General features: G+C 41.3%; 59 protein-coding genes and 1 tRNA gene (1 of these 60 only partly in view). 33 read left to right on the top strand and 27 right to left on the bottom strand.

Going from position 1 to position 56,496, the window contains the following annotated elements; genetic code table 11:
- The 7 genes from NY014_RS13235 to NY014_RS13265 form a co-directional block, all read right to left on the bottom strand.
- On the bottom strand, positions 1 to 267 hold the 5' portion of the coding sequence (locus tag NY014_RS13235) for a PEGA domain-containing protein (RefSeq protein WP_259415063.1). Its footprint begins 1,068 nt before the window's first position; only the first 267 of its 1,335 coding nucleotides appear in the window; it begins with the start codon at positions 265 to 267; the stop codon falls past the left edge of the window.
- Positions 268 to 361: 94 nt separating this feature from the next.
- Positions 362 to 1,432 carry a dipeptidase gene (locus NY014_RS13240; protein WP_259415064.1) on the bottom strand — a complete coding sequence of 357 codons (1,071 nt, stop codon included), beginning with the start codon at positions 1,430 to 1,432 and terminating at the stop codon, positions 362 to 364.
- Positions 1,433 to 1,434: 2 nt separating this feature from the next.
- The gene (locus NY014_RS13245; RefSeq protein ID WP_259415065.1) at positions 1,435 to 2,145 is read right to left on the bottom strand and encodes an SAM-dependent methyltransferase; all 711 of its coding nucleotides are present in this window, start codon (positions 2,143 to 2,145) and stop codon (positions 1,435 to 1,437) included.
- Positions 2,146 to 2,167: 22 nt separating this feature from the next.
- Entirely contained in the window at positions 2,168 to 2,611 is a 444-nt protein-coding gene (locus NY014_RS13250) for a DinB family protein (protein ID WP_259415066.1), read from the bottom strand.
- A 12-nt stretch (positions 2,612 to 2,623) separates the two neighbouring features.
- Positions 2,624 to 3,382: an alpha/beta fold hydrolase gene (locus tag NY014_RS13255; protein ID WP_259415067.1), complete on the bottom strand. Its 759-nt coding sequence runs from the start codon at positions 3,380 to 3,382 to the stop codon at positions 2,624 to 2,626.
- Positions 3,383 to 3,448: 66 nt separating this feature from the next.
- Entirely contained in the window at positions 3,449 to 3,799 is a 351-nt protein-coding gene (locus NY014_RS13260; RefSeq protein ID WP_259415068.1) for a four helix bundle protein, read from the bottom strand.
- A gap of 87 nt (positions 3,800 to 3,886) precedes the next feature.
- The gene (locus NY014_RS13265) at positions 3,887 to 4,603 is read right to left on the bottom strand and encodes a pyridoxine 5'-phosphate synthase (protein WP_259415069.1); all 717 of its coding nucleotides are present in this window, start codon (positions 4,601 to 4,603) and stop codon (positions 3,887 to 3,889) included.
- 61 nt (positions 4,604 to 4,664) lie between these two features.
- On the opposite strand from NY014_RS13265, the gene NY014_RS13270 reads away from it, so the two are divergent.
- A complete protein-coding gene (locus NY014_RS13270; RefSeq protein ID WP_259415070.1) occupies positions 4,665 to 5,117 on the top strand; it encodes a GatB/YqeY domain-containing protein in 453 nt (150 codons plus the stop codon).
- Between the two features lie 3 nt (positions 5,118 to 5,120).
- On the top strand, positions 5,121 to 5,678 hold the full coding sequence (locus NY014_RS13275; RefSeq protein ID WP_259415071.1) for a CvpA family protein: 558 nt from the start codon (positions 5,121 to 5,123) through the stop codon (positions 5,676 to 5,678).
- Positions 5,679 to 5,722: 44 nt separating this feature from the next.
- On the opposite strand, the gene lolA1 is transcribed toward NY014_RS13275, so the two are convergent.
- The 7 genes from lolA1 to ubiE form a co-directional block, all read right to left on the bottom strand.
- Entirely contained in the window at positions 5,723 to 6,376 is a 654-nt protein-coding gene (lolA1, locus tag NY014_RS13280) for an outer membrane lipoprotein periplasmic chaperone LolA1 (protein ID WP_135075880.1), read from the bottom strand.
- 33 nt (positions 6,377 to 6,409) lie between these two features.
- On the bottom strand, positions 6,410 to 8,896 hold the full coding sequence (locus tag NY014_RS13285; protein WP_259415072.1) for an FtsK/SpoIIIE family DNA translocase: 2,487 nt from the start codon (positions 8,894 to 8,896) through the stop codon (positions 6,410 to 6,412).
- 54 nt (positions 8,897 to 8,950) lie between these two features.
- Entirely contained in the window at positions 8,951 to 9,991 is a 1,041-nt protein-coding gene (locus NY014_RS13290; protein ID WP_259415073.1) for a quinone-dependent dihydroorotate dehydrogenase, read from the bottom strand.
- Positions 9,992 to 10,098: 107 nt separating this feature from the next.
- On the bottom strand, positions 10,099 to 10,842 hold the full coding sequence (locus NY014_RS13295; protein WP_259415074.1) for a M15 family metallopeptidase: 744 nt from the start codon (positions 10,840 to 10,842) through the stop codon (positions 10,099 to 10,101).
- Between the two features lie 7 nt (positions 10,843 to 10,849).
- A complete protein-coding gene (locus tag NY014_RS13300; protein ID WP_259415075.1) occupies positions 10,850 to 11,608 on the bottom strand; it encodes an SDR family NAD(P)-dependent oxidoreductase in 759 nt (252 codons plus the stop codon).
- A gap of 44 nt (positions 11,609 to 11,652) precedes the next feature.
- Complete coding sequence (gene porT, locus NY014_RS13305) at positions 11,653 to 12,453, bottom strand: type IX secretion/gliding motility protein PorT/SprT (protein ID WP_494337114.1); 801 nt, start codon at positions 12,451 to 12,453, stop codon at positions 11,653 to 11,655.
- Complete coding sequence (gene ubiE, locus NY014_RS13310) at positions 12,402 to 13,124, bottom strand: bifunctional demethylmenaquinone methyltransferase/2-methoxy-6-polyprenyl-1,4-benzoquinol methylase UbiE (RefSeq protein WP_259415077.1); 723 nt, start codon at positions 13,122 to 13,124, stop codon at positions 12,402 to 12,404. The genes porT and ubiE overlap by 52 nt, the downstream gene beginning before the upstream one ends.
- 122 nt (positions 13,125 to 13,246) lie before the next feature.
- Here ubiE and yihA point away from each other — a divergent pair, with 122 nt between their 5' ends.
- Genes yihA through NY014_RS13325 form a run of 3 tightly spaced genes read left to right on the top strand, consistent with a single transcriptional unit; the run spans position 13,247 to position 14,670 of the window.
- Positions 13,247 to 13,858 (top strand): ribosome biogenesis GTP-binding protein YihA/YsxC, encoded by a 612-nt coding sequence (gene yihA, locus NY014_RS13315; protein WP_259415078.1) that lies wholly within the window; start codon positions 13,247 to 13,249, stop codon positions 13,856 to 13,858.
- 38 nt (positions 13,859 to 13,896) lie between these two features.
- Positions 13,897 to 14,328, top strand: coding sequence for a DUF5606 family protein (locus NY014_RS13320; protein WP_259415079.1), 432 nt, complete (start codon positions 13,897 to 13,899; stop codon positions 14,326 to 14,328).
- A gap of 39 nt (positions 14,329 to 14,367) precedes the next feature.
- Positions 14,368 to 14,670 (top strand): hypothetical protein, encoded by a 303-nt coding sequence (locus tag NY014_RS13325; protein WP_259415080.1) that lies wholly within the window; start codon positions 14,368 to 14,370, stop codon positions 14,668 to 14,670.
- Between the two features lie 528 nt (positions 14,671 to 15,198).
- Here NY014_RS13325 and NY014_RS13330 read toward each other — a convergent pair.
- From NY014_RS13330 to NY014_RS13345, 4 genes are all read right to left on the bottom strand, one after another.
- A complete protein-coding gene (locus tag NY014_RS13330) occupies positions 15,199 to 17,127 on the bottom strand; it encodes a CHU_0125 family OmpA-like outer membrane integrity protein (protein ID WP_259415081.1) in 1,929 nt (642 codons plus the stop codon).
- Positions 17,128 to 17,165: 38 nt separating this feature from the next.
- Complete coding sequence (locus tag NY014_RS13335) at positions 17,166 to 17,651, bottom strand: hypothetical protein (protein WP_135075844.1); 486 nt, start codon at positions 17,649 to 17,651, stop codon at positions 17,166 to 17,168.
- A 78-nt stretch (positions 17,652 to 17,729) separates the two neighbouring features.
- Entirely contained in the window at positions 17,730 to 18,521 is a 792-nt protein-coding gene (locus tag NY014_RS13340) for a (Fe-S)-binding protein (protein WP_259415082.1), read from the bottom strand.
- A gap of 120 nt (positions 18,522 to 18,641) precedes the next feature.
- Positions 18,642 to 19,979, bottom strand: coding sequence for a 4Fe-4S dicluster domain-containing protein (locus NY014_RS13345; RefSeq protein ID WP_259415083.1), 1,338 nt, complete (start codon positions 19,977 to 19,979; stop codon positions 18,642 to 18,644).
- Positions 19,980 to 20,082: 103 nt separating this feature from the next.
- Between NY014_RS13345 and NY014_RS13350 the strand changes: the two genes are divergently transcribed.
- From NY014_RS13350 to NY014_RS13375, 6 genes are all read left to right on the top strand, one after another.
- Positions 20,083 to 20,158: transfer RNA gene (locus NY014_RS13350), tRNA-Phe, on the top strand.
- Positions 20,159 to 20,430: 272 nt separating this feature from the next.
- Positions 20,431 to 20,922: a GFO_1088 family ECF-type sigma factor gene (locus tag NY014_RS13355; RefSeq protein WP_259415084.1), complete on the top strand. Its 492-nt coding sequence runs from the start codon at positions 20,431 to 20,433 to the stop codon at positions 20,920 to 20,922.
- Positions 20,919 to 21,341, top strand: coding sequence for a PG0215 family putative anti-sigma factor (locus NY014_RS13360; RefSeq protein ID WP_259415085.1), 423 nt, complete (start codon positions 20,919 to 20,921; stop codon positions 21,339 to 21,341). Before NY014_RS13355 ends, NY014_RS13360 begins: the two co-directional genes overlap by 4 nt.
- Before the next feature lie 4 nt (positions 21,342 to 21,345).
- Positions 21,346 to 21,876, top strand: coding sequence for a DUF4252 domain-containing protein (locus tag NY014_RS13365; RefSeq protein WP_259415086.1), 531 nt, complete (start codon positions 21,346 to 21,348; stop codon positions 21,874 to 21,876).
- Between the two features lie 36 nt (positions 21,877 to 21,912).
- Positions 21,913 to 22,392, top strand: coding sequence for a DUF4252 domain-containing protein (locus NY014_RS13370; protein ID WP_259415087.1), 480 nt, complete (start codon positions 21,913 to 21,915; stop codon positions 22,390 to 22,392).
- A 541-nt stretch (positions 22,393 to 22,933) separates the two neighbouring features.
- Entirely contained in the window at positions 22,934 to 23,497 is a 564-nt protein-coding gene (locus NY014_RS13375) for a T9SS type A sorting domain-containing protein (RefSeq protein WP_259415088.1), read from the top strand.
- Between the two features lie 71 nt (positions 23,498 to 23,568).
- Here NY014_RS13375 and NY014_RS13380 read toward each other — a convergent pair whose 3' ends face one another.
- The 3 genes from NY014_RS13380 to NY014_RS13390 form a co-directional block, all read right to left on the bottom strand.
- On the bottom strand, positions 23,569 to 24,138 hold the full coding sequence (locus tag NY014_RS13380; RefSeq protein ID WP_259415089.1) for a flavodoxin family protein: 570 nt from the start codon (positions 24,136 to 24,138) through the stop codon (positions 23,569 to 23,571).
- A 173-nt stretch (positions 24,139 to 24,311) separates the two neighbouring features.
- On the bottom strand, positions 24,312 to 26,045 hold the full coding sequence (locus tag NY014_RS13385; protein ID WP_259415521.1) for a M14 family metallopeptidase: 1,734 nt from the start codon (positions 26,043 to 26,045) through the stop codon (positions 24,312 to 24,314).
- Positions 26,046 to 26,058: 13 nt separating this feature from the next.
- Entirely contained in the window at positions 26,059 to 27,651 is a 1,593-nt protein-coding gene (locus tag NY014_RS13390; RefSeq protein WP_259415090.1) for a M14 family metallopeptidase, read from the bottom strand.
- A 320-nt stretch (positions 27,652 to 27,971) separates the two neighbouring features.
- Between NY014_RS13390 and NY014_RS13395 the strand changes: the two genes are divergently transcribed.
- The 10 genes from NY014_RS13395 to NY014_RS13440 all read left to right on the top strand — a co-directional run bounded on the left by NY014_RS13395 (position 27,972) and on the right by NY014_RS13440 (position 39,731).
- Positions 27,972 to 28,685: a hypothetical protein gene (locus NY014_RS13395; RefSeq protein ID WP_259415091.1), complete on the top strand. Its 714-nt coding sequence runs from the start codon at positions 27,972 to 27,974 to the stop codon at positions 28,683 to 28,685.
- Between the two features lie 179 nt (positions 28,686 to 28,864).
- Positions 28,865 to 29,695: a universal stress protein gene (locus tag NY014_RS13400; RefSeq protein ID WP_259415092.1), complete on the top strand. Its 831-nt coding sequence runs from the start codon at positions 28,865 to 28,867 to the stop codon at positions 29,693 to 29,695.
- A 6-nt stretch (positions 29,696 to 29,701) separates the two neighbouring features.
- On the top strand, positions 29,702 to 30,937 hold the full coding sequence (locus NY014_RS13405) for a cation:proton antiporter (protein WP_259415093.1): 1,236 nt from the start codon (positions 29,702 to 29,704) through the stop codon (positions 30,935 to 30,937).
- A gap of 97 nt (positions 30,938 to 31,034) precedes the next feature.
- A complete protein-coding gene (gene hemH, locus NY014_RS13410; RefSeq protein ID WP_259415094.1) occupies positions 31,035 to 32,063 on the top strand; it encodes a ferrochelatase in 1,029 nt (342 codons plus the stop codon).
- A gap of 78 nt (positions 32,064 to 32,141) precedes the next feature.
- A complete protein-coding gene (locus tag NY014_RS13415) occupies positions 32,142 to 33,305 on the top strand; it encodes a CynX/NimT family MFS transporter (protein WP_259415095.1) in 1,164 nt (387 codons plus the stop codon).
- 60 nt (positions 33,306 to 33,365) lie between these two features.
- Positions 33,366 to 33,968, top strand: coding sequence for a DUF2179 domain-containing protein (locus tag NY014_RS13420; protein WP_259415096.1), 603 nt, complete (start codon positions 33,366 to 33,368; stop codon positions 33,966 to 33,968).
- Positions 33,968 to 34,675, top strand: a complete 708-nt coding sequence (locus tag NY014_RS13425) for a tRNA1(Val) (adenine(37)-N6)-methyltransferase (protein WP_259415097.1) — start codon at positions 33,968 to 33,970, stop codon at positions 34,673 to 34,675. The genes NY014_RS13420 and NY014_RS13425 overlap by 1 nt, the downstream gene beginning before the upstream one ends.
- Before the next feature lie 103 nt (positions 34,676 to 34,778).
- Entirely contained in the window at positions 34,779 to 36,245 is a 1,467-nt protein-coding gene (locus NY014_RS13430) for an IPT/TIG domain-containing protein (protein WP_259415098.1), read from the top strand.
- A 10-nt stretch (positions 36,246 to 36,255) separates the two neighbouring features.
- On the top strand, positions 36,256 to 38,661 hold the full coding sequence (locus NY014_RS13435; protein WP_259415099.1) for a TonB-dependent receptor: 2,406 nt from the start codon (positions 36,256 to 36,258) through the stop codon (positions 38,659 to 38,661).
- Positions 38,661 to 39,731: a DUF4249 domain-containing protein gene (locus tag NY014_RS13440; RefSeq protein ID WP_259415100.1), complete on the top strand. Its 1,071-nt coding sequence runs from the start codon at positions 38,661 to 38,663 to the stop codon at positions 39,729 to 39,731. Before NY014_RS13435 ends, NY014_RS13440 begins: the two co-directional genes overlap by 1 nt.
- On the opposite strand, the gene NY014_RS13445 is transcribed toward NY014_RS13440, so the two are convergent.
- Positions 39,728 to 41,059 carry a saccharopine dehydrogenase C-terminal domain-containing protein gene (locus tag NY014_RS13445; RefSeq protein WP_259415101.1) on the bottom strand — a complete coding sequence of 444 codons (1,332 nt, stop codon included), beginning with the start codon at positions 41,057 to 41,059 and terminating at the stop codon, positions 39,728 to 39,730. The two genes, NY014_RS13440 and NY014_RS13445, sit on opposite strands and share 4 nt — an antisense overlap.
- 120 nt (positions 41,060 to 41,179) lie before the next feature.
- Between NY014_RS13445 and NY014_RS13450 the strand changes: the two genes are divergently transcribed.
- The 5 genes from NY014_RS13450 to NY014_RS13470 all read left to right on the top strand — a co-directional run bounded on the left by NY014_RS13450 (position 41,180) and on the right by NY014_RS13470 (position 44,253).
- Positions 41,180 to 41,662 (top strand): cytidine deaminase, encoded by a 483-nt coding sequence (locus NY014_RS13450; protein ID WP_259415102.1) that lies wholly within the window; start codon positions 41,180 to 41,182, stop codon positions 41,660 to 41,662.
- Positions 41,659 to 42,306, top strand: a complete 648-nt coding sequence (locus tag NY014_RS13455; protein WP_259415103.1) for an alpha/beta hydrolase — start codon at positions 41,659 to 41,661, stop codon at positions 42,304 to 42,306. Before NY014_RS13450 ends, NY014_RS13455 begins: the two co-directional genes overlap by 4 nt.
- A 92-nt stretch (positions 42,307 to 42,398) precedes the next feature.
- Positions 42,399 to 42,836: a UPF0158 family protein gene (locus tag NY014_RS13460; protein ID WP_259415104.1), complete on the top strand. Its 438-nt coding sequence runs from the start codon at positions 42,399 to 42,401 to the stop codon at positions 42,834 to 42,836.
- A complete protein-coding gene (locus NY014_RS13465; protein WP_259415105.1) occupies positions 42,823 to 43,677 on the top strand; it encodes a glycerophosphodiester phosphodiesterase family protein in 855 nt (284 codons plus the stop codon). Before NY014_RS13460 ends, NY014_RS13465 begins: the two co-directional genes overlap by 14 nt.
- A 72-nt stretch (positions 43,678 to 43,749) precedes the next feature.
- Complete coding sequence (locus NY014_RS13470; protein WP_259415106.1) at positions 43,750 to 44,253, top strand: GNAT family N-acetyltransferase; 504 nt, start codon at positions 43,750 to 43,752, stop codon at positions 44,251 to 44,253.
- A gap of 78 nt (positions 44,254 to 44,331) precedes the next feature.
- Here NY014_RS13470 and trxA read toward each other — a convergent pair whose 3' ends face one another.
- Complete coding sequence (trxA, locus tag NY014_RS13475; protein ID WP_259415107.1) at positions 44,332 to 44,694, bottom strand: thioredoxin; 363 nt, start codon at positions 44,692 to 44,694, stop codon at positions 44,332 to 44,334.
- Between the two features lie 182 nt (positions 44,695 to 44,876).
- On the opposite strand from trxA, the gene NY014_RS13480 reads away from it, so the two are divergent.
- From NY014_RS13480 to NY014_RS13490, 3 genes are all read left to right on the top strand, one after another.
- Entirely contained in the window at positions 44,877 to 45,173 is a 297-nt protein-coding gene (locus NY014_RS13480; RefSeq protein WP_259415108.1) for a hypothetical protein, read from the top strand.
- Positions 45,174 to 45,303: 130 nt separating this feature from the next.
- A complete protein-coding gene (gene carB, locus NY014_RS13485; RefSeq protein WP_259415109.1) occupies positions 45,304 to 48,123 on the top strand; it encodes a carbamoyl-phosphate synthase large subunit in 2,820 nt (939 codons plus the stop codon).
- 23 nt (positions 48,124 to 48,146) lie between these two features.
- Positions 48,147 to 48,404 carry a DUF4834 family protein gene (locus NY014_RS13490; RefSeq protein WP_135075757.1) on the top strand — a complete coding sequence of 86 codons (258 nt, stop codon included), beginning with the start codon at positions 48,147 to 48,149 and terminating at the stop codon, positions 48,402 to 48,404.
- Positions 48,405 to 48,417: 13 nt separating this feature from the next.
- Here NY014_RS13490 and NY014_RS13495 read toward each other — a convergent pair whose 3' ends face one another.
- Entirely contained in the window at positions 48,418 to 49,608 is a 1,191-nt protein-coding gene (locus tag NY014_RS13495) for a THUMP-like domain-containing protein (RefSeq protein WP_259415110.1), read from the bottom strand.
- Positions 49,608 to 50,597: an aspartate-semialdehyde dehydrogenase gene (locus NY014_RS13500; protein ID WP_259415111.1), complete on the bottom strand. Its 990-nt coding sequence runs from the start codon at positions 50,595 to 50,597 to the stop codon at positions 49,608 to 49,610. Before NY014_RS13500 ends, NY014_RS13495 begins: the two co-directional genes overlap by 1 nt.
- A 136-nt stretch (positions 50,598 to 50,733) precedes the next feature.
- On the opposite strand from NY014_RS13500, the gene NY014_RS13505 reads away from it, so the two are divergent.
- Complete coding sequence (locus NY014_RS13505) at positions 50,734 to 53,235, top strand: lamin tail domain-containing protein (protein WP_259415112.1); 2,502 nt, start codon at positions 50,734 to 50,736, stop codon at positions 53,233 to 53,235.
- A 71-nt stretch (positions 53,236 to 53,306) separates the two neighbouring features.
- The gene (locus tag NY014_RS13510; protein WP_259415113.1) at positions 53,307 to 53,477 is read left to right on the top strand and encodes a hypothetical protein; all 171 of its coding nucleotides are present in this window, start codon (positions 53,307 to 53,309) and stop codon (positions 53,475 to 53,477) included.
- A 91-nt stretch (positions 53,478 to 53,568) separates the two neighbouring features.
- Here NY014_RS13510 and NY014_RS13515 read toward each other — a convergent pair whose 3' ends face one another.
- Positions 53,569 to 54,636: an isoaspartyl peptidase/L-asparaginase family protein gene (locus NY014_RS13515; protein WP_259415114.1), complete on the bottom strand. Its 1,068-nt coding sequence runs from the start codon at positions 54,634 to 54,636 to the stop codon at positions 53,569 to 53,571.
- A 178-nt stretch (positions 54,637 to 54,814) separates the two neighbouring features.
- On the opposite strand from NY014_RS13515, the gene NY014_RS13520 reads away from it, so the two are divergent.
- Together NY014_RS13520 and scpB are read left to right on the top strand one after the other, a co-directional pair.
- Entirely contained in the window at positions 54,815 to 55,198 is a 384-nt protein-coding gene (locus NY014_RS13520) for a TraR/DksA family transcriptional regulator (protein WP_259415115.1), read from the top strand.
- Positions 55,199 to 55,200: 2 nt separating this feature from the next.
- Positions 55,201 to 55,761 carry an SMC-Scp complex subunit ScpB gene (gene scpB / locus NY014_RS13525; RefSeq protein WP_259415116.1) on the top strand — a complete coding sequence of 187 codons (561 nt, stop codon included), beginning with the start codon at positions 55,201 to 55,203 and terminating at the stop codon, positions 55,759 to 55,761.
- 63 nt (positions 55,762 to 55,824) lie between these two features.
- On the opposite strand, the gene NY014_RS13530 is transcribed toward scpB, so the two are convergent.
- Entirely contained in the window at positions 55,825 to 56,448 is a 624-nt protein-coding gene (locus NY014_RS13530; protein WP_259415117.1) for a SprT-like domain-containing protein, read from the bottom strand.
- Positions 56,449 to 56,496: the final 48 nt, after the last annotated feature.

Genomic DNA, 56,496 nt, shown 5'->3' on the forward strand with positions numbered 1-56,496 from the left:
CTTATCCCACTTTAGATCTCGGTTGTATTCCTTGATAACAGGCTGGAAGCCTGGTTTGGTGATTTTGATCCGATTTCGGGAATCTTTTTCGAGCTTGTATTCGATAGTTCCCATGCCTAATTCCTGCTTTTCGGAATCATCGTAATCGTTCAACAGGATGAATTTGGCGTCGGAATGATTGGCCGTAATAGTCAATTTTTGGGCTTGGACCGCTGTAAAAGCAATAAGACTCAGCATTGCCCAAGACAATAGGTACTTTTTTATCATAAATTTTAAGGGTTGGCGATTTTGACTGCAAATAATTCAATTAGAATTATTTATGCAACTTAAGCGAGTACAGATTTGAATAAACAATTCTAGGTTATGGCCAATTTTTCCTCAAAAAGTTCAACCAATTTCCGCTCATGACTTGTTGGATATCCTTTTCGGAATAGCCTCTTTCTTGGAGTAAGTCTGGGGTTTTCTGCAAGTCTGCGATGGTTTCCAAATCCCAAGGGCATTGTTCTTTTCCGAAGGCTCCATCCAAATCGGAACCAATTCCAATATGATTGACATTCCCAGCTAGTTGGCAGATATGATCTAAATGATCCAAAACGGTGGAGATCGTAACATTTCGTTCCTTAGGGGTGCTTTTCCCGCGAATCCATCCCGGACTCAGCATCCATGCATCGAAAGCTCCTCCGATTACTGCTCCGCGATCGATCAAAGCTTTGATCATTTCATCCGAAAATTGGCGATTGTGATCAACTAGTGCTCTGCAATTATTATGGCTTGCCCATATTGGACCTTGGAAAACTTCCAACGCATCCCAAAATGCTAAGTCACACAAATGGGTCGCATCCAGGATAATTCCCAATTCATCCATTTTTCGGAGTAAATCTTTGCCTTTTTGACTCAAAGGGGCTGATGCATCTGTTCCAAAGGCATATCGACCCGGGCCATAATGAGCGGGCCCTAAAGCTCTCAATCCAGACTCATAAGCTTTTTCCAAATAATCCAGAGAGACAATGGAATCTGCTCCTTCCAATGACAGGATAAAACCAATGGGTTTTTGGCTAGATTCTTTTCCATCATGCCAAAGTGAAACATGGTTTTCCAGTTCAACTTTATTCCGGATTTGAGTCATCTCACCTTTTTCCACCATGGCTTGATACCATGCCAGTTGGCCTTGAGTCTGCGCCCAAGCCTGTTCAGGAGAATGCCATCCTGGTAAAGGATTATCAGGAGCTACATAGCGGGCGATTTGTGTAGCGACCACGAGCCCAATATTTCCTTTTCGGAGTTCTGGAATTGAAACGACTGCATTTCCTCGATCCGGTTTATCATCCAGGCCAACTTCCCGAGCATTGATTTCTGACACCGGCCTAGTGAGGTCCCGATTCCATTCGAGGGCATTCATACTTAAGTCTAGGTGAGCGTCAATGGTAAACATGTTCAGAAACTTTGAAGGATAAATACAGTAGGAACTTTATGCAGATCGATGGGTGATTTTTTCCAATCCTGAATGGATTTGGTTTGGATCAATTCATCCGAAGCGGTAAGGTTTTTTGCGATGCAAAGTTTGGTCTGAGGGGAAAGCATCCGGGTTAAATCCTCCAAAAGTTGATTGTTCCGGAAAGGTGTTTCCATAAAAATCTGGGCTCTTTTTTCCCGAAGGGATTCTGCTTCCAATTTTTTTAATGCTTGGGCTCTTTCTTTTTTATCAATAGGCAAATACCCGTGAAAGGCAAATGACTGTCCCGAAAAACCTGAGCCCATCAAGGATAAAAACATAGAACTTGGCCCTGAAAGAGGAATTACCTGAATTCCTCGGGTATGGGCATGAGCGACCGCTAATGCACCTGGGTCAGCTATTCCCGGGCATCCTGCCTCTGAAATAATACCTACATCAGCACCCTTAAAAAGTGGTTGAAGTAGACGATTAATGGATTCAGGTGGAGTGTTTTTATCCAAAACCTCCATGTGAATTTCTTCCAAATTGACACCAAGTTTTAGGCTTGAAATATAACGCCTAGCATTTCTTGGATTTTCAACCAAGTAAACTTTGGTGTGCTGGATTACTTCCCGAACCTGAGGGCTGATGACTGAATCAGCAGTATTCTCAGCAAGAACATTGGGAATTAAGAAAAGCTTTCCTTGGGGCATTTTTGATGGTTTATTGGCAGATTTAGTCAAGTTTTCTACCCTTTTTTAGTATGGCAGAAATCTGACCTGAATGGTGAAAGTGGTGAAATAGGATATGGGAGAATAAGCGGAATCGACTTACATCACCAAAAAATGGAGTGTGAATAATTCCTTGCCAGAACTCCTCTTCAGAGTTTTCGATGAGCTTCTTTAAATTGGAGAACCCCCTTTTAATTAGAGCTAGGCTAGCTTGAATGTCCTTGCCTTGCCCATTGTCTTCAAAGCCCAAGGTAGTGTTTTGAACATCAGTAGGGATCTCAAAAAATGTCCCAAAAAGATTGACGATTTCACCCATGTGCAAGAGAATAAATCCAATGGAATTGGAGTCTTTATTAAGTTTCCAATTCCAGTGTTCGTTTTGAACTTCTTGAAGATTTGAACTGGTCAGCTCCACCTGAACCAACATCTCAAGCATGGCTTCTTTCATCAATGTCCTATTTTATATTAGAAATCTACGAATTTCCCGAACAACTGCTTCTGGCTTTTCAGCATGAAGCCAATGACCGGCTCCCTCAATGAATTCAATTTCATAATTCGGGAAATGAGCCAGAATATCTGGGAGATCACTTTGTTGGATGTAATTGGAATTGGCACCGGCTAGGAATAGGGTAGGACCTGAATAAACGGTGTTTTCCTCCAAAGCCTTTCCTACTTCTTCAATATTTTCAGTAATGACAGGAAGGTTGATTTTCCAATAAAATCCGTTTCTATCCCTACCCAGACTTTTCAAAAGGAATTGTCGAATTCCAGGATAAGGGATAAACTTTGCCAGTTGGTCATCGGCGTCCTTTCGCGAATAGGTTTCTGAAAGATTAATGGAATTTAATCCTTCTAAGATTGTCTGATGGTGAATAGGGTAATACCGAGGAGCTATGTCAGCAACGATTAATTTCTCAACCCGATCGGGATAGGTTACTGCAAAGTTCATGACAGTTTTCCCACCCATGGAGTGTCCCATCAAGTAAGCTTCACTTAGCCCTTCTTCATCCATTAGCTCTTTCAAATCCTCTACCATTACCTCGTAATTCCATTCATCTGATTTAGGGGAATCACCATGATTCCGCTGGTCTACAAGGTAGAGGGTAAAATCATTTTCCAATTCCTTAGCAATGGAAAACCAATTGTCTGCCGAGCCAAAAAGCCCATGGAGAATGATTAGCGGTTCACCAGTGCCGGATTTTTTAAAATTTAATTTCATGGTATTATAGTCAACAGTCCACTGTCAACGGACGACAGCCGATAAGTGAAAATTAGAGTTTTGTGTCTAAATTGAATTTTTAAGTGCTTGAATTTTTTTGATTAAATCCTCATAAGCGGAATATAGTTTTGAGAAATCCTCCTCTCCAATGATGCTTCTCTTTTTGCCTAAATAAAGGCAACTGACCACCTCAATTGCGGAGCGAACCGAATATCCAAGAAACTTTTTGAATTCTGGTGTGGATTGTCCAGTGGACCCTTCGGCAATATTTAAAGCAACAGAATCTGCAGCTCGTTGGATTTGTGTAGCCAAAATAAATTTTTCTTCAGAAGGAAAAGATTTGACCAAAGAATTTACTTCAGCAGAAAGTTCAATTGATAATTTCCATACTCGTAAATCTTCGAACTTAAATGCCATAATATTTTAGATAGTTGGTTAAGTGCTTTTTTCTGTAGTAAACGAATACAATCTGTGGACCATAGACCGTGGACCGTTGACCAAAAATCAAATCTCCAACCTCCTCCTATACATCTGAATTGTGTTTTCCAATCCATAGTATAATGCATCGCAGATGAGGGCATGGCCAATGGAAACTTCATCCAAGAATGGAATTTTATGCTTTAGGAAGGCAAGATTATTCAAGTCCAAATCATGGCCGGCATTAAGTCCCAATCCGAGTTCACGGGCGATATTTGCAACTTCCACATAGGGCTGAACAGCCTTTTCACGATCCTTTGGAAATAGAACAGCGTAAGGCTCGGTGTAAAGCTCCACTCGATCTGTTCCGGTTTCCTTTGCAGGCTCAAAATATTTGGACTCTGGGTTGATGAAAATTGAAACTCGACAACCTGCTTCTTTCAACTCTGCCACAATATCCTGAAGCATACTTTGATGGGTGATGGTATCCCAGCCTGTATTGGATGTCAAGGCATCTGGCGGATCAGGTACCAGCGTAGCTTGGGCAGGTTTTACCAGCTTAACCAATTCCATGTATCGCTTGTCTGGATAGCCTTCAATATTGAACTCCGTTGTAACTACTTCTGCCAAATCCAATACATCCTGATATCGGATATGTCTTTCATCAGGACGAGGGTGCACTGTGATTCCCTCCGCTCCGAAACGTTCGGCATCCTTAGCAACCTGAACAACATTTGGGTTATTGCCGCCCCTTGCATTGCGAAGGGTGGCGATCTTATTGATATTTACACTAAGCTTGGTCATAAAAAGCCTGAAAAGGGTATTTTTGTCGATAGAACAAAGTTATAACATAAACTGAGTAGCGATGAGTTTAAAACAAAAGATAGAAAATGAAATTAAGTCAGCCATGCTGGCAAAAGATAAAACCCGGCTAACAGCCCTACGTGCCGTCAAGTCCTTGATTCTGTTGGAGGAAACTAAGGGTGGCACAAAAGGTGATTTGTCTGCTGATGACGAGATGAAATTACTTACAAAGGCTGCAAAACAGCGAAAAGATTCTGCAGATATCTATGAGCAGCAAGGACGTTTTGATTTGCATGAAGTAGAAATGGCTGAGCTGAAGGTGATTCAGGAATTTCTTCCAAAAGCTTTATCTCCAGATGAATTAAAAGCCGCGATCGCTGAAATCATCTCCAAAACTGGAGCAAGCGGTATGAAAGATATGGGAAAAGTGATGGGAATGGCTAGTAAAGAACTGGCAGGAAAGGCAGATGGCAAGGCTATTGCTGATCAGGTAAAAGCACTTCTAAATTCATAAACATTGGAAATTAAATCCTTTCTGGATATTGTCATTGTTCTCCTTCTAGCCTTAGGAGCTTATGAAGGCTATAGAAAAGGGTTTCTTTTGGGAATTCTAGGCATCGTTGGCTTCGTGGTTGCCTTGGTTTTAGGCTTTTATTTTATGGAGCCTGCCGCGCAATGGTTACAGGAGAATGTAGAGACCGTCAATCTATCATATCCAGTTATTGGCTTCCTGATTATTTTCATAATTAGTGTGCTCCTTATCAACGGCGTTGGTTGGGTTCTGAAAAAATTCATGGATCTGACCATTTTAGGTTCCTTTGATCAAGTTGCAGGATTGTTTTTTGGAGTTTTAAAAATTGGATTCTTCCTCAGTCTCTTTTTGTGGTTCACCAAGGAATTTGATTTGGATTTGCCCAAAAAGTGGGAGCGTGAATCTGAATTGATTGGTTATGTGGAACCTATGGCTCCCGCCGTTATCGATGCGGTAGAACCATTTTTCCCATCTGTAAAATCTACCAAAAGCAAATTCGAAGAGCTGGTGGAAAAAGTAAAAGAAGCCGCAAAGGGAGAGTAATAAGATTGATTTCAAAAGAAAAGCGCTTCTGATTGGAAGCGCTTTTATCTTAAATCAATGATTTCAATCCCAGGATATTTTTTGGTATCAAAGGCAAAATAAGTCGCCGGTAAATTAGCGTTGGGCTGAAGGTTTTTAAAGGTGTAGGCATACATGCCGCCTTGCCCATCGTACATTTCCCAACCTAAAAGATCCTTGCTGCTTTTGTCGATCATCAATTTGACCCGTTCGAATGGAGCATTTCCATTTGCTGCAATTAATTCCACCACATCCACAGACTTTCCTTGAAATTGCTTAGCAGGCAAAAGAGTGTAATTATAGCCTGATTCATACATCCTGTAAATGTTGGATGGTGTGAGTTCACCTTCCATTTGAGAGACGTCATTGATAGTTACTTCTTTGTATCCATCTGCCTGAATAAAAGTCCAAACGGTCTTGCCATCATTGTAGATTTCCTGCTCAGGAAGCTTGAGTCGGTATTGTTCTCCTTTGACGGCTATTTCCCCGCTCTCTCGGTCACTACTTCCGGTGGCGTCCTGAAAAGTAAAGTCAAATTGAGCCGTAAAGCCGTTCATCGATTGGAACTTTTGGCTCATTGCATCCAAGATGACTTTGGCTTTGGGGTCTTGTTGAGCCTCAACCTGAGCACTAAAAAGACCAATAAATAGGATGCAGAAAACTAGGGCGATTTTTCTCATGAATTTGTAGCCGTATTAATCAAAAAACAGCGACTACAAACTATTCAATAACTGTTCCAAACTAGATTCATCTTGGATCAGAACTTCTCTGGCTTTAGAGCCTTCAAATGGTCCTACAATTCCTGCAGCTTCCAATTGATCAATAATTCGTCCTGCGCGGTTGTAGCCAAGTTTAAGTTTACGCTGAATCAAGGATGTACTGCCCTGCTGATGTAGCACTATCAATTTCGCTGCTTCATCAAACAAAGGGTCCCGATCTGATAGATCAATATCCCCGATGGAATTGTCGCTATCTTCTCCCTCATATTCAGGTAGTAGATAAGCATCCGGATAGCCTTTTTGTTCCCCAATCCAATCGCAAATGGCCTCTACTTCAGGTGTATCTAGGAAGGCGCATTGTAAGCGGATTACTTCTGAACCTTGAGATAAAAGCATATCACCCATACCTATCAACTGATCGGCACCTCCAGTATCAAGGATAGTTCGGGAATCGATTTTTGAAGTAACCCGGAAGGAAAGTCTAGCAGGGAAATTAGCTTTGATGATACCTGTAATAACGTTTACTGAAGGACGCTGGGTCGCAACAACCAAGTGAATGCCAATAGCTCGCGCTAGTTGTGCCAATCGAGCGATCGGACCTTCAATCTCTTTTCCAGCCGTCATCATCAAGTCCGCCAACTCATCGATTACAAGGACGATGTAAGGCATAAAACGATGTCCTTTCTCAGGATTGAGTTTTCGGGCTATAAACTTCGCATTGTATTCCTTCAGGTTTCTGGCACCCGCATCTTTAAGCAAATTGTAGCGGTTATCCATCTCGATACAAAGTGAGTTTAGCGTATAAATCACCTTTTTTGTATCTGTAATAATCGCTTCTTCAGAACCTGGAAGTTTTGCAAGGAAGTGTCGCTCAATTTTATTGAAAAGTGTCAATTCTACTTTTTTTGGGTCCACCAGGACGAATTTTAATTGAGCCGGATGCTTCTTGTATATCAAAGAAGCCAAAATCATATTCAAGCCCACAGACTTTCCTTGACCTGTTGCACCTGCCATTAGCAAGTGAGGCATCTTGGCTAGGTCCACTACGAAAACTTCATTTGAAATAGTTTTGCCTAGAGCCACCGGAAGGTCCTTATCGGAACGCATGAATTTCTCAGTGCCGATGACTGCTCGAGCTGGTACTAGTTCTCGGTTTTTGTTTGGAACTTCAATACCGATGGTGCCTTTCCCAGGGATCGGAGCAATGATTCGAATTCCCAAAGCTGCCAAACTTAAAGCGATGTCATCTTCTAGGTTTTTGATTTTGGATATCTTCACCCCCGGTTCAGGAACGATTTCATAAAGCGTCACAGTTGGACCGATGGTCGCTTTAATCTCCTGAATTCCGATTTTGAAATTCTCTAATGTCTCTACGATCTTGTTTTTATTCTCTTCCAGTTCCTGCCGGGTGACAGTAACTTTTTGAAGATCATATTCATTCAGGAGATCTAGGGTAGGATATTGGTAGCGAGGAAGGTCCAAAGTAGGATCGTAAGGATCCAAGTTTTCGACTTCTTCGGCCGTTTTTTCCTGGTTTTCAGCTTTGGTCACTGAGAACTGTTTTTCTTCTATTGGCTTAGTAGTTGGCTTTTCGGTATTTTCTGCAAGAAGGTCTACCTGCTTGACCTCAAACAAATCATCCAATTCGGCTTCATTTTCTTCAGCCTCCGGTTCCCCAGAATTTTTTACTGTCCAAGAAGAACCGTCATCCAAGACTTCATCTTCCTCTTCTTCCAATCCAAAAGGATCCTCATTTTTAGAGCTTGGCTTGATGGCCAATTCATCCTCGGAGATTTTTTCTTCTTCTAATGAATCCAGATCGGAATCAAAGTTCTTTGAGCTGAACCATTCCAATTTGTCAATATCAAAGTAGAATACCACGAAAACCAGCAGTGAACCTGCCAGTAAAATGAATGTCCCCCAGCTTAAGTAATCGGCTGAAAGCTTTGCTAATTCATATCCAAAACCGCCGGAAAGGAAGCTCCAATATGAGTAGCCTTTCACCAAAATGACAATGTAACCTGTAAGAAGGCCAAGCCAAAAGGTGAAGAAAAGCGCAAAACTCGTGTATCGAGTCAAAGAAATAAGAGACAATTTAAAAGCCCATCGAAATCCCAAAATGAACAAGAAAGGAGGGAAGAGAAAGGCTGCAATACCAAACCATCGATAGATCAGCAGGTGGCTAGCTTTAGCTCCCAATAATCCCAACCAGTTTTGAGATTCACGGGCGACTTCCCTAGACTCTTCACTTGTAGGATTCATGACCAAGCTTTGATCTGCAGGCCCACTTAATAAGTAGCTGATAAAGGCAAAAAACAGAAAGATCCCCAAGGACATCATGATGATTCCTAGGGTAAGGACAATTTTGGAATTTTTAAATCCCCCAAAAGAAAGCTTGATGCCAGAGCCTTTGGATTTAGGCTTGGCGGATTTTTCTCCCTTTTTTCTAAAAGTATTTTGTTTAGGTGAATTGCTGGGCATAGATGCGGTTCAATTCCAAATTTGAAGATAAGGTTTCGGCTCGGATTCGGAAAATTAGCTCGAGAAATAAGTTGCCAAGCCCTTTTTGATGCGTTTGATTAGACTTGGTCCTTCATAAATCATGCCTGAATAGACCTGAACTAAGGAAGCTCCTGCCTCAAGTTTTTCAATCGCATCTTGCGGGCTAAAAATTCCCCCCACACCGATGATAGGGAAGGAACCTTGAGATTTTTGGTGGAGGTAGCGGATTACATCCGTACTTCGGCTTTTCAAAACTTTTCCACTTACTCCACCTGCACCTATGGCTTCCACCTGGTTTTTATCAGTTTGAAGTTGACTCCGATCAATGGTGGTATTGGTTGCGATTACTCCCGCAATACCTGTTTCCTGAACAATCTCAACAATGTCGTCCAACTGTCCATCCGTTAAATCAGGTGCGATTTTGAGAAGGATTGGTTTGGGTTTTTCTTTGGCATCATTCGCCGCTTTTACGGCTGTCAGCAAGGCCTTGAGGGGTTCTTTTTCCTGTAAATCCCGAAGATTGGGAGTGTTGGGTGAACTTACATTCACCACAAAATAGTCTACATAAGGATGTAAGGATTCCAAACAAAAAAGGTAATCGTCAATAGCTTTTTCGTTTGGGGTGACTTTGTTTTTGCCAATATTCCCACCAACGATGACATCAGATTTCCGATTTTTTAGCCGTTCCACAGCTTCCAAGACGCCGCCATTGTTAAAGCCCATTCTGTTGATCAAGGCTTCATCCTGAGGTAGGCGGAAAAGCCGGGGCTTGGGATTCCCGTCTTGAGGTTTGGGAGTTAAGGTTCCGATTTCAATAAATCCAAATCCCAGCATAGCCATTTCATCGATTAGCTTGGCGTCCTTGTCAAAACCTGCAGCCAAACCAACCGGATTTTTGAATTTTAAACCAAAAACTTCCCGCTCCAACCACTTGTCATCATACCGATAAGCCATTCGAATGATTCCTCCAATCAATGGAAAATTGAAGGCGAATTTGGTCAGGCTAAAGGTAAAGTGGTGGGCGGTTTCTGGGGATTGAGTGAAAAGAAGCGGCTTGAGTAGGGTTTTGTACACGGGAAATTGGTTTTTTCGCTACAGGCAAAAGTAGGCAATCCAAGGCAATATTTTAACCCTAGAAAAATTAGAGTCTCTAAAGATATTGGAGTAAAATCTCTGCTTGCTTATTCTACAATTTTAAATTTTTCTCCCGCTTCTTTTCGGGAATAGGCATTGAAATGCCACCATTCTGATCCAATTCCAGTAAAACCAGACTCGGTCATGACTTTTCGGAGGATTTCACGGTTTTTGATTTGGGATTCAGTAAGGACTCCTTCTGCCAGCATTTGGGCTTCACGATCGGGATAGGCAGCATAGCCAAAGAAATCATAACCTGTCCCCATATCCAAAGTTGAATCCGCTTGGCTATCATAGATGGTTAAGTCTACTGCTACCCCAAAATTGTGCAAACTTCCTTTTTTTGGATCGGCTACGTACAATGGCTTAATGCTGTCCGGTTTGTCCAAATTATCCCAAAGAATCTGCTGGACTGATAGCGGCCTGACCCCATCATAGACCAAAAGGGTAAGGTTTGGATATTCTTCCTGCAAACTTTCCTGTGCTGCTTTTAGTCGCTCGGCAACTTCAGGCTGGAGATAAGCGTGAGTCAAATCCCCATATACATCCTGTCCAAAGAAATTATCTGTCGTAGAATACTTTAACTCTACCCGAATTCCAGGAATGACTTCTTCCAAATTGACCAATCCCTGATCGATTAAGGTTTGTTCCAATGCTGGAATTGATTCCTGAGGTGCTTCCGATAGGGGAGCTAGATTTTCTTTTTGTTGTTCGGAGAATACTTCCTGATCGCTTTTTGGAGCAGAACAACTCCAAATAATCGAAAGAAGGATAAGGCTCAAATATCTCATCCGAAGATTATGGATTCTTGTTCACCAATGTTGCAGAAGCCTGAGCAGTTGGAAGTATCACAATATCTGCCAAGACTACATGGGCTGGTCGATTGACACAAAACTCCACGATTTCGGCAATATCCTGAGCCAACAAAGGTTGATATCCTTGGTAGACTTTTTCGGCCCGCTCTGAATCTCCTTTAAATCGAACCAACGAAAACTCGGTTTCGACTAATCCCGGATGAATGCCGATAACTTTTATCCCGAAAGGGTTTAAATCAATGCGCATTCCTTTGGTAATAGCGTCTACAGCATGCTTGGAGCCACAATACACGTTTCCGTTTGGATAGACTTCTTTTCCTGCAATGGATCCAATATTGATGATAGTTCCAGATTTCCGCTCGGTCATTCCTGGGATGATGGCTTTTGAAACGTATAAAAGTCCTTTCACATTGATATCCATCATGGCATCCCAATCCTCGGTATCACCTGTTTGGATAGGGTCAAGTCCATGGGCATTCCCGGCATTGTTGATCAAAACATCGATATTTTTCCAGCGATCGGGGAGGTTTCCTAGAATCTGAAAAACTGCTTCCTTATCCCTTACATCAAAAATCAAAGGTAGAACTTCGATTCCCTCAGGAACTTCTTTTTTCAATTCCTCCAATCGTTCTTTTCTTCTTCCGGTAACGATTAAATCATATCCGTTCTTAGCCAAAATCAGTGCACAGGCTTTTCCGATTCCAGAACTTGCTCCGGTGATTAATGCGATTTTTCTTTCCATAGTCACAAGTTAACTGAAAAGAAAAATATCCAAAAAGTAAAAGCTTACTGGAAGTTCAAATAGAGGGTGACAGACTTCCTTTTGATGCTAGAAATGGCATCCCGAATATCTGGGATAGTATTTTCTGCCTGGTAGATATTGTTGAGTCCGTGTGAGAAACGGATTTCTGGGGCAAATTTGAAGAAGCGAAAATAGATCTCAAATCCCATTCCCAGTTCGATGGCATAATCTTGCCCTGTAGTCACCAAGTCCTCTAAATTGGCTTCGTCTTGACTTTTCGTACGGAATTGATAACTCGCCCCCCCGATAAAATACATCCGGGTATTATTGAATCGTTGAGAGCGATATTTGAATAGCAAAGGCAATTCAATCATCGTAGCCTCATTGATGATGGTATTGACATCAGCAACGGGCGTGACCGGTTCTTCTCCTGTATTGCCAGGCTGAGGTGTGAAGCTGGTTGGAAAATATTCTACTTCTGTTCGAAATTCATAGAAGCCGATTTTCGGCGTAAATAATATCTGAACTTGATCGTGAAGACGCATCATTCCAATGAATCCCAATGAAAATCCCGGATTGAATCGAGGGAAAATTGCACGAACATTAGGCGACGCTGGATCACTTGCCTGAACGAATTGATCCGTGTATTTCAGTCGATAGGAATTATTATGCGCTGCAAGGAAAAACCCGTAGGAGATGAATTTATCATCAGAACCTGAGGTACTGGTCAATCCAAAAAGGCCTTGTGAATTAGCTGAATTTGCAACTAAAAAGAAAAGGAAGGCAAGAATGCCTATTTTTCCCCTACGTAAATTGAGCTTATTCCAAAAGTGAGCGGTTTGCATACAGTGCTGTGAAATCCAACTTTTTTCAATACAGCCAGAAAATCTTCCCCATCAGGAAAAGCCTGGACAGATTCTGGAAGATAAGTATAAGCAGAATTGTCCTTGGATACAATTTTTCCAATTTGAGGCAATATCGTATTGGAATAAAACGAATAGGCCTGTTTCATTGGAAAGGCCTTTGGTTTACTGAATTCCAAAATGACTGTTTTACCTCCAGGCTTTAAGACCCGGTACATGTCTGCCAGTCCTTTTTCCAGATTTTCGAAGTTTCTGACTCCAAATGAAACGATGACTGCATCGAACTTATTATCCTCAAAGAGCAAACCTTCTGAATCACCCATCTGCATATCAATGATATGATCCAGTTTTCGCTTCTTCATTTTCTTTCGGCCTTCTTCCAGCATTCCTTCTGAAATGTCCACTCCGATGATTTTATCTGGATTCAAAGCCAATGCCTCAATCGCAAAATCCCCCGTTCCAGTAGCAATATCTAAAATCAACTTTGGCTGATCTTTCTGGAGCATTTTGATGGCTTTTTTTCTCCAAATAATATCTATCCCCAAACTCAGCACGTGATTGAGTAGGTCATACTTCGGGCTGATGTTGTTAAACATCTCGGCTACCTGTGCTTTTTTAGGGTATTCTTTATCTTTATAAGGGACTACGGACATCAGTTAAATTCTAATTGGTGCGCAATATTACTCAAGAAACCCGAGTAAGCGAAAAATGTTAAGGAAGAAGGAGGGTGGTGTCTATGGAATTAAACCCTAATTTTGTCCCAAATTCCAATCCCATGATCAAAAAGGCCGAATTCGTCGTTTCCAATTCCGATCCTTCAAAATGTCCGAAGCCGGAGCGGGCAGAGATTGCCTTCATCGGTCGATCAAATGTCGGCAAGAGTTCCTTGATCAATATGATTACAGGCAAAAAGGACTTGGCAAAAACTTCCCAAAAGCCCGGTAAGACTCAATTGATCAATCATTTCATGATTAATGATCAATGGTTTTTGGTGGATTTGCCAGGGTATGGTTTTGCGAAAGTCAATGTCAAAGTGAAGGAGGGGTGGGAAAATATGATCAAAACTTACCTGACGAAGCGAAGTAATCTTTGTGGTGTTTTCGTTTTGATAGACAGTAGACTCGAGCCTCAGAAAATCGATTTAGAGTTTTTGCTTTGGTGTGGGGTAAATGGTGTTCCCGCCGCTTTGATTTTCACCAAAGCTGATAAGCAGTCAAAAACCAAGACCAACCAAAACGTTCAGAAATTCCTGAAGAAAACGGAGGAAATTTTTGAAGAGGCTCCGGATTATTTTGTCACCAGTTCGGAGACAGGTTTTGGAAAGGAGTCCTTATTGGACTTTATTGACGAATTGGTCAAAGAATACGAAAGTGGTGCGCTCGAATGAGCACAAATTCTATATTTGCAAGCTGAAAATCTAAACCCATGAATTTTAAAGACATTGCTACCGTTTCTGGAAAACCAGGATTATTCAAAGTATTAAAACCTACCCGGACAGGGGTGATTCTAGAGAGTTTGGATGCCAAAAAAGCCAAACTTGTAGCCGGAATTTCACATCGTGTTTCCATCCTTGCTGATATTTCTATTTACACCTTGAACGAGGAAGGAGCAGAGCCTTTGGAAAGTGTTATGCAAAAAATTGAGGTGGAATTTCAGGGAGATTTGGGATTGGATTCCAATCCGGATGAGGCTGAACTTCGAGCATTTATGAAGCATATTCTTCCTGAGGTAGATGAATCTCGAGTATATGTATCCGATATCAAAAAATTGATTTCTTGGTATAAAATCATCCATGAGCAAATGCCTGAGGTTTTACAGGCCTCTGATGATGCCACCGAGGAAAAGGAAGCAGAATAAGATTTTAAGGTCCGGACAAACCGGGCTTTTTTTAATTGTATGAATAATTCCGATCTACTCACTACCGCTTATTCTTTAGCTCAAAAGCAATTTGAGCTGCCGGAACTTCCTCCCCAATTTGATGAGGAGCAGGCCGTGAAAATCATTGCTAAAGCCGTGGGGGAGTTATTGGATCGGGATTTGGAAAAACTGCTTCAAATCTGTTATAGGATTGACCTTTCGGAACAGCGACTAAAGGAAATTTTACATGAATCTGCGCCTGATCTAGTGGCAGAGGATTTAGCAAGGGCCCTTTGGGAAAGACAAAAACAGAAGGCTGAAATTTGGAAGAGGTATTCGTGAAGTTATACGCCTCACTTCGTTTACTGAAATATGCCTTTGGCGAAATATATCTCACTTCTTACGACGAAATACGGTCGGCTTCGCCTCCCGAAATAAGATTCGCGAAATACACTTCGCTCCGCTTCGTAAGATATGGCTGCGCCGAGATACACTCCCTTCGGTCGTGAGATATTCTAGGGGTTCCTAGTACTTAGTACAATTGGGAATCTATTTCAAAGTATCCCAGCGCGCTTGCGGGATAATCCATTTTTTGAAATTCCTCTACGTCTTGCTGGTACGATATTTCCCTTTCCAAAACAAAGATCATGGACCAGCGCTAGAATTCGGTTTTTGTTCTTTTTTCCTGGGTTGAAACCCAGGGCTATTAAAAATTGTGCCTTCAACCCTCTCTCTTCAGCACTTTGCAGAGTCTTTGCGGGAGATTATCTGCTAGACCTTATTTCAGCTCGCTTGCGAGCTTTATTTCCATCATATTTCTACCGTGTTCCACCGAACTTCCCTCTTCCCACTCCCATCTTCCTTCTTCTATTATTCCTTAATCTCAATCACCTTAAATTCAGTACGTCGATTGACCTGATGCTCTTCTTCCGTTTGAGCATTTTTGATGATCAACTGCGTTTCACCATAGCCTTTGGCAACCAATCGACTTGGATCGATTCCTTGCGATACTATGTAATTTACAGCTGATTCAGCTCTTCGCTGTGACAAATCCAAGTTGTATTCATCCGAAGATCTGGCATCGGTATGAGAGCTTAGCTCGATTCGGATATTTGGATTGTCCTTGAGGATTTGTACCAATTTATCCAATTCCCTTGCCGCATCCGGTCGGATATCAGCCTTATCCAAGTCGTAATAAATATTTTCTAAAACGATGGATTTTTCTAGAATCAACTGATCCAAAACGATAGTCGTATCCAAGCTTACATTGGTGACATCTTGGATCAAAGTTGCAGGGTCAGGAGTTTTTCCGCGAGTGGAATAAGGAACAGACTTGGAGAAATACCCTCCTTTGGATGCGATAATGGTATAATCTGCTTGAGGTTCTAAGGTAAATCGGACGCGACCATTTGAATTGGAGAAGTCACCTCCTATTTGTTTGTTATTGCCATCATACAAGACAACACGAGCTTGGTCAAGGACCTGATCAGGTTCTCCTGCTACGCGCTGCTTGGTAAATACATTCAACAGGACATTGACGATTTTTGGCTTTGGAGTTTTGTCTTCGAAATAATAAATATCATCGTCTCCAATTCCACCTTCACGATTGGAAGAAAGGAATCCCTCTTTGGGATAATTGGTGAAAAAGATGCCAAAATCATCCGCTGGGCTGTTGATATTTTCACCCAAATTTTTGATGACTTGTTTTCCTGATTCATCTGTTTCAGCTACAAAAAGGTCTAGTTTTCCATAGCCGGGATGTCCGTCGGAAGCAAAAAAGAATTTTCCATCTGGAGTAGGGCGAGGGAAAAGTTCATTGCCAGGAGTGTTGATAGTTGGTCCTAAGTTGACAGCATTCCCGAAGTCTCCATTTGCCAACTTAGTCGCTTTGTAAATATCAATTCCTCCATACCCTCCTGGACGGTTGGATGCGAAATAGAGAACTTCCCCATCAGGACTGAAAGCTGGGGTCGAATTCCACCAATTTTCATCTTCATTCACCGGAAGCCAAATTGGCAATGTAAATCCGCCTCCTCGAAAATATGAAGCGAATAAAGCTGTTTCCGGAAGGTCTTTCGGAGAGGTGGAATTTCCCCGAGCATAAATAATGATATTTCCATCAGGGCTGATGGCCATTGCGGCTTGATTCAACCCTTCTTCATTTGGAAATTCAGGTAAAGCCTGTATTCCTCCTACATCGACTCTTAGCCCCTCTGCCCTCGCTCTGAATAGTTTGGTGTAGGGAGTCCCCGTCGCTGGATAAATCCCAGAAGCTTGTCTAGCTGAAGTGAAGTACAAGAAATTCTCACTAACTATCGGAGCATAGTCTCCGCCCGGAGTATTAAGCTCCCGGTAATTCACGAGTTCGTGATAAGGCCAGTAGTTTTCAATGCCAGCTGCAAGATTAATTGATTCAATTTCCCGCTGTGTTCGAGCGAGCAAAGCTTCATCTTGCGTGTAACCTTTTGCATTTTCGAAGGCTTCCTTTGCCTCCTCATTTTTTTGCTGGGCTTTGAGACTTTGTCCTAGAAAGAAATATCGCTCAAAGCTCGGCTCGATATCAATTAGTTTTTGGTAATAGTTAGCAGAATTTTCAATTCGGTTGGAAAGGCGATAGCTTTCTGCGATGATTTGATTTGCCTCTTCGTTTTCAGGATCCTCCTCTAGAATTTGAGAAAAAGTATTGATAGCATATTGGTATTGTCCCGAGAGGTATTGGTCAGTTCCTTTTTCTTGAAGGCTTTTGCAGCCACCAAGAATTAACATAAATATGAATAGACCCAAAAAGTAGTGTTTCATCTGACTCAGTTTTGATGATCTTGTCTGAATATTACTAATTAATTTGGAAAGTATTTGTTCAACCAGCTTTTTGCTGCAGGAATCCACAAAGAATTCAAATCGGCTTTGGTTTGGATGAGTGGGTTCATCACGGGCGTGTCCGAAACAATGCTTCCTTCCTGAACTTTGCTGCGAATTCCCAAAGCAGGTGCAATTCGAATTTGACCTGATTCTTTGAAAGCTACTTTTCCGCGATCAGTCAGGTTGATTTGGAGTAAATTTTCAAGCCTTTGTAAAGCTCTGACAGAGCTATCGATTGAGCAGCCACTTGTTGCGGACTGGGATTCATCTGCAGCCAAAACGATCACCTGATCTTCTAAAATCTCGAAAGAAGTCAGAATCCCATTTCCGTGTACATTCCATCCTTCACAAAAGGATTTTAATTCCTGTCGGACCAGTTCCAGTTCCCTATCACTGAGTTTTCGATCAGCTTGATAGAGCCAAATTCGGCTTTGGTCAGAAATCTTATCAAAGGCTACGTACATAATTTGGATATTTTGACAAAGAAAAACCCTTTCTACCTAACGGCAAAAAGGGTGGAATTGATTCAATTTTAATTTCACTTAAATCCCCATGTCTTTGGCGATCATTTCGGCGAGATCATAGACCTTGACATCGTTTTCTCGCTCTTTGTTTTTTACACCGTCAGCCATCATGGTCAAGCAAAAAGGACAGCCTACGGCAATTGCTTGAGCTCCAGTTGCTAATGCTTCTTCTGTGCGTTCGACATTGATGTCTTTTTTACCTGGTTCTGGTTCCTTAAACATCTGAGCTCCACCTGCTCCGCAGCAAAGCCCTTTGGTTCGGCAGCGCTTCATTTCTACCAGTTCCACATCCAAAGCCTTAATGACTTCCCGTGGAGCTTCATATACATTATTTGCACGGCCGAGGTAGCAAGAATCATGGAAGGTGATCTTTTTCCCTTTAAACTCACCGCCTCCCTGAAGCACTACTTTTCCTTCATTAATTAGCTGCTGCAAAAATTGAGAGTGATGAATCACTTCATAATTCCCGCCCAAAGCAGGATACTCATTTTTGATGGTGTTGAAACAATGAGGGCATGCGGTCACTACTTTTTTGACTCCATATCCATTCAAAACTTGGATATTGGGGACTGCCTGCATTTGGAAAAGGAACTCATTTCCAGCTCTTCGTGCAGGATCACCGGTACAAGTCTCTTCAGGGCCAAGTACAGCGAATGATACACCTACTTTATTCAATATTTTGACGAAAGCCTGGGTAACTGCTTTGTATCGGTCATCAAAGGAACCGGCACAACCGACCCAAAAAAGAACTTCCGGATTTTCACCTTTAGCGGCCATTTCGGCCATGGTTGGTACTTTGTATGTAGACATATTTTCGGATTTACGATTTTTGATATTGGATTTACGAGAGCAGCTTTCAAACATCCTTGTTCTCGATAATTCAATTGCTTTGGGTTATTGAATTTTTCAATTTTCAAATCTTCCAATTTTTCAATCTGGAATCTCCTCTTCTTTGACTGAATCGGCCCAGTTGAATCGATCTTGGGGACTGAATTTCCAAGGAGAGAAACTGGTCTCCATATTTTGGAACATGGCATTCCATTGTGCTGGAGTGCCGGATTCTTCCATCGCTACATAGCGGCGCATTTGTAGGATGATGGATAATGGATCGATATTGACCGGGCAGGCTTCCACGCAGGCGTTGCAGGAAGTACAAGCGTTTAATTCCTCTTTTGAAATGTAATCGCCAAGGAGAGATTTTCCATCTTCCAGACCTGGCCCGCCGGAGTCTATGCTTTTTCCAACTTCTTCTGCACGGTCACGAACATCCATCATGATTTTTCGTGGTGAAAGTTTTTTGCCTGTCAGGTTAGCCGGACACTCGGAAGTACATCGGCCGCACTCAGTACAGGAGTAGGCATTCAGAATATTGACCCAAGAAAGATCATTGATGTCTTTGGTGCCGAATCTTCCGATTTCAGCAGGAGGATCGGCAGGAGCATCAGTTGGAATTCCCAGCATCATATTGACCTCATTCGTGACCTCCGGCATATTCGGCATCTCTCCTTTTGGCTTCAAATTAGAATACCAGGTATTTGGGAAAGCCAGGAAAATATGAAGGTGCTTGGAATAAGTCACATATACTGCAAAAGCTAAAATACCAGCAATATGAAACCACCAAGTAAATCGCTCTGTAAACACCAGCGCTCCATCACTCATTCCCTCAAATAGAGGTTGAAGCAGACTGCTGAAGAAAAGGGTGCCAAGGGCAATGTAATGCTCATCTCCTCGAGCTGCCAAGATTTGATCCGTGGCATTCATGGTGAGAATAGCCATCATCAAAATGATCTCAATAACTAGAATCAAGTTGGCGTCGAGGGCTGGCCAGCCTTTCATCTCAGGCTTAGTGAAACGGGGAACTTTGGTAATATTTCTTCGAATCAGAAATATGACGCAGGAGAAAAGTACCGCCACGGCGAGGAATTCAAAAATATTGATTGCTGCTGTATAAACTGAACCTAGAATTGGTGCAAACAATCGGTGGGTTCCTAAAATCCCATCCAAAATAAATTCCAATACTTCCAAATTGATCACCACAAAGCCGACATAAATCAACAAGTGGAGGAAAGCCGGAATGAAGCGCTTAAACATTTTTTGTTGGCCAAAAGCCACCAAGAGCATGGTTTTCCAACGGACTTCAGGCTGATCGTTTCGGGTTTCTTCCTTACCCAAGAGTATGTTTCTTTTCAGAAAACGCACTCGTTTGGTTAAAATGAAAGCAGCTACCGCTAAAATGATCAAAAATGCTACTTGAGGTAAAAAGCTCATTTTGATGCAATTAATAAATTGTGAATACTCTTTTTAATTTTTTTTTATCTGAATGATTTGTATCAAAATCACAAATACCTACCTTTGCATCACTTTAAGAAAAGGTGATGTAGCTCAGTTGGTAGAGCATCGGACTGAAAATCCGTGAGTCGGTGGTTCGAGTCCACTCATCACCACCAGCCCCGAAGCAATTCGGGGCTTTTTTTATGCCCTCTCGCGTCAGAATCGTGATAGTTGATGCCCAATCAATCATGGATGCAAAGTAAGAAATAGTCTGCATGCATACTATTTTTTATTTCTAATTTAAAATGAATCTAAAATCAGCCTTACTAGTAAATTCTAAACTCCAATCAGAGCTGAGTGTTAGCGGGGCCTAGCTTAATCTTGGGTTTTTTGAAAAATATTTTGTGAAAAGTGTAACATTTGAAAAAGACCCGCATCACCTACACAAATGAATTCATTTTTCGAAGGAAATATTTGGCCTTTGCGAGGGAAGCTATTCCGGATGGCTTATCTCTGGGTGAAAGACCGGGCATTGGCTGAAGATATTCTTCAAAATGTGTTCGAAAAGTCCTTTCGGAAAGAAGATGAACTGCAGCAGCATCCAAATTTGACAGGATGGCTCATCAAAAGCTTGAAAAATGAGGCTTTGATGCACTTTCGGAAAACTGGAAAGATTGTATCGTTGGATGAAAATGGAGAGGCTAGGCTTATGGATCCGGAACCTGAGCGAAGTGAAACCAAAATTCCCAGGATTCTTCAGCTAGTTAATCGCCTGCCCGAAAAGCAAAGACAGATCTTTCAACTTCGAGAAATGGAAGGGCTAACCTATGAAGAGGTGGCAGAATATCTTGAAATCCCGATGGAGCAAGTGAAAGTCAATCTTCACCGGGCCCGAAAAAAGCTGCGAGAGGAATTTGCCAAACAAGAAACCAAGTCATGAACAAGCGAATTGAAGAATTACTCGAAAAATACTGGAACGCAGATTCCACCTTGGAGGAGGAAGCTGAGTTGCGAGATCTGATTGCTCAAGCCGATGGGTATGAGTCAGAAAAAGAATGGTTTCTTTCCATCCAGAATTTTGCTTCGGAGGAGCCTGAAAGACTTAAAATTCCAAGGGGAAAAAAGAAAGCTGGTTTTTCATGGCTTGGCTGGGCTGCCTCTGTTTTGATTTTGATGGGCTCCTATGCAGGCTGGCAAGCCTATGAGCGTCAGCAGCAGGAAGAAGCTTATCGGGAAGTAGCAGCTGCTTTATCTCTAATCCAAGATAAGTTTTCCGAAGGGCAAAGCCAATTAGAAAAAATGAATGAATTGCGATACCTCAATACGACCAATTCTCTATTCGAAAACCAAGAAAAATAAGAACATGAAAAAGATAGTATTAATCCCAGTATTTGTTCTGATGGCGGTATTTCAAGTGCTCGCCCAGGATGATGCGATTCAGCGTTTCTTTTCCAATTACATGGAAGATGACCGCTTCAGTAGGGTGTACATTTCACCCAAAATGATGCAAATGGCCGGAGGTTTCCTGAAGAATAATGCTGAAGAAGCTGATTCTCAGGAACTGGGAGCTTTAATCCAAAAAATCAAAGGCATCCGAATTCTTTCTTCTGATGAAGTAGATGGAATGAAAATGTACAATGAAGCCTATGGTTCTCTGACTAAGCAGAAATATGAAGAATTGATGGATGTTCAGGATAAGGATTCCAGCATCAAGTTTTTGGTTCGGGAAGAAAATGGACTCGTCAAGGAGCTGCTAATGCTTGCAGGTGATAAGGGAGAATTCACCTTGCTCTCTATGCTAGGGAATTTCACCTATGAAGATCTGAATATGCTTGCAGAAAAGACCAATATCCCCGGAATGGAGGAATATGGTAAAGGAAATATGCCACAATAAACTAAACCACTATTATTTATTAAACTACTTATTATTATGAAAAAGCTGTTTTTTGCAATCGCCTTTCTGGGAATCATATTTTCCGCACAGGCACAAAGTAAATCTGTTAAAGCCCTTTATGAAAAATACAGAGGCGAGGAGGACTTCTTCCATATGGAGTTGGGAGGTAACTTCCTGAATTTCGCCGAAGGTTTTAAAATTGACATTGATGAAGATGATATGGCTACCGTAGCCAAATCTATCGAGAAGCTCAATTTTTTTACGCTTCCTGACAATGCTGATCGAAGCGGAGCGGAATTCAAAGCACTAAAAAAAGGTTTGGAAAAGGAACGCTATGAGTTAATGATGGAAATGGCCGATGAAGGGGAGATTGTCGTCTATTCCAAGGGAGGGAAAACTATTTCAGACTTGGTGGTCTTGGTAGGAGGAGATGAAGGAGACCTGATGGTCGTCGAACTCAAAGGCTCCTTTGCTCAGGAGCTCGTAGCCGAAGCCATGAAGCAGGGCAGGAATTAGAAGAGTTTCAAAAAGAAAAAATTAAGCTATCAGTGAAAGCTGGTAGCTTTTTTTGTTCTATTCTCCCTGCGTCTTTCCGTTTTTCTTTCTTTTCTAAAAGCAGGATTTTGTAAGAAAATCTACCCTTTTAGATCTTGAGTTGAGTTTTTTTATAAAGATTTTAATTTTTTTTTCTCCGATACAATCGATTGCGAAAAACTATTTTTATTAATTGATGTAATGACATGATTTTGTATTTTAAAAATTTACAAAATTAAATTTCAAAAAAGCTAGATTTTTCAGATTATTTGGGTTTCCGCTATCGATTGCGGGAATTGATTATATTATTTTTAATTAAATAGCTTAATCATTATTGAATTCATAAAAAATCCATAAAAATTTTGAAACATTTTCATTTTTAGTGCCGTTTGCTACCTTTGTAATGTCATTTGAAGACAAACCCATCAGACCCGATGGACCCTGTAGCCCAAAATACCACCTCGAATGGATTCGCCATTCCGGGTTACACATTAAAAAAGAACCTATTAAACCAATTATTAGTATGAAAAAATTATTGTCTATGCTTTTTGTTGCCGGGATGGCAACAGGAGCCTTTGCCACAGGAGCAGAGAAATCTGTAGAGATTATTCACTCTGATGCTGCCAAAGTAACAGTTGCAATGACTGAAGCGCCAAGCAGCACCGTGATTGTTAAAATTTTGGATGAGGAAAACCGTTTGGTTTTAAGAGATCGGATTAACAAGTCGGAAGCTTTTGCAAAACGCTATGATTTGAATGCACTTCCAAAAGGAACTTATTCAGTAGAAGTGTTGGATAATTCTGGTGTATTGCGAACTACAACTTTTCAAAACTTTGTAGATGAAAAACCATCCGTTTACTCTCGAGTATCTTTATTGGAAAACAACAAGTATCGACTTCTAGTAAGCAACTTGAGTGCGAAGGCGTTTACAGTTTCTATTTACGATGGTGATAAGTTGATCCACAGTGAGAAGGTAGCGGATGCTCAAGGTCTACACAAGATCTACAACATCGAAAAACCATCAGCTTCTATCAGTTTTCGAGTGACTACAGAAGGGGGATTTGACAAGTATCTTTCTGCCCTTTAAGAAAAAGTGAACCAACTAGCTATTAAAAACCCCGCTCTGGGTCTGAGGCGGGGTTATTTTTTTGTCTAAAATCAATGAAATCGCAAGACTGTCTCCGCTACTCTCTTCCCCAAGTCTTCGCCTTTTTTCAGAAAAATAGGATCCAATTCTTCCTGCAAATCAAAAGGCTCCTCTCCGGTGATGGCCGAGGCACCAAAAGCAGATTCTACCGTATCTCCACCAACCAAAATCATCCCATGAATCAGCATGCTATGCATCAAATTCAGCATCACAAGCTCTTCTCCGATAGACATGCCGCCTCCCGTACTGAACACCGCGCCAATTTTATCTTTCAGGGGTCTTTCCTCAAAAGGCCAGGAATTGATAAACTCCTGCACTGCCGGAGCAATATTGGCATTGTAAACGGGGGAGCCGAGGATGATTGCTGAAGCGGCGAGTAAGTCATCCTGTTGGACTTGATCTATCAGTAAAAGCTTAACATCTACCTCTTCTACAGATAGCGCGCCTTCTCCTATGGCTTTCGCCATTTGCTCGGTATTTCCGGACTGGGAGTAATAGGTAATTAAAATCAAAGGCTTTTCCTGAGCGAAAAGAAAATGAGAGAAGGAAAAAAGAAAGAGAATTAGGTTGAGTTTTCGCATGAGTTGGAAAGAAATTGATTATTAAGCTAAAAAAGAGGCAGCCTTAAATGCTAATCATTGTCAGACTGAGCGAAGGCGAAGTCTTACTACAGCGGATTCTGCTGCATTTCGACTCCGCTCAATGTGACAAATGAATATAGGCAGCCTCTTGATAATCTATTTAAGCGAAAAGCTTATTTACTCCAACTTGCCTTTCCTCCTTTGGCAGAATCGACGGTGATACTGTAGTTGGAAGCAGAAGATACAATCCATCTCACTTTCACCGCACTCATTCCAGGGATATTGTCAACGGCGATTCGTTCTGGTCGAAGTTTCTGCTCTTGATAGCTCTTGAAGTCTTCATTTTCTACTACAAAACCTGCCACAACTTTAGCCCCGGAAATGGACACATAGTCCGGACGCTCGATATTGTACTTCAAATCCTGCGAGGAGTGTGTTGGCATCATTCGCTCATTGAAGATGGTAGCCGTGATCGCTTTCAGTCCACCGCCCAAGTCTTCCTCTTTTACATCCATCACGGATAGCTTCGGCGTGTGGTAGGCATGGTAAATCGTAAAGGCTGAATTTCTGTGCGCATCTTGTTCCATCAAGAAACCCGGGTGGGCACGTCCAAAGGTCTTTTTAAAACCTCCAATCTCAATCTCTCCATATTGCGGATGCTCGTAGCTCTCCCAGTCCACAAAAGCATCTCCGAAGGTCAGCAATTGATCTACCTTGAGTTGTTCTTCCTGATTGCCTCTACCGGCATTTTGATGGAAGTAGAGATAAGAAATCATCAACTCATTGGAATAGGTGAAAATCCCACGATTCCCATAAAACCAATCCAATTCTCCTCCAAATACCGAATACAGATCCTTGTAAACAGTGAGGTAACGATATCCAGGCATCATTTCTTCGCCTTTTTTGGCAATGGCGTCGTAGATTCGGATATCCTCGCGGTTGTAGGTATTCACATCCTCTTCAGCACCTGGTCCACGAAGGATCATTCCTCCATAGTTGTGGTAACTCTGAGCCCCAGCGATATTGGGGTGCTTCATCACAAACTCCATCACTGAGCGATTTTCTGGAAGGGTAAAAGGATAGCGAAGCGCTCCTCGCTGAATGTAATCCGGCTGCCAGTTCCAGCCCCAATCTCGGTTAGGATCGTAGTAGCCGACATCGTCATCATTGATACGTCCGTCCCCATCAAGATCGGTTCCTTCTTGACCGAGTATTTCATAGTCTCCCACTTGATCAGGCCCTACCGGTACCAAGCGACGAGGATCCAGCGGGTCTTTAATGTATCGTCCCGTTGGGCTTTTTCGGATCATTTGGGTAATGTGACCATCTCCATTTAGGTCGTCCATTTCATCTTCACCAGCTAATCCATCTCCGTCATTATCCAATACCATAACACCAGATCGAGGTGTATTTTGGGTATTTGGCTTCAAAAAGAAGTCATTTCGAGCGTCTGGATTGATTGTAGGAGTGATATAAAAAGTTTTATCCCGGAGCAATTCCTGGATAAATTCCGTATCCCCATGCATCTCGGTCAGATACCAGGCTGTATACAAAGCAAATTCAGCCCCCTGAATTTCATTAGAGTGAATATTGCCATCGATCCACATGGCCGGTTTGTCTGTATCTTTTCCTGCGGAAAAATCAGTAATCGTCAAGGTCATGATATCCCGACCTTCATACGATTTACCGATTGATTGGATTTTTGCTAAATCAGGATGAGCCTTGGCGATTTTTTGCATGACATCGACCAATCCTTCATAAGTATAGTAGCGATTCCATGCTACTTCTACCTTAGGCATGTGTGGAGAGCCAACTGCTTTGAAGAACTTCTCCTGCGCATTCACGTCCACGCTTGCCAATCCGGCTGCGCTCAAAGCCAGGGCAAGGAAATATTTTTTGATTTTCATAGTCTTCATGGCTTTAGAGTTTGAACGTTGCATTGATAAATCCTGCATGAGCTGCACCGGCTTTCAGGGTTACATCCCCTTTTCCGCGGATGATCCAGCTCAAACTCACTTTCTCATAAGCTCCAATGGAGTCGATCAATTGGATTTTTTCACCTGAAATCAGGCGATCTTCCCCAGCATTCAGATCCACTCGGATTTTTCGTAGCCAACGGGAACGTTCACCCATTTCGGAATGAGTAGGAAGTGGTGCGTTGTTGAAAAGGTCCAAAGAAACGCGTGTCAACCCATTTCCGATAGATTCAATTTTTAGGTTTTGAACCTCCAAATTCGGCTGCATCTCAGCTAGCTTGAGAATGAAGTCCGTATGCTCATCAGCGATTTCGCCTACTTTTTCATAAGGAGGATTAGCCATCACAAATGGTTTAATTCCTCCAACCTCTACTTTTTTACCTGGGAAATCAGGGTGGGATATCTCTGTCCAGGGAACAAAGACATCATTCCATCCCAAAGAATCTGCCCAGGCCAAATAGTTGGCTTCAGCATTGGACTTACCTTTGAATTCGGGCACCCAATAGCCCGGTGTACTGTAACTTAATCGGGCAAAATGGAAGTAGGCCCACTGGAAGAAATCTCCATCAGTGCCTTGGTTGTTTTGCTGAAAAGCCTTTTGAGAAACTGTGCTTTTGTAAAGGTCGGAAACCATGGCATTGATGGCTTCGTCTTTCTGCAAAATGGAAGTAACTACCCGCTTTCTGGCATTCTGCGCATTGTACTTCAAAGGAGAGGAGAGGTTGTTAGCAGGAGAGAAAGTCACAAAAGCGAAGATGTTCCACTGATCAAAAAGGTAATCCAAAAGCGCTCGGCTTTCGGGTTGGGATACTGCAATATCTCCAGCCAAAGGTTCGAAAACAGGGAATTTGTAGGTCAGGGATTTATTGAAAGCGATACCTTCCTTCAAGTCTTCGGCGAAGTTGCCATCCTGATCATCATCCTTGCTTTCCTTGAATACCAGATAGCTTCCTGCTTCTCCTTTGCTTCGATCAGCTTTTACCAAAACTCGCTCGTCTTCCTTGGAAACAACATAATCTCCCATTGGGTCTTCTACTCGCATCCAGGTGATATACCCATCACCGTTCAGGTCGCTGTATCCATTGTCGCCTGGAGTTCCGTCCCGGTCATGATCCACAGATGCCCCATTTCCACGGCGCTCATATTTCAAGCTTGCATGGTACTGCGCATAAGCATCCGGAGACATATTTGGAAAGATGTAAAAAGTGGTCTTTTCCAAGACATCCGAATGTTCATTGATTAGCTTCTCAGCAAATTGAGTAGCCAATTCAACACTAAGTACGTGGAATCCTTCGACACCCCCGACTACTGCTATCGCAGGTTTTTCGTCTTGGTTACCGGATCCAATTTTAAGAGCCCAAATGGGATTGCCTCCTGGAGTTTGGGCAAGTCTTTCAAGGCTAGCATTTGAGCTGGCCCCAATTTTTTGAAGTCGCTGTTCTAGTTGGGAAAGTGTTGGGTAATCATTCTGGGCCATGGAAGCACCAGAAATCAAAACACTTCCAGCCAACAAGCAGCCGAAAAAGAATTTTTTCATAAGGTTTGGATTAGTTTTTCGCTAGATAAATAGTCCATATCAATGTCTAATTTTATCAAAATATCTCCACTTCCCCACCTAGACTTATTTTTCCCTCCTAAAAAAAGCGTGAATGGGAGCTAATTTGGATGAGTGGAATCCTAACATCAAAAAGATTCATGAATAAAAATCATTCTAAATAGTCTCAAAAAAGAAGCGTTGGATGATTATCGAAAATGGATTTTCACTAACTTAAGGAAAAGGGATTGGTTTGTGGAACAAAATTTAAGGTCATCAAACTTTACACTTCCATATTAAATAGCAGGACGTACATCACCCTAGTGATTTCGGTAATTGTTACTTTCCTTTCCATTCACTTCAACTTGGTGTATAACCTGGATCTGACGCTGCTCAGTATAGCTATTATTTTTCCTTTGGTTTTTAATATTCGTGGAGCTTTCCGCAGGAGAGAAAAAGCCCTTGAGCATCTCAGTAAGTACCGGTCTGCCATGGTAACTATAAATTTTTACTTGCAGACCAGTACTGATTTGTCCGAAGAGGAAAAGCAGAAAACAGAAGACATTCTTTCTCGAATAAGCGATCAAGCCGTCAGCCACCTGAAGAACAATGAAGAAAATGTGGAATCGGTAGATCGGGCTATACATGATTTCCATACGCATATTTCAGAATTGGAGGATTTTATCCCAAGAAGAATCAAAGACAGGATTTTTAGATATATGAATGATATGCAGGAGGGATTTGAGAATGTTTTCGCAATAAATATTCATCGAACTCCAAGAGCCTTAAAGGCATATTGCTTGGTTTTTATTTACATTTTTCCTTTCATTTATTCTCCAACAGTAAATTACAATATTGGGGTAGCCCACAGCGATCTGGTCATCTATTTCATAGTAGTGGTTACAGAATTTATCCTTATTGCCCTTTATAATATTCAGGATCAAATGGAATATCCCTTTGATGATATTGGAGTGGATGATATTAAACTAGAGAATTTCCAATTACATCGAAGAGTGTATCCTTTTTTAAAAAAGTGATTTACTTAATCTCTTCTAAAAATCAATCTTTCCGAAACGACACCCAGTAATCATTAACTTTAAAGAGTTAATACTTCCAATAAAGCTTTTAATGAAGCGAAATTGGAGGAGTGGAATCCAAAGATTTATGTTGGAGCAAAGGAGAAATTTTTATTATTTGAAAAAAATCCCTGTTTTCCATGTATAAAAAAATCGCTCTGGCCATCGCTTTTTCTCCGAGAATTGAGGCCTTGATTGCAGAAGTCAAACGCCTCGTTATTCTTTTTGATACGGAATTATTGCTGATTCACGTGGGAACCAAAACTCCTGAATTGGAAGCAAAGCTAGATGAAATGCTAGCTCGGCATGGTTGTGACAAGCTCCGAATCAAGGTAGTTTGGAAGGAGGGGAAGCCAGTGAAAATGATTGTCAAGGCATGTGAAGAGGAAAATGTGGATTTGTTAGTAGCCGGTGCCTTGAAGCATGAGGGGCTTTTCAAATATTACATGGGAACAGTGGGCCGGAAAATTATTCGAAAGGCACCTTGTTCTGTTTTGACGCTGATTGAGCCTCGAGTGGAAACTTCCGAATTTTCCCGTGTGGTAATCAACGGAACCCAATTGGAAATCACTCCTTATGTGATTGAGAAAGGGTTGGAGTTTTCCAAAATTGTGAAGGCAGATATGGTCTCCATCTTGAATGAGATAAAGCTGTACGGCTTGCAAATGGGTACAGCAAGTGAGGACTCGGAGGAGGAGATTGCACAGACACGACGACAATTGGTTCAAAATGAAATCGATTATGTCCAAAAAATCCTAGATACCCTCGATCCAGGCAAATTGAAAATAAACATCAAAGTAACCGGAGGAAAATGGGCGGTGGAACTAGCTCGATTCTGTGAAAAAACGGATGCTAACCTTCTGGTAGTGGGGGATACCCGAAAATTAAATTTCTTTGACAGACTCTTTCCTCATGATTTGGAAGAGCTTCTCAGTACTTTGCCTTGTAATCTTTTAATCGTTAAAAAATAAACCTCCATGGAAACGTTAAACCATAAGGAGGTTATTAATCTCCTCATACAGCTTGCTGCTATGCTCATCATAGCAAGGGTTTTTGCAGAGTTGGCTAGGAAAATCAAACAGCCTGCCGTGGTAGGTGAAATCCTAGCAGGGATTGTCTTAGGACCCACCATTTTGGGAACAGTCATGCCTGAATTCCATACCTATCTCTTTGGAGGAGGAGGGAATACGAATATCGCGCTCGATGGCTTTGTGCAGATTTCTGTGGTTTTGCTTCTTTTCATTGCAGGACTGGAAGTAGAGCTGCAAATTGTATGGAATCAAGGGAAAAATGCGCTTAAAATCGCAGTCGCTTCCATGGTGTTGCCAATTATTGCCGGCTTTGTGGTGGCCTATGCTTTCCCGGAATTTTTGGGAGTAAATATCAATGACCGAATGGTCGCTTCCACCTTTTTTGGGCTGGCAATCAGTATCACAGCCTTGGCGGTGGTTGCCCGGGTTTTAATGGATTTGAACCTATTTAAAACTCCTACAGGCCTCTTAATCATCGCTGCAGCTATGATTGTTGATGTCTTGGGATGGATTGTTTTCTCGGTGATTTTATCTCTTTCTGAAACTAGTAGTGGAGGTTTGGGAGTTTGGCCTACGATAGGCTTGACCTTGCTTTTCACTTTGGTAATGTTGACAGTAGGAAAGGGTTTGATCAACAGGACTTTGCCTTGGGTAAATAAAAAGCTAGCCTGGCCGGGAGGTTTACTTTCTCTGTCTTTGGCGCTTTGTTTCTTGGCAGCTTCTTTTACTGAATTCATTGGAATCCATGCCATTTTCGGTGCATTTATCATTGGCGTGGCATTGGGTGATTCGGAATATTTGACTGAGAAAGCCAAGGAGATTCTACACCAATTCATTAACAATATCTTTGCCCCAATCTTCTTCGTTTCGATCGGTTTAAAGGTCAATTTTATTGAAAGTTTTGACCTAGGAGTGACAGGTGTAGTAGTGATTGTCGGTTTGTTGACCAAGTATTATGGAGCTTACTTGGGGGGAAGATTTGCAGGCGTTGGAAGGAAACAGTCGGTCATCGCAGGCTTTGGGTTGAGCACAAGAGGCAGTATGGATATTATTTTGGGTTTGATTGCTTTGGAGTACGGACTCGTATCTGATTCCCTATTTATTGGCTTGGTGATTTTAGCTTTGATTTCCAGTATTGCTTCCGGTCCATTGATGCGGTGGGCGGGGAATTTTAAGTTTTAAAAGCTTTTCTCAATCCTTCATCAATTTGTTCAATTGGGTAGAATTAACTTTCAGGTGTAATTTTGGGTTGTAAAAATTCACCCACTTAGCAAACGATATGGCAAAGGCTCAAAAAATTGGCGTTTTACTCGTCAATTTGGGAACACCTGACAGCACTCAAACTTCGGATGTCCGCAAATACCTTCGCGAATTTTTAATGGATGGACGTGTGATTGACTTCCCGTTTATCCCGCGATGGATGTTGGTCAATTTGATTATAGCGCCTTTCCGATCTCCAAAGTCGGCCAAGGAATACCGAAAACTTTGGACCGATAGAGGTTCACCTTTGCTTTTCCATACAGAAGATCTTCGCGATAAATTGGTTCAAAAGCTTGATCCAGATAAGTTTTTGGTGAAGATTGCCATGCGCTATCAGAATCCAAGTATCGAAAAAGGGCTTGCTGAATTGATGGCCGAAAAGGTGAAGAAGATCATTGTGGTTCCGCTTTTTCCACAATATGCTTCGGCGACAAATGGGTCCGTAATTGACAAGGTGATGGAGATTGTCAGAGGATGGCAAATCATCCCTGAAATTTCTTTCATCAGTAATTTTGTCGAGCACCCACTATTCTTACAAGCCTGGGAAGAATTGGGAAAAGAAATGATGGAAAAGGGGGAATACGAACATTTTGTCTTTTCCTATCATGGTCTTCCGGAGCGACAAATCCGAAAAGGATCGGTCGAAAATTATTGCCAACTCGGCGCTTGTTGCAATAAATACGGCGCCAAAAATCAATTCTGCTACCGAGCTCAATGCTTCCAAACCACTCGTCTAGTTGCTCAGCGTCTTGGTCTTCCTGAAGAAAAGGTTACAACTTGTTTCCAATCCCGCTTGGGAAATGATCCCTGGGTAAAGCCATATACAGAGGATGTAATTAAGGAATTGGCAGGAAAAGGTATCAAAAAGGTGTTAGTGTTTTCACCTGCTTTTGTGGCAGATTGCCTTGAAACAACTGTGGAGGTAGGAGAAGAGTACAAGGAAGAATTTGAAGAGTTGGGAGGAGAGCAATGGGATTTGGTTCCGAGCTTAAATTCTTCGGACACTTGGGTAGAATGCATCAAGGACTTGGTGGAAAGCCGCGCTTAATAAGTAGCATCAATTTTCTAGTCTTACCTAGAATTCCCGAATTTTCTCGAAATTCGTAGCTGTTTTAAACCCATCACTTTGTCAAAAGCATCGAGTCGGGCTTTTCTGATTCTCGGGATTGTCCTCATATCCATTAACCTCCGAACATCAATTGCCTCTGTTGGCCCTTTGATTCCATTTATCCGGGAGGATTTGGGGATTTCTAATGGTTTGGCTGGTTCATTGACTACGCTTACCCTATTTACTTTTGCCATATTTTCGCTCTTTTCACCGGGAATCGGTAAGCGAATAGGAAATGGGCGATCCATTTTTTTAGGAATATCAATCCTTGCAATAGGTGTGATTTTGCGGGTTTTAGGGGGAGTGGAATTGCTGTTTTTCGGTACGGCTCTTACAGGAATAGGAATCGTGATAGCCAATGTCTTGATGATTCCTTTTTTCAAGTCACATCTTCCTGAAAAGTTAGGGTTATTGACCGCAATTCTTTCTACTGGGATGTCCCTATTTGCGGCTATCGCTTCAGGAGTTAGTGTTCCTTTGGCTGTGGATTTAGGCTGGGGATGGAGAGGTTCGCTTGCTTCTTGGGTGGTTTTGATGGTAATTGCCCTAGCCGTTTGGTTTCCTCAGGCCAAAGCTAAACCATCCCCAAAATCTGGGATTGAAATAGCCGGTAAAAATGTATGGAAGTCAAAATTGGCTTGGCAGGTCACTCTCTTCATGGGAGCCCAATCCGTGATGTATTTCACGATGGTGACCTGGTTACCGGATATGCTTATATCCAAAGGCATGACACCTGTGCGTGCAGGTTTAGCTCTTTCTTACATGCAGCTGATTTCTTTGATTGGGACTTTTTTCGCACCGGGCCTGTTGATGAAATTACGTCAGCAGCAAGGAGTAATTCTGGGTGTTTCAATTGGATACTTGCTAGGGTATAGTCTCCTTTTTTGGAATGAGACATGGATTATTTTTACTTCGATGACCATTATAGGTATAGGTTCAGGAGCAAGTTTGAGTATAGCTTACACCTTAATTTCCTTGCGAACCATCGAGGATCAGACTACATCTAGGCTTTCGGGTATGGTCCAATCTGCAGGATATATTTTGGCAGCCTTAGGTCCTTTGCTTTTTGGAGTTTCCTTGGATTTGGTTGGGAATTGGGATTTTTTGAATTGGTTTTTGTTGGCTATGACCATTCAGTTTTTGATTTTCGGTTGGGGAGCCGGTAAGGATCAAAAAATCTGATTTACTTTTTGACTCTAAGCTGGATTTATTCGGCTAATTTTGCGCTCAAATTCTATCGCTATGCAAGAGTTTTTCACAGAAATGGGTTTTTCCGAACAGGTATTTACCTATTTCATCATGCCAGCACTCATCTTTATTGCCCGAGTTGGGGATGTGTCCATCAATACCCTACGGATCATGTTTATGATGAATGGGAAAAAGAATATAGCTCCCATTTTGGGCTTTTTTGAAGCCTTAATTTGGTTGCTAGCAATCGGGCAGATTTTTCAGAATATCAATAACCCGATATCCTATATCGCCTATGCGGCTGGTTTTGGGATGGGAACTTATGTGGGAATGCGTTTTGATGAAAAATTAGCCTTGGGACGCGTTTTGGTTCGTGTTATTACACCCAAGCCCCTACCTGAATTGGTAGAATACATGAAGGAACAAGATTACCGATTTACCAGTGTAGGTGCTGAGGGAAGATATGGAAAAGTAAATTTGCTCTTTACGGTCATGAAGCGAGATACGCTACAAACTTTTATTGATAAGGTTAAGTCAATTGATGAAAAAGCCTTCTACACCATTGAAAGCGTCAAGAGGATTTCAGAAGATGATTTGAATGTGATGGAGGATCGTCCACGATTCAAAAATTGGTTGGGTAGAAGAGCTAGAATTTAATGGGGAATTCCTGGTTTCAGTTTCAGCAGTTTCGAATCGAGCAGGATCGCTGCGGGATGAAGGTGTCTACGGATGCTGTCCTATTGGGATCTTTGGCGAATCATTCAAATCCAAAAACCATTTTGGATATTGGAACTGGGACAGGTGTAATAGCTCTGATGCTAGCTCAGCGCTATAAGAATGCACAAATCATAGCAGTTGAGTTAGATCATGATGCAGCTGATCAAGCTCTTGGAAATTTTGCTTCAAGTCCATTTTCGGAAAGGTTGAAATTACTGGAAGGAAAGATTCAGGATTTTCATTCGGAAAAGCTTTTTGATTTGATCGTAAGTAATCCCCCTTATTTTACTGATCATTTACTTCCTCAGAATCAGCAAAGGCTAAGGGCCTTGCATACAGATGATTTATCATTTCCGGAGTTATGTGAAGCAGTGAATTGCCTTTTAGACAAAGAAGGAGAATTTTGGGTGATATTACCTGTTTCTGAAATGGAAAAGCTAATTCACTTTTTTGAACCTCTTAAAATCTATCCTTTTAAATCAATTTTGATTCAAGACCGACCTAGTAAAAACCCTCATCGAAAAATATGTGGATTTAAACGTGAAATTCAGGATCTAAAAGAAGAATACATTAGCATTAAAGATGAAATTGGTGATTTTTCTGAGTCTTATCGAAAGCTGATTTCTGGATTCCTTTTAGGTTACTGAGGAAATCTTTGTCTTTTTTCTTAAAAAAGAATAGAAGATTTGGGATAAGCCGTTGCAGGGGGAAGCGATTTCTATAATTTTGAGTTTTTAAAAACTACCACACATGTTGAAATTAAGGTCTTTAGGCATTCTTTTAATGCTCTTTTGGATAGCTTCATGCACAGAAGAGAATTTGGGGGTGACGTTTGTGACCACGGAGGAAGTGCTTTTTGCGAGTGGAGATCAAGTTCGGCTCCTAGGTCGGGTGATTAGTGACCAAGATGTTCAGGTTCAAGATCATGGATTTTATTTGGCAGAAGATGAAGCTTTTTCAAGCCCTCAAATCATTTCTTTAGGGGAGAAAAGTGGCCCTGGAAGATTCATCGGGGAAGTTTCCGGCTTGAAGGTTGGCACTATTTATTTTGCAAAGTCCTTCATGGAACTTAGCGGTGAAATGATCTTTGGCAATTCCTTGGAACTGTCTACTTTGGAACCAGCTGTAAAATCATTTTCTCCAGAGTTTGCAGCTGTTGGTGAAGAGTTGATTATAGAAGGTAGGAACTTTGGAGAAGACACTAGAGTCTTTTTTGGTGATCAAGAAGCTCAAGTTCTGGAAAATACCTTGCAAAGTAAACTGTTAGTGCGAGTTCCTAATCCTGGAGATGAAGCTCAAGTACCTATTCGGGTGCAAGTACAAGACAGGGAGGTAAGTTCTCCAACATTATTTGAATATCAAATAGGGACTTATGAGCTAATAAGTACCTATCCTCAAGAAATAAAGCTGTATGATAATGTATTTTTTCAGAATGGGCCAAATGAATTTTATATAGGCTTAGGTTCGGAAAGGAGGTTGTCTTTTATCAATGGTTTTCAAAAGTTTGATGCAGCCTCTTCATCTTGGGAGTCCGTTCAATTTCCTGGGTCCAGTCGTTCTTTTGCATTTTTTACCGATCGATATATTGGAGGGGGCTTGTCTCAGCTAGGATCCAATCCTTTTGTTTTTGATCCTACTTTCTGGAAATTTGAATCAGGCCAATTTATACAAAAGCCGGATTTACCTTTTTTAACTCGTGATGCTTTGGCTTTTGAATTTGAAGAGGATTTGTATGTCTTAGGCAGCAATGCTAACTCGATGCCATTTTTCTCGAAGTTTAATTCTTCTACGGAAAGCTGGGAAGTTTTACCAAATTCACCTGTTTCATTTGGACGTAATGATGTATCCTTCACGTATCAAAACAAGGCTTATTTGTTAAGTACATCCGATGCATCGATTTGGACTTTTGATTTCAGTCTTCAGACTTGGGAAGAAATTGCATCTTTTCCTGGCAATTTAGGGAATGGGCGAGGGATGGCTCGAATAATTGGTAACAAAGCATATATCGGTCTTTTTGAAAGGACAAATGAGTTGTGGGAGTTGGATTTGGATACTTTTACTTGGACTCGAAAAAATCCTATGCCTGGGCTCCCACAAAGTGTTTTGGTAGGGCATTTTGTAAGTGGCCCTAATATATATATCATACGAGTACCGGACATTACACTTGCAGGTCAGTATCCAATGGATTTGTATCGTTTTGATCCTAATGGGATTTAATATGGATAGTATGAAAAAACTGCTTTTTACCTTTTTAGCATTCATTATCCTACAGGGTTTGTCTGCTCAGGATCAGCCGAAGCGAACGGTCATCGGTCGGGATATTGGTCAGCTAAAAAATATCCGGATTACTGGTCGAATCATTGATGAAATCACCGGTGAAGCGCTAATTGGTGCTACCGTTAGTATACCCGAGATTGATCAGACAAAAATTACTGATAATAATGGCGAGTTTGATTTTATTTTGGATCGAGCTGAATACACCCTAGAATTCAGATATGTGGGCTATGAAAGCATTACTTATCCGATCGTGGCGGTAGGAGATGGAAGGATTTCCATGCGGATGATTCAAGAAGATTTTGAATTAGAGGATGTAGTCATATTTGGACGAGATCCGGAGAAAAATATCCGTTCCACTGATATGGGAGCCATTACCATGAGTATGAATACCATTCGAGAACTTCCTCCATTTTTGGGTGAAGTGGATATCATTCGGTCTATGGCTACACTTCCCGGTGTATCGCAAGTTGGGGAGGCTGCCGCAGGATTAAATGTTCGTGGAGGCGGTGCGGATCAAAACCTGATTCAATTTGCAGGTGCTCCAATTTATAATCCAACTCACCTTTTTGGTCTATTTACCTCTTTCAATGCAGATATTGTAAATGATGTAACTCTTTACAAATCTGTGATTCCGCCAAAATTTGGAGGGAGAGGCTCTTCGATTTTGGATATTTTGCCTAAAGCAGGAAGTATTGATAACTGGGGTGGGGATTTGATGTTGAGTAATTATTCTGGAAAAATCGGAATAAACGGACCTTTGGTAAAGGATAAAGTTTCTATTCGAGGCGGATTCCGAGGTTCTTACATTAATTGGTTTTTGAATTCGCTCAGCAATCCAGACCTCAAGAATTCCCAGGCGAATTTTTACGATGGTAACTTGGTAATATCTGCTCCAATTTCAGAAGAGCAGGAATTTACCTATAGCTACTATACCTCCTATGATGATTTTGCGTTCGCTTCGGATACCACGATTTCTTGGAAAAACAACTCTCATTCTTTGTCTTGGAAAGGACGCTTTGGAGAGAAAGTAGGTGTGCAGGCTTTGGGTTATTTGACCCAATACGACTATAGTATATTCAATCGCTCAGGGATCAATGATTTTGATCTCAATTCAGGAATTGTGGACTATGGAGCGAAGGTTTTTGCGACCTATTCTTTATCCCCGACCAATATCATTACTATCGGGGGTGATTTCAAGGATTTGACATTACAGCCGGGAGAATTAGTCCCTAGCAATCAGCAAGAATCCGGGATTTTACCTCAAAAGGTACAGGATGAATATGGAAGGGAAATGGGAGCGCATTTCCAACATGAATTTGAAGTTGGGGAAAAATTCGGAATGTCATATGGAGTTCGATATGATCTCTTTCAATATTTCGGTCCTAGAACGGTTCGACAATACGCTGAAAATCAACCTATTTCAGATGGTAGTGCCATTGGTGAAACTACCTACGGAGACGGAGAAAAAATAATTTCCTACGATGGATTTGGGCCAAGAGCTTCCATTCGTTACTCCCTTTCAAAATACAGTTCAATCAAGGCGGGATACAATAAAATGTATCAGTTTATCCATCTGATTTCTAACACTGCTACCATCGCGCCTACAGATATTTGGAAGCTTAGTGATGAGTTTTTGAAACCTCAGATTGTGGATCAGTATTCCCTTGGATTCTACAATAATTTCAAAGGAAATATCTTCGAAACATCCATTGAGGTCTATTACAAAGACATTCAAAATGTAGTGGAATACAAGGATGGAGCGAATCTGATTCTCCAAAATCATGTGGAAACAGAGTTGGTTCCAGCACAAGGTAGAGCTTATGGGGTTGAATTGTATGTGAAAAAGAATCTGGGCCGTTTGACCGGTTGGGTTTCTTATACTTATTCCCGAAGCCTCCGCCAGGTAATTACTGCCTTTGAAGAGGAGATTATTAATGATGGAGATTGGTTTGCCTCAAATTTTGACAAACCTCATGATGTGACGTTGATTGGAAATTATAAGGTCAGCACCAATACCTCCATTTCAGCAACCTTTGGTTACAGTACTGGTAGACCGGTTACTTTTCCTGAGGTGAAATTTGATTATTCTGGAAATAACCTAGCCTATTTCAATCGAAGAAATGAACAGCGATTACCGGATTTCCACCGCTTAGATCTCGCTGTCAATTTCAAGTTGAAAGGTCAAGGTCGATTCTTTGAGGATGGAGATTGGACCTTTTCTGTATTGAATGTTTATGGTCGAAAAAATCCTTTTTCACTCTTTTTTGTAGATGAAGCTGGTGCGCCGCCACAAGCCCTTCGTTTGGCTGTTCTCGGAGTGCCACTTCCTAGTTTGAGTTATTCAATCAAGTTCTGATGCCTAACATGTTCAAAAGACTTATATATATTCTGCTTTTGTTGCCAATGGCCTGCATTAATCCTTACGAAGTAGGATTAGATACAGGTGAGCAGTTATTGACTGTAGAGGCTGTCTTAACATCTGTTCCTGGAAGACAGGAGGTTAGGTTGACTCGAAGTGATACTTACGGGTCCGTTTTTGAAGGCTTGATTAGACCTGTTCGTGGAGCTACGGTTGTTGTTCGTGACGATTTAGGAGATGTTGTCTTCTTAGAGGAGAACCCTGAAGATAGGGGAAGTTATTTGACTCCTCCTGATTTTGCGACTAGTCCCGGTCGATCCTATACTCTCCAAATTCAGACTCCAGAAGGCAAAGTATATTCCTCTTTTCCTGAGAAAGTTCAAACAGTTCCAGAGATCAATTCCGTTTCGATCGAGACTTTGACGATTCCTGTAGAGGGAGAAGAAAATGTTCGATCAGGTGTTCAATTGGTAGTAGATGTTCAGGATCCCATTGATGAAGATAATTTTTATCTATGGAAAAACGGCCCCTCAGTCTATATTTTAGAAACCAGGCCTGACATTTTTACACCTCGTCCATCTGATATAAATCCCAGTCGGGATCCGCAACCAAAGGATTGTTGTATTGCTTGTTTTCGATCTGAGCAGGTGAATAACAGTGGAATATACATCGCCAATGATGATAATTTCAATGGGCTGAATACCCGTTTAGTAGCTGGGTTCGTGGAAGATGATGGCTTGCGCTTTGTGAATACTTATCGTATAGATTTACGACAAATCAGTATTTCCCAAGAAGCCTATCGATTCCTTCGATTGGTGAAGCAACAAACTGAAATCAGTGGATCTGTTTTCGATCCCCCACCTGCTAATATTCGAAGCAACATGATCAATCTTGAAGATCCTGATGAGGTAGTATTAGGGTACTTTATAGCAGGAGCTGAAACAACAAGAAGGATTTATATAGATAAATCCCAACTTACTTTTGCTCAACCGCGGAGCATTATCCCAGATGATTGCCGTGAGGTAGAAGGTGCTCAATTGGATCCTCCTGCGGACTGGAATCCTTAATTTTCTAAGACCTTTTCGTCGAAATGAATTCCATAGTCTGCCAACCGGTCCAATATCGGCAGGTAGATTTCAGGGATAATTGGAAGATGAAGTCCTGAAAGTTGAATTTCTCCCTCCAGAAATAAATCTACTGCGATTGCCAAAGGAAGCCCGACTGTCTTTGCCATGGCAGTGTGGTCTGAGTTTTCCCCTTTTACGACCAAGCTGGATATTAATTTTCGGGTAGAGTTATTTTCCTTGATTTCAAATTGATGCTGCATGACGATCATATCCCGATCATCTGCTTTTAAGGTCCATTCTTTCTCCAATATGGCCTGTAAAATTTGAGCAGGTGAACCTTGATAAATCGGAAGCGGATCATGGGAAAACAATCCCAGCCACTGTATTTTTTCGAAAGTTGGGAAATCCATATCCGGGATGTAGCTGCTCAATTTTTCTTCCACTGATCGCTCGGGATCAAAAGGTAAAAAGCTATTTAAGAAATCCCGCTTGGTGCTAGTTGATGGTGGGTTCAATTCGATGCTGTCATCGGTAAGACCAAGCTCAATAAGCACATCCCATGCTTTGGTGAACCCTGTTCTTCGAAGTGTCCCACGAAGCATGGTTGGAATATTTTCTAGGCCATAAAGCTTTCTGTAGGCCAAAGAATCTCGATTGGGATAGCCTTCAAAATCACCTAATTCATCAAAGCTTACTTTTACTGCTCGTTTAAAAAGTTGATGATAGGGGATGTATTTAAGCTTCGATTGCTCGATATAGCGAGACATACCTTGACCTGCCAAAACCACATTTCGAGGATTCCAGGTAAACTTATATTTCCAGGGATTGTCTTCACATTCTGGAGAAAGCAGCCCGCCCGCGAAGGATTTGAAAGAAAGGATTTCGCCCTGATTCGCTTTCACTTGGTCAATTATTTTTTTGGCAGACATGTGATCTATCCCGGGGTCCAAACCGCATTCATTTAGAAAAAAGAGGCCCTTTTCACGAATTTGGGCTTCCATTTGTCGCATTTCTTTGCTCTCGTAAGAGGCTGAGAAGAAATGTTTTCCATGTTCCAGACAATCAACCGCTACTTGCGGATGCATCCTTGCTGGAAGCATACTTATTACCACATCTGCTTCTTTGATTAATTGTCGACGGGCATTTTCATCTCCAATGTCTAAGGCCTTTGCTTCGGTATTTGCCTTTCCTTTCAGCTTTCTTTTTGCCAATTCAACATCCAAATCCGCAAGGACGACATGACGATTTTTGGATGATGCTTGGTCTGCGAGGTAATCAATCAAAAAAGTGGAGGATTTTCCGCCTCCTAGAATTAAAATTCGATTCATAGTGAAAGGGTTTGGGTTCTTAAAATTGAAGAATAAAAGCCGGAGGAAAAAAGTCTTTGAAGGGAAATTGAAAAACATTTACACAGGTTTTTCGTCTTATTTTTCCCATATTCAATTTACATGACTAAAACATCTACACATCAAGAATTTGAAGTTCTTGATTATCAGTATTTAAGTGCTGCTGAGCAAAACTTAGTCCTTGCTGCCCAAAAAATCAGCGAAAAAGCCTATGCTCCCTATTCTAATTTTCAGGTGGGAGCAGCCGTATTGTTAGAGGATGGATCGGTCCTACAAAGCAGTAATCAGGAAAATGTGAGTTTCCCGGCAGGCGTCTGTGCAGAACACCTGGTGTTAAGCTATGCAGGCGCAAATTTTCCCGAATCAGCTCCGATTTGTTTGGCTTTGGTTGCGAAGAAGAAAGATGAGAATCAGTGGGCTTTCGTATCACCCTGTGGGATTTGTAGACAGGTAATCAATGAAGTGGAAAACCGCTTCCATAAACCTTTGAAACTGATCATTTTACGGCCTGATGGTCGGGTTTATTCTATTCCTGGAATTGCAAAACTTTTACCTTTGAAGTTTGACGACTTGAATTCCAAATGATCCGAAGCACTCATCCATTTTCTTTTGAAGCGAGTTATTTCTTGTCTCATGAACCGGATTCGACTCCTCAAGACCTTTGGATCGTTTTTCACGGATATGGGCAGCTAGCGGAGTTTTTCCTTCGGAAATTCATGCCCTTGGCTAATTCTCAAAGGCTATTCTTGGCTCCAGAAGGGACGAATTATTTTTATCTCCATGACTTTAAAGGCCGGGTTGGAGCTAATTGGATGACTCGCTATGAAAGGGAATTGGCGATTACTAATAACCATCGCTATCTGGGTAGTTTGGTGGGAAAGTACCTTCAAAAGTTTGAGTCAAAGCCTAGAATTCATGTTCTCGGGTTTTCACAAGGTGCAGCGACTGCCACCCGGTGGGCAAGTCAGTGGGAGGAAAAGATTTCAACTTTAGTCCTTTGGGCTGGTGGATTTGCGGAAGATATGGTGCTGGAAGTAGCTCGCGAAAAATTCGAACGCACCCGGATATCAATGGTTTTGGGAACTGAGGATGATATCATTACTCCAGAAAGTTTGGATCGCCAAAAAGAGCTTATCAAGAAATTGGGGAATCCCGTTGAGCGACTGGAATTTAAGGGAGGTCATGAGTTGAAATTTGACCTTTTGAGAAAAATTGTAGAGAATGCATAAAGCAATTGTTTTTTGGCTTTTGATTTGTGTTGAAAAAAACAATTTGCACAAAATTGGACTTTGATTAATTTTCCTGAAATTTTCTAATAGCAATGCTTTCGCTTACTGAACAAGAGGTAGATAGAATCTCTTCCCAACTCCTGAAAGGAATGGTGTGTTTTTTCCAAATCGATAAAAGGAAAATCCACCAAATGCCTGATGACGAGGATTATTTTAATTATGATTTGACACCGGATGAGGAGGATATTTTGGATGATATTGACGCCGATCCAGATAACTATGCAGAATTCACCAAAATGGAAATCTCGCAGGAACATCAAATCATGCAGGATTTTATAGATCGCCAAGTGAAGGAGCGTAACCTTGCGGAGGATCTAGTCAATGCCCTCACAAAACCCAAATCTTTGACTGCTTTCAAGTTTTTGATCGATGAGTCCAAATACAAAAACCAATGGCAAGAGTACCGAAAAGGGAAATATATGGATTGGGTTCGTGAGCAGGTAGATGGGTTCAACTATGCTGAGGACTAATTCTAAAGAAGCAGATTTCTTTCTTGTTAGGTCTTTTTTTGTCCTTGCCTTAGGCTTACTGATTCCAACCATTTCACTTGGCCAAAGCCTTTCCCAAAAGCTTTCTGATAATTCCTTATCTGTCGTTTCTCATCGTGGAGTAATTGATGGAGAGACTTTGGAGAATTCTCTTTTTGGGATCAAAAAAGCATATGAAAGCGGCGTTGACTTTTTTGAAATAGATGTCAGAAAAGGAGGGGATGGGGAACTTTATCTTTTACACGATGCAACTTTGGACCGGACAACGAATGGGAATGGTCCAATAGTCGGGAAAACCGCAGAAGAACTTCAACAAATAAGATTAACAGGCTCAGGTGAGCTACTTCCTAGATTTTCTCAATTGCTGGAATTTGCCCAAGAAAATCAAATCTATTTGATGCTAGATGTCAAAGAGCCCATTCTTGAGGAAGTGTTGGGTATGGTTCAGGATTATGACCTTTCCGATCGGTGTCTGGTTTTGACTTTTGCAAGAGACAGAGCAAGTGAAGCTCATCAGATTCCAGGTGAATTTTTGATTTCTGTTTTAGTAAACGGAGCCGAGGACCTTGCCTATTATCAAAAGCTTTTTACTGAGAGGGAATTTTTGGCTTATGTTTCTAAAGAAGCTCCGATTGAGTTGTATCAATTGGTTCGCGATCATTCTATTCCCATTGTGACCGATGTGATGGGAGCAATTGATGAGCAAGCACAAATTGATAAAGGAAAAACTTATCGCTCTTTTCAGGAAGTTCGTCAAGCCTCGGTAATAGTGAGCGATTTCCCCATATTGCTTCGAGATCAGCTTAGATATGGACTCAAATAGCCCATTCTTACTATTTTTTCTTTCTGCTTTTTGTTAGTATTTTAAGTGTAACTTTTTAAAAATCAGCATAAAATGTTCTTCGATCCAAACATCACAGTTAGAAATGACTTGCAGCCTGGGGATCTTGGGCAAGTCGCTGCATTACATGGCAGAATTTACTTTGAAGAGCATGGGTTTGGGATGGGCTTTGAGGCCTATGTGATGGAAAGTCTTTTGGAATTCTATAGACAGTATAACCCTAATCGGGATCGGGTATGGGTCGTAGAAAGAGAAGGTAAAATGATCGGCTTTTTACTACTGATGCATAGACAGGATATTCAAGCTCAGCTTCGATATTTTATTTTGGAGAAGCCCTATCGAGGAATGGGTTTAGGAAAAAAGCTGATGGAAGAATGGATGGATTTTTACCGGGAAAAAGGCTACAAAGGAGCTTTTTTATATACGACATCCGGATTGGATCCTGCGGTAAGCCTTTATGAGCGATTTGGATTTCGAAAGGTCAGCCAAATCAAATCCAGAAATTTTGGGGTTCCATTATTAGAAATGCTATATCGACTAGATTCAGAGAAGGACTAGTTATTCCTTTTTTTCGCCAAATAAAAAACCGGAACCAATTGGTGGCTCCGGTTTTCACTTTTAATAGGGTGTTGGTTCTTAGGATGCTGAACTCAACAATTCTTTTTGGATCACTTCTTCCAAGATATGCTTAGGCAAAGCTCCAGCTTGCATCATTGGTTGCTTATCCATTGGGATAAAGAGGATGCTTGGAATGCTTCGGATTTGGAAGACAGCTGCTAGTTCCTGTTCCACCTCAGTATCTACTTTGTAGATGACGATATCTGGATTTTCATTTGCCAATTCTTCTAGGATAGGGGCTACCATTTTGCATGGACCACACCAATCCGCATAGAAGTCTATGATGGCAGGCTTATCACCTTTGAATTTCCATTCTCTTTCGGTGGTATAATCAAATACTTCGTCTTTGAATTTCTGGGTTGTTAGTTTTACAGTAGGCATAACAGTTTCATTTTGTGGTGTAAAAGTAAGGATATGCATTGGAAACTGCTGTAACCCATGTTACATAATACCTTGGGGCCTTGTTGAACTATATACGAGCTGTTTATGGAGTCGCTTAGATTTTTGCTTTTTGGAGAGTTGAAAAAAGTTTAATTTGGGATGGAAGATTATATTCATACTCCATGAATAAAGAACAGAAGACCTATCCGAAAGGCTATTTTATTATTCTAGGAACGCTGTTGGGCTTGCCTTTTGGAATAGCTTTTTCCTTAGCTATTGGGAATTTTGCATTTGTAGGTACGGGAATGGCGATTGGACTTCCGATAGGGATTGCATTGGAAGAAAAGTATAAGAAGGAAGGTAGAATTAGAGAGGATCAACCTGGTCAAAGCCAAATGAGACAGAGGTTTTTACTTTTGTTTTTGGGAATTACTCTGGCTTTAGTGGTTATTACGATTTCTTACTTGAAGTACAAATAACTCGATTGCGAGGATTTATTTTGGGAGTTCGGGTACTTTCATCATTCTTTACCATGAGCCTTCGGAATAATTTTCTAATTTTGCCCCAATTTGGACTTAAGTAAAAATATCCTCTCAACTCACCTTTCAAATGCCTAAAGACAGTAGCATCAAGCACGTTCTCATTATCGGTTCAGGTCCCATCGTCATTGGTCAAGCTTGTGAATTTGATTATTCCGGTTCTCAAGCTGCTCGATCACTTCGGGAAGAAGGAATTACCGTCACCCTGATCAATTCCAACCCGGCGACAATCATGACAGATCCAGTTACCGCAGATAATGTTTACCTGCTGCCTCTGGAAAAGAAATCAATCAGAAAAATTTTAACTGACCACCCGGATATCGATGCTGTTCTGCCGACCATGGGTGGTCAAACTGCATTAAACCTAGCCATTGATTGTGAAAATGCTGGAATTTGGAAGCATCACAATGTACGGATGATCGGTGTAGATATTGATGCGATTGATACTGCCGAAAACCGCGAAAAATTCAAGGAATTGATGGAAAAGATCGGGGTAGGTGTTTGTAAAGGTGCAACAGCTACTTCCTTCCTTCAAGGCAAAGAAATCGCTCAGGAAATTGGATTTCCATTGATTATTCGAGCTTCCTATACATTAGGTGGAGCAGGAGGTGCTTTTGTAGAAACAAAAGAAGAATTTGAAAAAGCGCTTTCAGCTGGTTTGCAAGCTTCACCTGTTCATGAGGTATTGATCGAGCAAAGTATCCTTGGCTGGAAAGAGTATGAGTTGGAGGTGATGCGGGACAATATCGGGAACATGATTGTAATCTGTTCTATCGAAAACTTTGACCCGATGGGTGTACATACGGGAGACTCCATTACGGTGGCTCCAGCGATGACACTACCTGATACGGTATATCAGCGCATGCGAAATTATGCGATTACCATGATGAACTCCATCGGTAATTTTGCAGGAGGATGTAATGTGCAGTTTGCTGTAAGTCCAGACAATCAAGAAATTATTGGTATTGAAATTAATCCACGGGTTTCCCGTTCCTCGGCCTTGGCTTCCAAAGCTACTGGATACCCAATCGCCAAAGTGGCAGCTAAGCTAGCAATCGGCTACAATTTGGATGAACTTTCCAACTCTATTACTGGCACCACTTCAGCATTTTTTGAACCATCTATCGACTATGTCATCGTAAAAATCCCAAGATGGAACTTTGATAAGTTCAAGGGCTCTGACCGTCGATTGGGACTTTCTATGAAGGCCGTTGGGGAAGTGATGGGTATTGGAAGAAACTTCCAGGAGGCACTTCAGAAAGCTTGTCAATCTTTAGAAATAAAGAGAAATGGCTTGGGCGCTGATGGTAAAGAACTTCGGGATCAGGAGAAAATCCTTTACTCATTGGCGAATCCAAGCTGGAACCGTCTTTTCCATGTTTATGATGCCTTTAAGCTTGGGATTTCTTTCCGAACCATTCAAGATTTGACCAAAATCGATAAATGGTTCTTGAAGCAGATTGAGGAATTGATTCATTTGGAAGCAGAGATTGAGAAATATACAATTGAGAATATTCCTCACGAGGTCATGGACTTAGCAAAGAAGAAAGGCTACGCCGATCGTCAGATTGCTCACCTGTTGGGATGTTTGGAGAGCGAAGTCTTCAACAAGCGCTACATGGAAATGGGCATCAAGCGAGTATACAAACTTGTAGACACCTGTGCGGCGGAATTTGAAGCTCAGACGCCTTACTATTATTCCTCTTTCGGAGAAGAGAATGAGTCAATCCGAACAGACAAAAAGAAAGTAGTGGTATTAGGATCAGGTCCTAATCGAGTTGGTCAGGGGATCGAATTTGACTACTCCTGCGTGCATGGAGTCTTGGCTGCAAAAGAATGTGGCTATGAGACCATCATGATCAACTGTAACCCTGAGACTGTTTCCACAGATTTTGACGTAGCAGATAAATTATACTTCGAACCGGTATTCTGGGAGCATATTTATGAAATCATCCTTCATGAGAAACCGGAAGGTGTAATCGTACAGCTTGGTGGTCAGACAGCCTTGAAGTTGGCTGAGAAGCTTGATAAATACGGAATCAAAATCATCGGAACCAGCTTTGAAGCGTTGGACTTGGCGGAGGATAGAGGTTTGTTTTCCACCCTATTGAAGGAAAATAATGTACCTTATCCTGAGTTTGGTACGATTCATAATACTGACGAAGCATTGGAGCTTTGCAAAAAGATCGGCTTCCCACTTTTGGTGCGTCCAAGTTATGTCTTAGGTGGTCAAGGGATGAAAATTGTGATCAATGAGAAAGAACTTGAGGAGCATGTGGTCAATGTCTTGAAAGACATTCCAAACAACGAGATTCTTTTGGATCACTTCTTGGAAGGCGCAATTGAAGCGGAAGCTGATGCGATTTGTGATGGTGAAAATGTATACATCATCGGAATCATGCAGCATATCGAGCCTGCCGGTATCCACTCCGGAGATTCCTATGCGGTTCTTCCTCCATACAATTTGGGAGATTTAGTGATTCGACAAATTGAAACTTACACAGAGCGAATTGCTTTGGCTTTGAAAACCAAAGGCCTGATTAATATTCAGTTTGCAATCAAAAATGACAAGGTATATGTGATCGAAGCCAACCCAAGAGCTTCCCGAACCGTTCCATTTATTTGCAAAGCATATCAGGAGCCTTATGTGAATTACGCTACGAAGGTGATGCTTGGCGAGAAAAAAGTGACGGATTTTGAATTCAATCCGGTGAAGAAGGGTTATGCTATCAAGGAACCTGTTTTCTCATTCCATAAATTCCCGAATGTGAATAAGGAATTGGGTCCTGAAATGAAGTCCACCGGAGAGGCGATTTACTTTATCGATGATCTCATGGACGATTATTTCCTTAAAATCTACTCAGAGCGTAATCTTTATTTGAGTAGATAATTTCAAAAGAAAAATTCTACGTTTTGGTAAAGTTTCTAATAATAGTCTTGGGAGTAGGTTGGTTGCTCGGGCAGCTTATCAGGTACTTTTTGCGAAGTAAATTAGCGAAGTTTGCTGCTCAGGTGCAGGAAATGGAGCGAGAGCAGCGAAGAGCGCAACAAGCCCAATCTAGGTCAAAAGATGATGTAAATGTGGATTATATACCCAAAGATCATCAGAAAAAACGCCAAAAGGATATTGAAGGAGGCGAATATGTCGACTTTGAAGAAGTGAAGGAGTAATCCTTCACTTTTTTTATTCCACGATTCTTTTACACCGGAATACCTGATAACCCTTTAAGGTTTTGGTTCCAATTAGGTATTCTTCTCCACCGTCTTTAAGGCCTAATTTTTTTCTGAGTTCTTCAGCTCCCAAGGAATAATTTCTGGTGAGCACATTTGCCTTACCATTGGGGATTATTTTCTGAATGTCTTTTTTTCTTGGAGATACTTCTTCGATGATTTCAAAAACTTTTCCCGGGATATTTTGAGGTTGGTTTGAGGAGGTATAGAGGTGGCTGTTGCTTTCTAATTTTTTCAAGCTAAAGCGTTCTCCAAACAGTTTAAAAGCGCCTGCCTTTAAAATTCCGCTAATTGGTTCGATAAGATAATTCTCCGGTTCTCCAAAATCAGAAACTGCCTGCTCCTCTTCATCCTGATAAAATAGGAAGGGAGGATACCCTGATTCCAAATCATAAACCTCAATTTTTTTGGCTGCGATTTCGTCTGATTTAGACCAATGAAGCAGTAGTTCCTTCACTTCATTTTTTACCGAAACGACGGTTATTTTTTGAATTTCAGGAAAGGTTTTCCAGACCTGAGTAACATCCAACATGGGGGAGTATTTGAGTAGAATTTTAGAAGCTTTGGATGTTAGAAGTTTCCATGCTTCTACCAGATTTGGTTCACAATCCTCCAGCTTGTACAATTTCTGATTTCCTTTTCCCCGTCTTGCCGGATCGGCATAAATCAAATCAAATGATTCTTCGCTTTTCTCTAGGAATTCAAGTCCGTCACCCAAGTGGAAATCAAATTTTCTAGGAGCTAATTGCTCTAAATTATGTCGTGTTATCTCAAAAAGTTCATCCTGTTGCTCACAATAGACAGCTTTTTCAAAGCCTTTGCTGAGATAATAAGAATCTACCCCTAAACCTCCTGTGAGGTCAAGCATATTCTTTCCCGATAATTTTTGAGCTTTGAAATGAGCGGTAAGTTCCGAACTGCTTTGTTCGAGTGGAATAGTGCCCGGGAAAAAAATGGATGGATTGGCAGTCCATTCGGGTAATTTCCTTTTCAGGCTTTTTCTTGCAGCAATTTGTTGAACTGCAGCCTGAAGGTCAAAATTTACTTTGCCATGATATTTTAATCGAATTTGTACAGGATCATCTTGAAGATGGTCCTGCACAAATTGTTGGAATTCAGCGCTATGAAATTCGCTGAAATCCATTAAAACAAGCCTTCTGCAACCAAATATTCCGCGATCTGAACTGCATTGGTAGCAGCGCCTTTCCGAAGGTTATCCGCCACAATCCACATATTCAAAGTGTTTGGCTGGGACTCATCTCTTCGAAGACGTCCAACGAATACCTCGTCACGCTTATGCGCTGTGATTGGCATTGGGTATAATAAATTTGCCGGGTCATCCTGAACAACCACTCCAGGAGTTTCGGAAAGAAGCTTGCGAACTTCATCCATATCAAAGTCCTCTTTGAATTCCACATTGACAGATTCCGAATGTCCTCCTATGGTAGGGATTCGGACCGTAGTGGCGGTCACAGCAATGCTATCGTCACCAAAAATCTTTTTGGTTTCGTTGATCATTTTCATTTCCTCCTTGGTGTATCCATTAGGTTGGAATACATCGATATGAGGAAGGACATTCATGTCAATTTTGTATGGATAAACCATTTCAGGCTCTTCTCCAGCTCGCTCTGCCATCATTTGATCTACAGCGGCTTTTCCGGTACCCGTCACAGACTGATAGGTAGAGACTACAATTCGTTTGATTCCATATCGCTGACGCAAAGGCTCCAAGGCCAATACCATTTGAATGGTAGAACAATTCGGGTTGGCTATAATCTTGTCCCCGGCACTGAGTTCTTTGGCGTTGATTTCAGGAACTACCAATTTTTTGGTTGGGTCCATTCTCCATGCTGAAGAATTGTCAACAACAGTGGTTCCTACTGCTGCAAATTTCGGAGCCCATTCAAGGGAAGTTCCACCACCAGCTGAGAAAATTGCGATCTGAGGCTTTGCAGCTACGGCCTCTTCCAAGCCAATTACTGTAAAGGTTTTGCCTTTAAATTCTATTTGTTTTCCTACTGATCGCTCGGAAGCTACCAATAGCAATTCATCATAAGGGAAATTGTGCTCATCAAGCACTTCGAGAATTTCGGAGCCTACTAGTCCAGTAGCTCCAACAACAGCAAGTTTCATATCCTTGGTTTGATAGGTTTTATTTGGATTGCAAAAGTAAGAGTCTTCGCTCATTTTCAGGGGAATACTTTAAAAAATCCTTCTTTTTCATTTAAAAATTCTTTTATATTTTTAGTCAATACTTTTTTTAGGGTTTATGAAGTTTTTCAATTTAATAGCTTATCTGGTCTGTTTTTCATTTGCTGGAAACGCTTGGTCTCAAACAATCAAACAGGACTTTGAGTCTGCCTTTGAAATCCAATCTTTTCCTGAAGCTTTTTTAAGCGGGTGGTATGGGAATGATGTTCGCTCCACTTCTTCCCGGATTTTTCAAGCAAATGGTGCGGGTATCAACAGCTCCAAAGCATTAGCTGTCCAACCAATTTCAAGCTTTGTTGGGGAGCTAACCATTCGGTTGAATCTTGCGGAATATTCCGAGCCAAGTATTCGTTTTTGGGCTAGATCTGTCCGAAATGGATCTGGAAATAGACCGGCAGTAGTTTCTTACAGCTTTTCTAATCAGTTAGAAGGTGAGTTTTCAGGGGATGTTCTTCTGGCCTCTGAGAATGAGTTTGCAAATGAGGATCAGGATTTTCGCTTATTTCAAATAAAACTTCCAGATGAATTTTTGTCTGAAGAGGAGGTGTACTTGAAGATTTGGGTTCGCTATGGCCCGGGTTCCGGTTCCTGTGCACGTTGGTTTATGGATGATTTTGAATTTGGGGATTGGGAAGAGGATCGTCAACCGCCGGAATTCGTATCGGTTAGAGGCTATAGTAAGGATCAACTAGAACTTCGTTTTTCAGAAGCCCTTGATCCTGTCTTTTCCCAAATACAACTTAATTATGATTTGGAAGGGATTGAGCCCTCAGAGGCTTCCTTGAAGCAAGATTCTGTTGTGATTTTGAGTTTCTCTCAAGAACTAGAAGAGGGGAGAAATTATCAAATAGCTATCCGTCAAATCTCTGATTTGGTAGGCAATTTTCTTGAGGATACAACCATCAATTTTGTTTTTCAAGACCCTACGGATATAGCATACAAGGACTTAGTCATAAATGAATTAATGCCGGCGCCTCGTGATGGAAATGATCTTCCCAACGTGGAATATTTGGAGCTCTATCATCAGGGAGAAAAGGACTTTAGATTAGGCGGATTAGTATTGGCGAATTCTCGCACTCAGACAGAATTGCATGACTATTGGCTAAGTGCTGGAGAGTATTTGATTTTGGCTCCGGCGAGTAGTGCAGATCTTTTTCAGGAATATGGGAATTTTTTGGCTGTAGAGAATTGGCCGACTTTATTGAACTCAGGTGATGAACTAAGCCTAATTGATTTAGAGGGTGAGTTGATTGATCAGATTACGTATACCACAGCAACTTGGGGAGGAAGTGAGTTTAGTGGTGGAGGATTTAGCTTAGAGGTTGTGAATCCCATTCTGCTTTGCGATCAAGCCGCATATTTAAAGCCTTCAATTGACCCGAGAAGAGGAACACCTGGAATGGAAAACTCAGTTTTGGATTTAAGTCCTGACGAGGAATCTCCTCAGATCATTGATTATTATTTTCAGACTGATCGTCAATTGACAATTCAGTTTTCTGAGACCATTCAACCGAAATTAGAAGAGAGTTTTGTTTCATTCAATCCTTCACTCTTGTTGGATACGATTTGGGTTGAAGATAATTTACTAATTATCGAATTGGAAGATGAATTTCCTGAAAATCAAGTCTTTGAGCTTCAATTAACATCTATCTCAGATTGTAGTGGAAACCAGATTTCTTCTCAGGTTTTGGAGGTTATTCGCCCGAAAATTGCAGAAAAGGGAGAGGTATTCTTAAATGAACTTTTGTTTAATCCCAAAAGTGGCAGTCCAAAATTTGTAGAGCTTGTTAATGCTACGGATCTATATCTAGACGTAGGTTCCTGGTCCATAGCTAATTTGGATGATCAGGGAGAGGTAAATCAAATCCGAAAACTCTCGGATGGTTCTTTAGTCATGCCGCCTCGCTCTTTTTTGGCCATTACCACTGATCAAGCCCGATTGAAATTAGATTATCCAAAGTCCTCCAACGGGCTATTTTATCAAATAAGTTCTCTGCCAAGCTATCCAATTTCTGGTGGGACTGTGTTGTTATTAGACGCTGATGGAAATCAAGTTGAGCAATTTGCTTACAGTGAAGACTTGCATCATCCATTGTTGAGAAACCCTAAAGGAGTTTCGCTTGAACGAGTTTCGGTTGCCTCTCCTGCTGATTTTTCAGGGAATTGGCATTCTGCATCTGGAACTGAGGAATACGCCACTCCGGGAAGGGAAAATTCACTACAAATCCCAGATGAATTTAGCAGTGAATTAATTCAAATCGACCCGGAAATATTCGATCCTGAAGGAAGTAATGGAAATACCTTTACAACAATCCGATATCAAGTCAATCAAGCTGGATGGGTTGGGACATTTAGAATTTATGATATCGCCGGACGATTACTCCAAGTACTCGCTCAAAATGAAATCTTAGGTAGGGAAGGCTTATATACTTGGACTGGAGTAGATTCACAGGGAAGGAGATTACGTCCAGGCTATTATGTTCTGTTAGTGGAGCTTTTTGATTTGGATGGAAGAGTTCAGACGATCAAAAAAACCATTGTCATTGCTGAAAGAATCTAAAATTTTTCTCCTTTTTCAAAACATGAGATACTAAAAATCAGTATCTTAGAGTAATTAACACCCAAAAAACCATGGAACCTGGAATAATCAATAGAGCCCTCAAACAATTAAGCGTTGAAGAATCCAAGGACCTTGCAGAGGTAGCTCAGTATTTAAAAATGAGATACCGAATTGATATAGATGAGGTAGTTTTGAAAAAGCGCCTCGAAAAACTTCTAAATCAAGAGAAAGCAGTAGCCTGATTTTTCAAAAGCACCTATTGGAAAAAGCCGCATAGTTTTAAGCTATGCGGCTTTTTTTGTGGGCAATCCGAAAAGGAGAATCTACACACCCTTAGTTTTCATCCTTGTAAATGAAGGTTTTCGCTTCTTCTCCTGCTTTTCGATAGCCTCTGTACATGCCTTCCGAATTAAAGGGCATTGCTATGTTGCCAAAACGATCGATGGAAATAATTCCTCCCGAACCACCCATTTCTACTAATTGATTCATCACCACTTCATCAGCTGCTTCTGTTAGGTTTTTATTTCCATAGCGAATCAAAGAGGCAATTTCATGTCCTACTACATTTCGGATGAAATATTCGCCATGGCCAGTTGCCGAAACTGCACAAGTTTCATTATCTGCATAGGTTCCCGCTCCGATAATCGGTACATCGCCTACTCTTCCATAGCGCTTATTCGTCATCCCTCCAGTGGAGGTTGCAGCGGCGATATTTCCATTTTTATCAAGAGCTACTGCTCCAACAGTTCCAAATTTTCTATCCTTAAAAAGCGGGTCCTGTAATTCCATTTCTAATAAGGAGCTATGATCAAGTTGGGTTTTTTCAGTTTCCCGGATTTTTTCTAATTGTTCGAATCGGAAATCGGTGTAGAAATAATCGGGCGATACCAATTTCAGATTTTGTTCTGATGCAAATTGTTCGGCACCTGCTCCAGTCATAAATACGTGAGGTGAATTTTCCATGACTGCCCTCGCTGCAGTGATAGGGTTTTTAACGGTAGTTAAACCCGCAACCGCACCGGCATTTCTGTCGATTCCATTCATGATGGCAGCATCCAACTCATTCTTTCCTTCATTAGTGAAAACAGCTCCCTTCCCGGCATTAAATAATGGGCTGTCTTCCATCACTTTTACGGCAGAGATTACTGCATCTATTGCTGTTCCTCCGGATTCTAAAACAGCATATCCGGCATCCAGGGCTTCCTTTAGCTTGGCTCGGTAAGCTGCATCCTGCTCAGGAGTCATATTTTCTTTTCGAATTGTTCCGGCTCCACCGTGAATTGCCAATGCGAAATCAACCTTTTCAGTTGCTTGATTCTCAACTTGCTGATTTTCAGTATTCTGGCTACATGACCAAAAGAATAGACAAAAGATACTGGTGAAAATAAAGCTTGTTTTCATGGTTTTATTTGGTGTTTTCTGATTCGAAATAGCTGAAAATATGGCGTTTCTGCCATTTTTACAGGGATTTTTTTGCATTCAAATCGAAATTAAATTTTTGTATTTCCCAAGGTGCATGTATTTTAGGGAACTTTAAAAAATCCAGTACGTCACAGTATTATCATCTAATCCGATTACTATGAGCCAAGAAGAAAAAACTACCTACTCTCAAGATGAGTTGAAGGAATTTGAGGAGATTATTTTGAACAAACTTGCAGTAGCCCGAGAAGAGCTCAATATGTTGAAGGAAACCCTCAGCAAGAAGAATGACAGTGGAACAGATAATACTGCAGCCACATCTAAGTTACTGGAAGACGGTGCGGACACCTTGGAGCGAGAAAGTCTAAGCCAGTTGGCAGCTCGTCAGCAAAAGTTTATCATCAACCTAGAGAATGCGCTGGTCCGAATCAAAAATGGAACTTATGGTGTTTGTGTAGATACTGGGAAGTTGATTTCAAAAGAGCGCCTTCGAGCAGTGCCTCATACCATGCATTCCATCGAAGCTAAGTTGGCTAAGAAATAAGCTTGGACTTTTTGCCCAAACATATTGAAGCATTGATTTTCTGTAGCCCCAGTCCTTTGGGGCTTGCAGAAATTCAAAAGTGCCTCTCGGAGATGTTTGAGTCGGAAGTTCCCAAACAACACATTGAGGAGGCTATCGAGCAGTTGGTTGAAAAATACCAACATGAGGATTTTTCATTCAGTCTGGAAAAAATTGCAGGAGGCTATCAATTTTTAACAAAACCAGCCTATCAGACCAGTATTGCCATTCTCCTCAAGCATCAAAGCCAAAAGCGACTTTCTACTGCCCAGCTTGAAACTCTTTCGATTATAGCTTACAAACAGCCTGTCACAAAAGGGGAAATCGAGCAAATCCGTGGAGTGAATTCCGATTATTCTGTACAGAAACTTTTGGAAAAAGAATTGATTGAAATCAAGGGTAAATCCGATCAAATAGGCAGACCATTAATATATGGGACTTCTGAAAAGTTTATGGAATATTTTGGCATCAACTCCATTCAGGATTTACCTCAGCCAAAGGATTTTACCCAGCCTGATAATCAGATTGGAGAGGAGAGGGAGTAGTATTTCAGGGGCAGTTTTTTAGATAGCAGTTGGCAGCGGTTTTTTTACCTAGCTTTCCCAAACTTAATTTTCCAATTTTACCTGAGCCATTTGAGAAATGAGGTAGCGTTTACCGGTGCTGATTTCCTCACATAAGACCCGAGTTCTTCGGGTTTCTTTTTTACGGAATTTTCTCCCATTTAATTCAAAGACTTTTTCAGGCTGAATGTCTGCCAAAAAAACTCCTGTTTTTTCTGGAATTTGAAGGTTGTACTTATTCAGTTCTTTGGTCAAAAATAAATCCCCTACTGAAGTGGCCTTGGGGTTTCGCATGTGCCTAGATAGGGGAATAAGGATATCCATCGGAAAGACTTCTTTTCTCAATAGCGGATGCATTAATTCTTGAAAGGTTCGTTTCCATTCATTTCCGTGCGGAGCGATTGTTAGACCATGCCGAACAAATGCATGTAAATGGGCAACTTCATGTATGAAGGTGATCAAAAACTGAAAGGGGTTTAGATCTCCGTTAATGGTAATGCTTTGTAATGGACGATCCTTTCTCCATCGAAAATCTCCGAATTTGCTTTTGCGGGAACGTGTGACTGAAAAATTGAAAGGATTCTTTTTCCAGAGCTCCAAGCAGTAGTTAATACTTTCTTGCGGGAGATGTTGCTGGAGAATTTGATGAAGTTTTTGAGCGGAATCCATTCCCCTAAAATAAAAAAAGAGCTCCAGAAATTCCGGAGCTCTTTAATC

The sequence above is a fragment of the Algoriphagus limi genome (assembly GCF_024919275.1).
In the GTDB taxonomy this organism is placed as follows: Bacteria; Bacteroidota; Bacteroidia; order Cytophagales; family Cyclobacteriaceae; genus Algoriphagus; species Algoriphagus limi.

Bases quoted from the DNA above. Each gene is read 5' to 3' on its own strand.
- NY014_RS13325 (WP_259415080.1), top strand. From the start codon at position 14,368: ATGAATAATTCCGATCTACTCACTACCGCTTATTCTTTAGCTCAAAAG.
- porT (WP_494337114.1), bottom strand. From the start codon at position 12,453: ATGCAAACCGCTCACTTTTGGAATAAGCTCAATTTACGTAGGGGAAAA.
- NY014_RS13405 (WP_259415093.1), top strand. From the start codon at position 29,702: ATGGAAACGTTAAACCATAAGGAGGTTATTAATCTCCTCATACAGCTT.
- NY014_RS13530 (WP_259415117.1), bottom strand. From the start codon at position 56,448: ATGGATTCCGCTCAAAAACTTCATCAAATTCTCCAGCAACATCTCCCG.
- NY014_RS13250 (WP_259415066.1), bottom strand. From the start codon at position 2,611: ATGAAAGAAGCCATGCTTGAGATGTTGGTTCAGGTGGAGCTGACCAGT.
- NY014_RS13455 (WP_259415103.1), top strand. From the start codon at position 41,659: ATGATCCGAAGCACTCATCCATTTTCTTTTGAAGCGAGTTATTTCTTG.
- NY014_RS13465 (WP_259415105.1), top strand. From the start codon at position 42,823: ATGCTGAGGACTAATTCTAAAGAAGCAGATTTCTTTCTTGTTAGGTCT.
- NY014_RS13355 (WP_259415084.1), top strand. From the start codon at position 20,431: ATGAATTCATTTTTCGAAGGAAATATTTGGCCTTTGCGAGGGAAGCTA.
- NY014_RS13425 (WP_259415097.1), top strand. From the start codon at position 33,968: ATGGGGAATTCCTGGTTTCAGTTTCAGCAGTTTCGAATCGAGCAGGAT.
- NY014_RS13370 (WP_259415087.1), top strand. From the start codon at position 21,913: ATGAAAAAGCTGTTTTTTGCAATCGCCTTTCTGGGAATCATATTTTCC.
- NY014_RS13510 (WP_259415113.1), top strand. From the start codon at position 53,307: ATGGAACCTGGAATAATCAATAGAGCCCTCAAACAATTAAGCGTTGAA.
- NY014_RS13240 (WP_259415064.1), bottom strand. From the start codon at position 1,432: ATGTTTACCATTGACGCTCACCTAGACTTAAGTATGAATGCCCTCGAA.
- NY014_RS13320 (WP_259415079.1), top strand. From the start codon at position 13,897: ATGAATTTTAAAGACATTGCTACCGTTTCTGGAAAACCAGGATTATTC.
- NY014_RS13470 (WP_259415106.1), top strand. From the start codon at position 43,750: ATGTTCTTCGATCCAAACATCACAGTTAGAAATGACTTGCAGCCTGGG.
- NY014_RS13380 (WP_259415089.1), bottom strand. From the start codon at position 24,138: ATGCGAAAACTCAACCTAATTCTCTTTCTTTTTTCCTTCTCTCATTTT.
- NY014_RS13520 (WP_259415115.1), top strand. From the start codon at position 54,815: ATGAGCCAAGAAGAAAAAACTACCTACTCTCAAGATGAGTTGAAGGAA.
- yihA (WP_259415078.1), top strand. From the start codon at position 13,247: ATGATCAAAAAGGCCGAATTCGTCGTTTCCAATTCCGATCCTTCAAAA.
- NY014_RS13445 (WP_259415101.1), bottom strand. From the start codon at position 41,059: ATGAATCGAATTTTAATTCTAGGAGGCGGAAAATCCTCCACTTTTTTG.
- NY014_RS13420 (WP_259415096.1), top strand. From the start codon at position 33,366: ATGCAAGAGTTTTTCACAGAAATGGGTTTTTCCGAACAGGTATTTACC.
- carB (WP_259415109.1), top strand. From the start codon at position 45,304: ATGCCTAAAGACAGTAGCATCAAGCACGTTCTCATTATCGGTTCAGGT.
- NY014_RS13505 (WP_259415112.1), top strand. From the start codon at position 50,734: ATGAAGTTTTTCAATTTAATAGCTTATCTGGTCTGTTTTTCATTTGCT.
- NY014_RS13430 (WP_259415098.1), top strand. From the start codon at position 34,779: ATGTTGAAATTAAGGTCTTTAGGCATTCTTTTAATGCTCTTTTGGATA.
- NY014_RS13360 (WP_259415085.1), top strand. From the start codon at position 20,919: ATGAACAAGCGAATTGAAGAATTACTCGAAAAATACTGGAACGCAGAT.
- NY014_RS13460 (WP_259415104.1), top strand. From the start codon at position 42,399: ATGCTTTCGCTTACTGAACAAGAGGTAGATAGAATCTCTTCCCAACTC.
- NY014_RS13340 (WP_259415082.1), bottom strand. From the start codon at position 18,521: ATGTCTACATACAAAGTACCAACCATGGCCGAAATGGCCGCTAAAGGT.
- ubiE (WP_259415077.1), bottom strand. From the start codon at position 13,124: ATGTCCGTAGTCCCTTATAAAGATAAAGAATACCCTAAAAAAGCACAG.
- NY014_RS13375 (WP_259415088.1), top strand. From the start codon at position 22,934: ATGAAAAAATTATTGTCTATGCTTTTTGTTGCCGGGATGGCAACAGGA.
- NY014_RS13335 (WP_135075844.1), bottom strand. From the start codon at position 17,651: ATGTACGTAGCCTTTGATAAGATTTCTGACCAAAGCCGAATTTGGCTC.
- NY014_RS13300 (WP_259415075.1), bottom strand. From the start codon at position 11,608: ATGGAAAGAAAAATCGCATTAATCACCGGAGCAAGTTCTGGAATCGGA.
- NY014_RS13500 (WP_259415111.1), bottom strand. From the start codon at position 50,597: ATGAAACTTGCTGTTGTTGGAGCTACTGGACTAGTAGGCTCCGAAATT.
- NY014_RS13440 (WP_259415100.1), top strand. From the start codon at position 38,661: ATGCCTAACATGTTCAAAAGACTTATATATATTCTGCTTTTGTTGCCA.
- NY014_RS13480 (WP_259415108.1), top strand. From the start codon at position 44,877: ATGAATAAAGAACAGAAGACCTATCCGAAAGGCTATTTTATTATTCTA.
- NY014_RS13255 (WP_259415067.1), bottom strand. From the start codon at position 3,382: ATGAAATTAAATTTTAAAAAATCCGGCACTGGTGAACCGCTAATCATT.
- NY014_RS13345 (WP_259415083.1), bottom strand. From the start codon at position 19,979: ATGAGCTTTTTACCTCAAGTAGCATTTTTGATCATTTTAGCGGTAGCT.
- NY014_RS13365 (WP_259415086.1), top strand. From the start codon at position 21,346: ATGAAAAAGATAGTATTAATCCCAGTATTTGTTCTGATGGCGGTATTT.
- NY014_RS13330 (WP_259415081.1), bottom strand. From the start codon at position 17,127: ATGAAACACTACTTTTTGGGTCTATTCATATTTATGTTAATTCTTGGT.
- NY014_RS13270 (WP_259415070.1), top strand. From the start codon at position 4,665: ATGAGTTTAAAACAAAAGATAGAAAATGAAATTAAGTCAGCCATGCTG.
- NY014_RS13295 (WP_259415074.1), bottom strand. From the start codon at position 10,842: ATGAGATATTTGAGCCTTATCCTTCTTTCGATTATTTGGAGTTGTTCT.
- NY014_RS13515 (WP_259415114.1), bottom strand. From the start codon at position 54,636: ATGAAAACAAGCTTTATTTTCACCAGTATCTTTTGTCTATTCTTTTGG.
- NY014_RS13385 (WP_259415521.1), bottom strand. From the start codon at position 26,045: ATGAAAATCAAAAAATATTTCCTTGCCCTGGCTTTGAGCGCAGCCGGA.
- NY014_RS13390 (WP_259415090.1), bottom strand. From the start codon at position 27,651: ATGAAAAAATTCTTTTTCGGCTGCTTGTTGGCTGGAAGTGTTTTGATT.
- hemH (WP_259415094.1), top strand. From the start codon at position 31,035: ATGGCAAAGGCTCAAAAAATTGGCGTTTTACTCGTCAATTTGGGAACA.
- trxA (WP_259415107.1), bottom strand. From the start codon at position 44,694: ATGCCTACTGTAAAACTAACAACCCAGAAATTCAAAGACGAAGTATTT.
- NY014_RS13245 (WP_259415065.1), bottom strand. From the start codon at position 2,145: ATGCCCCAAGGAAAGCTTTTCTTAATTCCCAATGTTCTTGCTGAGAAT.
- NY014_RS13435 (WP_259415099.1), top strand. From the start codon at position 36,256: ATGAAAAAACTGCTTTTTACCTTTTTAGCATTCATTATCCTACAGGGT.
- NY014_RS13265 (WP_259415069.1), bottom strand. From the start codon at position 4,603: ATGACCAAGCTTAGTGTAAATATCAATAAGATCGCCACCCTTCGCAAT.
- NY014_RS13260 (WP_259415068.1), bottom strand. From the start codon at position 3,799: ATGGCATTTAAGTTCGAAGATTTACGAGTATGGAAATTATCAATTGAA.
- NY014_RS13400 (WP_259415092.1), top strand. From the start codon at position 28,865: ATGTATAAAAAAATCGCTCTGGCCATCGCTTTTTCTCCGAGAATTGAG.
- NY014_RS13285 (WP_259415072.1), bottom strand. From the start codon at position 8,896: ATGCCCAGCAATTCACCTAAACAAAATACTTTTAGAAAAAAGGGAGAA.
- NY014_RS13495 (WP_259415110.1), bottom strand. From the start codon at position 49,608: ATGGATTTCAGCGAATTTCATAGCGCTGAATTCCAACAATTTGTGCAG.
- lolA1 (WP_135075880.1), bottom strand. From the start codon at position 6,376: ATGAGAAAAATCGCCCTAGTTTTCTGCATCCTATTTATTGGTCTTTTT.
- NY014_RS13450 (WP_259415102.1), top strand. From the start codon at position 41,180: ATGACTAAAACATCTACACATCAAGAATTTGAAGTTCTTGATTATCAG.